Source organism: Novosphingobium sp. FW305-C-30-35 (assembly GCF_058783135.1).
On the sequence record NZ_JBYSYJ010000001.1, the window covers coordinates 1912481 to 1966753 of the forward strand.

The window sequence follows — 54273 nt, forward strand, 5'->3', positions numbered from 1 at the left end:
CCCCTTAACGATCACGTTTTTGCGATAATCATTCGCAAGAGGGCGAGTATTGCGAGTCAATCGCACTTGCAAGGGGTTTCTTGCGAATTTTTCGCAATAACATTGACGTGCGTCAAAACGCGGGCGTTGCAGCCAGTGCTCTCGGGGTTATGAGGCTTGCATCGAACACGCAGGAGGCAGCGATGAAGGCAACGATCTGGCACAACCCCAACTGCGGCACCTCGCGCAACACCTTGGCGATGCTGCAGGACGCAGGCGCGGAAGTGACGGTGATCGAATACCTCAAGACCCCGCCCAGTGCCGAAAAGCTCGCCCAGCTCTACCGCGATGCCGGCCTCACCCCGCAACAGGGCCTGCGCTTGCGTGGCACCGACGCCGAGGAACGCGGCCTGCCCTCAGCCGATGACGCGACGGTGCTGGCCGCCATGGCCGCCGAACCCAAGCTGATCGAGCGTCCGCTGGTGGAGACGGAAAAGGGCGTCCGCCTGTGCCGCCCGAAGGAAAGGGTGCTGGAGATATTGTAGGGGGAGCGGCGGTTGAGCCTACCCGCTCCAACCAGCCCCAAACCCCTCGTCGCCCCGTGCTCGACACGGGGCCTGGCTCCCTTCTGACGCCCCTCGCAGACTCCCGCGAATCTTGCCGCACGAGTTGAGCCGTCATGCCGAACGCATAATCGCAGAATGAGCGCAGCCCCATGTCGAACACCGGGCGACGGCGATCTTCCGAAGGAACCTGTCGCAACCTTGAAGGTCTTCTTGCCCAGCTTCGACAAACCCTATTGTCGCCTTGGCTGACTTGCGGCTAGCTCCCGGCCATGATCACGTTTAACGACAGATCGGTTCGCAAGATCGTCGGCGTCGCTACTGTCTTCTTGGCCGCCGCAATCGTGCTCTACGGTGTCGGACTATTTGTTCTGGATGAATCGTACCGCCAATACAGCCGAACAACCCAACAGCGCCAGTTCGTCCTTGGCGATGAATGGCACGATGCGGATCTGAAGATCATTCGTGAGTTTGAAAAGCGCCATAGTCTCGACCCGGAAGCGAATGGCGGCTTGCGGCTGGTTCTGTGGGAATGGCCTCGCTGGCGGTACAAGATTTCGTTGGACCGTCGCTTAGATGGCACTGCCAAAGGCGCAATCTATGCGATTGCATATGATGGGACGGGGCCAGCATACGAGAGAAGCTTCTCGCTTAGCAAAGGCCAGGCAAAACTGTTCTTGGATGTGTTTGACCGGAAGGTGGGTGGGTACAGGGGCGAAGCATTCCAGTGCGTCGACGGTACAGGATTCATGTTCGAGCGGTGGCGGGAGCGGGCAGTCGTCGGTGGATCCGGAAACGCGGCGTGCATGAGCCACTACGCCGATTTGATGAGTTTGGTTGCGGAGACTCTGTCCGGATCGCTGAGCGATGCACCCTTCGATTGGGGTACTTGGTTTGCGGTAAAGCGGGTTCTGGAGCTTCGTGACTAGAGCGGCGAGCGGTCACAGGCGTTGCCACTTGACCTAGATTGGGCAGTGCTAGCTCAGAAGAATAGGAACGGCTTGCCCGCCATGATCAGCGCAGCGGCGCAGCCGAGGACGATCGCCTTGCGCGCCAGTTCAGCCGCCGAGAAGTCGGCGAGGGGCGCGTGGATGAGGGCGATGGTGCGGGCCATGCTCGAGCCATGCGCCCTCATCTCTTAACTTTGGGTAAAGGGCTTAACCCTCCAGCCACTCCAGCAGCGAGGCGAGGCAATCGCGCGCCAGCAGCTTCGACCGTTCCGGGCTCCAGCCCTGTTCCTTGCAGGGCAGGTCGTCGTTGTCCTTGAACGGCATTTCCAGCGTCATTGCCACGCAGCCGAAGCGGTGGGCGACCTGGTTGGTCGACATCGTCAGGTTGGCGCGGCCCGGTGCGGCGATGGGATAGCCGCGCCGCGTCTGGAAATCGGGGGTGCGGCGTTCCAGGATGCGGCGGTAGCGTTCGTAGGAGGCGCCAAGCTCGTCGGTCCACGAAGGGATGCCTTCGAATCCGGCAAGGAACACGTGCGGGATCGCCTCGTCGCCGTGCACGTCCATGGCAAAGTCCACGCCGGCCTCGTCCATGGCATTGCGGATTGCCAGCACTTCGGGCGAACGCTCCGGCGTCGGCTCGTGCCATTCGCGGTTGAGGTTCACGCCCACGGCATTGGTGCGCAAGTGCCCCCGGCACGATCCGTCCGGGTTGGCATTGGGCACCACGTGGAAGCGGCAGAGCTGGCGCAGCTTGCGGCCATGTGGGTCGGCAGGGTCGGTCAGCAGTTCGAGCGCGCCTTCCATCCACCATTCGGCCATCGATTCGCCGGGATGCTGGCGGGCATAGAGCCAGACCTGTTTCGGGCCTTCGCCGATCTCGAGGCAGTCGATCGGCTGGCCTTCGATGCTGGTGCCAAGGCAGCGATGGGTCACACCCGGCAGCGCCGCCGTTTGCGCCACCAGATCGTGATGCCGCTCCATCGAATAGGGCGCGAAATAAGCGAACCAGCATGTGCCAGCCTCGGGCGTGTGGCGGATGGTCAGCGTCCCGCCGTCCTCGCCCGGATCATGGCTGGTCTCGGTCCGGCCCCAGAACTCGCGGTCTTCGGAGAAGGCTGCCCGATACCCCGGCCAGCCACCCGGATAGGCGGAATTGCCAAGTCCGGTGATCTTCAGCTCCAGCTCACGCCCCGCAGCCCCGTCGACGCGAAAGTGGAACCATTGGAAGAACTCTGAGTCGCGGTCCTTGCGGATCGCCAGCTTCGCACGCGCGCCCGAAACCTGGAGCACTTCGATGTTGCCGGAATCGAACGCGGCATTGATGCGGATATCTGTCATTTGACAGTGATAGTATCCCCTGACGTGCCGGGGAAGCCCGAGAACAGGGCATGCGCCAGGCGAGGTGCGGCAAGCGCCGGATCGGCTTCCTTCGCCTTGGCCTTCTCGCGGTTTTCGGCACGGCCTTCCCACAGCGCCTCGCCGGTTCGGCGGTCGCGGATGCGCACCGACAGGCGCGTGACGACGTAGTCCTTCGGCCCTCCGCCCAGATTGATGCCGACACCCAGCCCCACGCCGCCGCCATAGCTGCCGGTCGATCCGCCCACGCCGACGCTCACCGGTCCGCGCTGCCTCTCGCGCCTCTGCACCTCGCGGTCGACGCGCACTTCGGCCACGGCATCGGCGGCGCCCGGCGTGGCGCTGCCAAAACCGCTGGCAAACAGTTCCTTCTGTACCGCGGCAAGCCAGACCTGATCTTCCAGGCTGGATCGGTCACTGCCCGGCGCCGCCTCGACAATCACCGCCGCGCCTTTCAGCCGGGGCAGCGTCTGCGCGGTGTGAAACCGCGTGACCTCGATCGGTGCGGGCTTGGCCTTGACGGGCGTTGCCATCAGGGCAGCAAGGGCAATTGCGGCTACAAGGCGTTTCATCATTCTGCGTCCCATGATCATGGCGCAGGTGGTGCTACGCCGCGGATTTCACCGCAATGCCAATTGGCACACCTGCTCCAGTCAGCTCGCCGGAACCACCTGCGCATCGGCAAATTTCGCGAACAGCGCCGAGGCCAGCCTTGCCGCAACTGCGCCATTGTTCAGGCCATCGTCGTCCTCGCGCGTCTGCGCTTCGGCGTGGCCTTCCCACAGCACGCGATTGCTCGCCTTGTCGCGGATGCGCACGTCGAGCCGGGTTGCGACGATGGCCTTCTTCGCCTTGGTCAGGTCGATGTTGAGCGCCATCGCGGTGTAGTTGCCGCGATTGGAAACGCCCACCTCCATCGCGCCCGAAACCGGCTTGCGCTTGGCTTCCTCGGGCACGACCTGCTCGTGGCGAATGCCGATCTGCGCGATCTGTCCGCCTTCCGCGCCGTTCACGGCCGTTTCGTAGCCAAGCTTGGCCAACTGATCGACGACGGCGGCTTCATAGACCGGCAGCTTCCATTCCGCCTCGGCGCCTTCGGCAGCGGCGACGGTGATCGGCCCCTTGCCCAGAAGAGATGCCGCATCGGCGGCCTGGAATGCCTCGACCTCGACCTTGCGCGAAGGCTCGGCACTCTGCCGCCCGTTTTGGCGCCCGATGCGCTGGTCCATCGGCTGGTCCCACCGTCCCCCCGGCGGCATGGCTTGGGCAAACGCGCTGGAGCTTGCCCCAAGGAATGCGACGGCAGACAAGATCGGTTTGGCTTTCATTCGTAATTTTCCCGTAAGGGGTGAGGCGCGACCCGGCCGGACGTGTAAATTGCCCGCGCTGTCGCAACCATGAACGCGCGGGAGCAACGAAACCTGCGCCAGAGCGGAGCGAATTGCCAATGTCGAAGGTTCCCGTTCTCGTCACCGGCGGCGCAGGCTACATCGGCGCCCACGCCGTGCTGGCGCTGAGGGACGCGGGCCATCCGGTCGCGGTGATCGACAATCTGGTCACCGGCTTCCGCTTCGCCGTGCCCGATGGCGTGCCGTTCTACGAAGGCGATATCGAGGACGCCGACCTTCTCAAGCGCATCTTTGCCGAACAGGGTACGCGCGCGGTCATGCATTTTGCCGGTTCCGTGGTGGTGCCCGAATCGGTTTCGAACCCCCTCAAGTACTATCACAACAACACCGCCAAGAGCCGCGCACTGATCGCCGCGGTGGTCGAGGCGGGCGTGCCGCACTTCATCTTCTCCTCCACCGCAGCAACTTATGGCACGCCCGAGGTTTCGCCCGTTACCGAGGACACGCCGCAGCGCCCGATCAATCCCTATGGCATGTCAAAGCTGATGACCGAGGCGATGCTGTCCGATGTCGCCGCCGCCCATGCGCTCAACTACTGCGTGCTGCGCTATTTCAACGTCGCCGGCGCCGATCCGCAGGGCCGCACCGGCCAGTCGACCGCGGGCGCAACGCACCTGATCAAGGTCGCGGTCGAGGCGGCACTGGGCAAGCGCGCCTCGGTCGGCGTGTTCGGCAGCGATTTCGACACGCCCGACGGCACCGGCGTGCGCGATTACATCCACGTCTCCGATCTTGCCGCCGCCCATGTTCTGGCACTGCAGGCGCTAATTGCCGATCCCGGCGAATCGCTGACGATGAACTGCGGCTACGGGCGCGGTTTCTCGGTGCTCGAAGTGCTCGACGCGGTCGATCGCGTCACCAACCGCAAGATCATGCGCGAGATGCAGGGCCGCCGTCCAGGCGATCCCGCCGCGCTGATCTCCGACAACAGCCGCATCAAAGCCACGCTGCCGTGGGTCCCGCGCTATGATGATCTGGACACTATCGTCACCCACGCCCTGGCCTGGGAGCGCAAGCTGGACGAGATTCGCCCCGGCTAGGTCCCGCCCCTAGCCACCGATTGACCGGAACACGCCGTCCGGCTGGCAGAAAAAGCGCCCCTGCCGGCCTGCGGTTCTTTCGATCGTGTTCCATTCGTCCATCCGGTCTGTTCCGAAGGTGAGCGAAAGGAACACCGCGCGCTCGTCGAGCCGGCCGATGGCGGTTGAGTGGACGAAGCCCGAGCCGAACGCCACGCCCTTGCCCATGCGATACCGGTATTCGCGTTCCTCGCCCCTCACTGAAACATAGGCGAGGCCCATCGCGCAGGCGTTGGGGGTCAGCGGTGCCATCACGGTAAAGGCCGTGTTGCCTTCCGTCAGCCAATCGCGGTGCATGTCATGCGCCTCGCATCGGCTGCGGGTGACGAAGAAGCCGGAATAGAGCCGGATCACGGCATCGTGCGCCACGAACGGCGCGACGGCCTCGTCGAGCCTGAGCCGACGCAATAGGCCATCGAACCACCAGTAGGACGCCTCGTCGGCATTGCTCAGCCAGCAGATATCGCTCTTCCATGCCGCAGGACGCTGGTTGTAAAGCCTCTGTCCGCCGGGCAGCGTATACGTCGCCTTGTCCTCTTCCATTGTCCGCGCGGCCTCGGCCAGCGGGGCAAGCTCGTCGAGAATCGCTTGTGGCACATCGAATTCGAGCACGTTCCTGGCCATCAGCGAGGGGTTGAGAAAGACTGACTGCCCGGGCTTGTGCAGCAGTCCTGTCATGATCGAAGAGGTCATCCGCCCGGTTCCCGTCCATCCCGCGAGGCCCCGCCCGCATCAGCACGATTTGCATGCCCATGACGGCCGGGCAAGCGCCATCCTCGGCACCTGCAGGGTTGACTTGGGCTTTTGCCCCCACTAACGGCCACGCTTCAGTTTTCAGCCCGGTCAGCTTCGGGCAAAGGGATTCGACATGAAGATTCGCAACAGCCTGAAGTCGCTCAAGGACCGCCACCGGGATAACCGCGTGATCCGCCGCCGTGGCCGCGTCTACGTGATCAACAAGACCCAGAAGCGCTTCAAGGCGCGCCAGGGCTAATTCACCAGTTTCGGTGCAGTCTCGCGACGGCGGGGCTGCACCGGAAACCGACAGGCTTCTGCAAAAGCCACGCAGCCCCCGCCGAAATGCGGGGGCGCAGTCGTTTATGGGCCGCGCATCGCAGGATCGCGAATCGAGAGGCTGGCATGTCCGTAGAAGCGGTAGTCTGGGACATCGGCCGTGTGCTGGTGCAGTTCGACCTTTCCGGCATCTACGCCGAAGCGATCCCCGATCGGGCCGAACGCGCCCGATTCGTCTCCGAAGTCGTCACTGAGGACTGGCACGCCCAGCATGACGAGGGCGTGCCCTTCGCGCAGATGGTCGCCGCCCGCACGGCGCAGTTTCCGCAATACGCCGACCTGATTGCGCTCTACGCCAGCAACTGGCTTGCCAGCCTGCCGGGTCCGGTGCCCGGCACGCACGAACTGATCGAGCGTCTGGCCTCGCGCCAGGTCCCGCAATACGCGATCACCAATTTCGGCATCGATTCGTGGGCACTGTTCCGCCCGACCTTCCCGATTCTCGACCACATGGGCGACATCGTGATCTCGGCGGTCGAACGGCTGGTAAAGCCCGACCCGGCAATCTTCCACCTCTCTGCCCGCCGCTTCGGTCGCGCGCCCGAAACCATGCTGTTCATAGACGACAACGCCGCTAACATCGCGACGGCCAGGGCGCTGGGGTGGCACGTCCACCACTTCGTCGGCGATCCCGATGTGCTGGAGCAGCGGATGCGCGCGCTGGGCCTGCTCTAACCCCGCTTCTCACCCGCAGAAACAACGTCACCCCGGACTTGCTACGGGGTCCCGCTTCCTTCTTGGCCACGGCGCCAACCGAAGCCGGAAGCGGGACCCCGGGTCAAAGCCCGGGGTGACGGCAAGGGGGAGGAGAGAGGTGTAACGCACCCTCTCGCCCCCACGTGATCAAAGCCCGTCGATGGCCTTGCTCACCAGCACGTTCACGGCAACGCGGCGGTTCTGCGCCTTGCCTTCCTCGGTCGAATTGTCCGCCGCCGGATCGGATTCGGCCATGCCGGTCGGCGTCAGCATGCGGTAGGGCGCCCAGCGGCACTGCTGCTGCAGGAAATTGATCACGCTGGCGGCGCGCTTCTCGCTCAAGGTCTGGTTGTATTCCTCGTCACCGACCGAATCGGTATAGCCCACCACCAGCATCAGCGCGTTCTCGGTGCCGTTTGCCATCGAGGCGGTCTGGCACAGCTCGGCCTTGGCCTGCGGGGTCAGCGCGTACTTGCCGGTGTCGAAGTAGACGTTTGTCGTTGCCTTGATGTTGTATTTGTCGATGTCGCCCATGCGGCCCTTGAGCGCGGCAGTGGCAGCGGTCTGTTCGGCAAAGCCTTGCGCGGTGCCGTTGCGGATCATCTTCGCGGTCTTGAAGTCACCGTTGCGGAAGGTGATCTGGCTGGCCAGCAGCGCCTCGCCCGCCTGCATGGTCTTTACCGTCACGGGCAGGCCATTGAGCAGGTTTTCCGTCGTCAGCTTCTTCGATCCGAACAGGCCGGTGCTGGCCTTCACCGTCGTGGCGTCGTTGAAGAACACGATCGTGCTGGTGCCATCGTCGGCAGTGACCTTCATCTTGTCGCCCTTGCGCGCGGTGATGATACCCTTGACCTCGGGGCCCTTGGTCATCGCCGAGGTATCAGGCACGACCTCACCTTCGACGATGATGTTGGGGTCCTGCATCCCGTTCTGCTGTGGCTGAGCGACAGCCATGGCGGAAACCGATGCGGCAGCCGCAGCGAGCAGCATCAGCCTTGCGCGCCGGGGGGTAGTGGTAGTCATCGAGAACGCTCCTTGCGACCTTCAAAAAGGTGTCGGTGTTGCGACGGAACTTTCCCGCAGATGAACGATCCCGCCGGGGAACCCGATTCCGGGCACTGGCAGCGCCAAGCGTGCGACGAACCGAGTGGGCCGTGCACTGATGAAGGACGGAATGAGCCCCTTTTTCTTGACCCTCCCGCAGGCGGGAGGGGTTGGGGGTAGGCAAGAAGCGCTGCCGCCCGCCACCTCAAGGGAAGGGAAACACCACCGGCAAATCGCCCTCGCGCCAAGGCGCGAACTTGCCCATCACGCTCGCGAACAACGCAGACTCAAGGTGCGCGCAAAGCCAGCGCTGCAGGTGCGGCAAAGGCTGGCTCTCGAACCAGACAGGGTCCGTCGCCGCAAACTGCCGCACGAACGGCATCACGGCCATATCGGCAAGGCCCCGCTCTTTCCCGCACAGTTGTCCGTGCTCAGCCAGCCGCGAATCCAGATCGGCAAGAAACGCCAAGCCGCTTTCCCGATGCTCCAGCGCATTGCTGTCATGCCGCTCCGGATACTTGTAGCGATCGAGGTCATGCTTGAATGGCCCGTCGTTGCGCGCGATCAGCCCCGCATCGTCGCGCTCCAGCCAGCCTTCGGGATCATGCTGCAAGAGCGCCCAGTGTATCACGTCGAGGCTCTGCTCGATCACCGCGCCGTCGGGAAGGACCACCACCGGCACCGTCCCCTTGGGCGAGGCTTCGAGCATCGCGGGCGGCTTGGCGGAAAGCTTGATCTCGCGCAGCTCCACGCTCACGCCGCTGACCGCAATCGCCAGTCGCGCCCGCATCGCATAAGGGCAGCGACGGAAGCTGTAGAGGACCGGCAATGCCATTGGCTCAGCCGCGCAAGGCGATCAGCGAGACCTGCCGGCCGTAGCCCGGCTCCTGGCGGTGCGTGGCGCGGCGGAAGGAATAGAACCGCTCTTCCTGCGCGTACGTGTCCTCGCCCATCATCCCGACCTTGGTGAGGCCCGCATCGCGCAGGCGCAAGGCGACATAGCCTTCAAGGTCGAACCAGGCATGGCCCTCGCGCCCGGCCCGGAAGAAGCGCTCGTTCTCGCCCGCCTGTTCAAGAAACCGCGCTTCGAACCCTGCGTCCACCTCGTAGCTCTTCTGCGCAATGCAAGGGCCCACCACTGCGGCGATGTTCTGCCGGTTCCCGCCAAGCGCTTCCATCGCCGCAATCGTCGCATCGGTCACGCCCGTAAACGCACCCTTCCAGCCCGCATGTGCCGCGCCGACCACGCCTGCACGCTGGTCAACGAACAGCACCGGCGCGCAGTCTGCGGTCAGCACGCCAAGGACCAGGCCGGGGCGGTCCGTTACCAGGGCATCGGCCCTTGGACGATCTGCGTCGGCCCAAGGTTCGGTCACGGTCACCACGTCAGGCGAATGAATCTGGAAGCAGGTCTGCAAGGTCCCGCCCGGCAGCACCGCCTCCACCGCACGTCGGCGGTTTTCGGCAGTCAGCACCGGGTCATCCTCGCTGTAGCTGACATTGAGCCCCGCAAGGTCACCCGTGCTCACCCCGCCCTTGCGGCCAAGGAAGCCGTGGGCGGCGCCAGCGAGAAGCGGATGGGTAAGCGCCTCGACGCTCACGCCTCCAGACTCTTGCTCACCTGCTCGCGCACATCGCGCGACAGCGTCGGCTCGGCGGCGATCCGCTCCAGCTCGGCCCGCATCAGCGCGGCGCGGCCTTCCTCGACCTTCTTCCACCGGCCGAGGTAGGGCACGAAGCGCGCCGCCACGTTGCCGTTTATCGGGTCCAGCTTCAGGATCAGGTCGGCTATCAGGCGATAGCCTTCGCCGCCTTCCCGATGGAACGCCTGCGCATTGGCCGCAAACGCCATCCACAGCGCGCGGACGCGGTTGGGGTTGGTCATTGTGAAGTCTGAATGCTCGGCCAATGCCTTCACATGCTCGGTCGCCTTGGGATTGAGCGAGCCTGCCTGCAGCGAGAACCACTTGTCGATCACCAGCATGTTGCCGGCAAAGCGCGAGTGGAAATCGGCCAGCGCCGCTTCGCGCTCGGGGCATTCGAGGCTGCACAGCACCATGAGCGCGCCCTGGCGGTCGGTCATGTTGGTGGCGGCATCGTACTGCGCCTTGGCGCGGCGTGCGGCTTCGGCGGGATCGGCGGCCCCGAGATAGACGAGCGCCTGCGTCTTGCACTTGCGCGCGCCCCGCGCCTCGGCGGCAAGGCTGTAGGGCACGGCAGAGACGCGTTCGTGCAGGGCCAGCCACTTGTCCTTCAGCGTCTCGCCCAGCCAGCGCTTGAGCCCCTCGCGCTCGGCAAAGATGCGCGTCGGGTCGGCGCGGGTCAGCTGCTCGGCAAGGTAGGCCTCGCCCGGCAGGATCAGCAATTCGCCGCGCATCAGGTCGTCCAATGCGGTGTCATCGAGAATCGCGCCCATCGCCGCGCCGATTGCACCTTGCGATTCCTCGCGCTTCTCCAGCGTCCCCGCCACGGCGCCAACCAGATGCCGCACGATCAGCTGCTGCATCGCCTCATAGCGGGCGAAGGGATCGTCGTCGCGGCGGGCGAGGAAGACGAGGTCCTCCGTCGTCACCGGCGCCACGATCTCGACCGGCGCGGAGAAGGCGCGGTTGATGGAAAGGACGGGGAGCGAGGTGAAGCCCTCGAAGGTGAAGGACTGCTCCGGCTCGGTCAGGACGATCAGTTCCTCGCCGTGGTGCTTCCCCGTCTCGCGGTCGAACAGCGCGATGCGAAGCGGGATCACGAACGGCTTCTTGTCCGGCTGTCCGGGTGTGGGTGCAGTTGTCTGTTTGAGCGTGAGAGTTACCCCTCTGCCTCCGAGAGTTGCCGCTTCGCCCTCGAGAGTTGGATTTGCCGCATCGAGCGTCATGGCAACGCTCACGCGCGGGGTTCCGGCCTGTTCGTACCAGTTGCGGAACTGCTTCAGGTCCAGCCCGGCGCCATCTTCGATAGCCTTTACAAAGTCTTCGCAGGTCGCCGCCTCGCCATCGTGGCGATCGAAGTAGAGCGTGGTGCCCTTCAGGAACCGCTCCAGGCCTGCCAGCACGGTCATCATGCGGATCACCTCGGCCCCCTTGTTGTAGACGGTCGCGGTGTAGAAGTTGCTGATTTCCTGATAGGAATCGGGGCGGATCGGATGCGCCAGCGGCCCCGAATCCTCAGGGAACTGCACGGCGCGCAGAATCCGCACATCCTCGATCCGCTTGACCGGCGCGGAGCCGCGATCGGCGCTAAACTGTTGATCTCTAAGGACAGTGAAGCCTTCCTTGAGGCTCAGCTGGAACCAGTCGCGGCAGGTCACGCGGTTGCCCGACCAGTTGTGGAAGTACTCGTGCGCCACCACGCCCTCGATCGCGTCGTAGTCGCCATCGGTCGCCGTCTCGGGATCGGCCAGAATATAGCGCGTATTGAAGACGTTAAGGCCCTTGTTCTCCATCGCTCCGGCGTTGAAATCGCTCACCGCGACGATGTTGAAATCGTCAAGGTCATACTCGCGCCCATAGACGTCCTCGTCCCACTTCATCGAGGCGATGAGCGAGCGCATGGCGTGGGTGGTGCGCTCCTCGTCGCCGGGGCGGACGTAGATCGCAAGATTGACCTTGCGGCCCGATTTTGTCGTGAAATTATCGCGGTTTGCGACCAATTCACCGGCCACCAGCGCGAACAGGTACGAAGGCTTGGGCCAGGGATCGTGCCACTCTGCCCAGTGGGTGCCGTCGCCATTGTCGCCCGCAGCAGTGGGGTTGCCATTGGACAGGAGCACCGGGAACAGCGCCTTGTCTCCGCTCATCCGCACCGAATAGACCGAGAGCACGTCGGGCCGGTCGGGGAAGAAGGTGATGCGGCGGAAGCCCTCGGCCTCGCACTGGGTGCAGAGCAGGCCGTTCGAGGCGTAAAGCCCTGAAAGCTGGGTGTTTGCCGAAGGATCGATCAGCGTCTCGATACCGATGTCATGGGTATCGCCGGGAAGTTCGATGACAAGATCGGCGCCGTCCATGTGCCAGTCATTGTGGGCTTGGCCATCTACCGTGACAGACTTGGGCTCGATCGCATCGCCGTTGAGGCGCAAAAGCGAAGTGTCTGTGCCTGCGGGATTTTTCGCCACCTTCAGGGTCGCCTGCACCTTCGTCGCGTTCAGCGAAAGCGCGAAATCCAGCGCGATTTCGGGAACGAGCCATTCGGGCGGGCGATAGTCCGCGCGGTGGATCACGGTTGGGGCGACGACGGGCTGGCCGGAGAGATCGTTCATGCGGCTGAACTTAGGAACGCGTGCGCGGCGGGGCAATCGCGGTTATCAGGCTTTTGATGGGAAACTTGCTGATCTTCGGAATGGGTTACACCGCGCAGGTGATTGCGGCGCGGCTGCGGGCGCAGGGCTGGACGGTGCGGGGCACGGGCAGCGCGGGTGATATCGCCTTTGATGACAAGGCCTTGGTCGAGGCCACGCTGGCACGGGCAACGCACGTGCTGTCCTCCGTTCCGCCCCTGCGAGAAGGCGGCGATCCGGTATTGCAGGCCTATGGCGGGGCGATTGCTGCCGCGCCGCTCGAGGCCATCGGCTACCTGTCTTCGACCGGCGTCTATGGCGATGCGGGCGGGGCTTGGGTGGACGAAAGCTCAGGTGTCGGCACTGGCAGGCGTTCGGCGCGGACGCAGGCGGACCTCGACTGGCAGGCGCTATCGCCCAAGGTGCGGGTGTACCGCCTGCCCGGCATCTACGGGCCGGGGCGCAGTGCGTTGGAGCGGGTGGCCGAGGGCAAGGCGCATCGCATTGATATTCCCGGGCAAGTGTTCAGCCGCATCCATGTCGAGGACATTGCCAGCGGCGTCATCGCGGGGTTTGCCGGGAATGCCGGCGTCTACAACCTCGCCGATGATCTGCCCTGCAGCCAGAACGCGGTGATCGAGGAGGCAGCGCGGCTGCTGGGCGTTGCGCCGCCGCCGATGCAATCGCTTGAGGAGGCGAACCTTTCGCCGATGGCTCTCGCGTTCTATGCCGAGAACCGGCGCGTGGCGAACGGCAAGGCCAAGCGGCTGCTCGGGTGGAAGCCTGCCTATCCGACCTATCGCGATGGGCTGCGGGCCCTTAGCGCCAGCACGAGGCCCAGCATCGCCAGTGCAGAGCCAGCAAGCGCCAGAACCGACCAGCGATAGCCTTCGAACGCGGTGGAAAGCAGCATCGCGACGACCGGCACCAGCACGCCGTTGTAGGCCCCGCGCCCTGCGCCGAGGCGCTGAAGCAGGCGGAAGTAGAGCGGGAAGGTTACCACTGAGCCGATCAGACCAAGGTACAGCACGCCAAAGATATAGCCGGGACGCATGTCGAACTGCGGCGGACCCTCGACGGCCCACGCGAAAGCTCCGTCCATGGCTGCGCCGAACAGCATTGCCCAGGCCAGCATGGGGATCATCGGCGTGCCGCGGGCCATGGGGCTGGCCTGCAACACGTTGGCGGACGAAGCGCTGAACAGCGCGGCGGTGGTGAGGGCAATGCCGGTCAGGACCTGTCCCTCGGGCGGGGCCATGCGGTATTCGTGCAGCAGCAGGAGGGCGATGCCCGCCCCCGCCACCGCCGATCCGACGAGGAAGCCGCGCGTCACCGGCTGCTTGAGCACGATCCAAGCAAGCAGCGAATTGGGCACAATCAGCAACGCGAAAAACACCGCGACGATGCCCGAGGTGAGGTGATGTTCAGCGCGGTACACGAATTGGAAGTTCATGACGAACTGAAGCAGGCCCAGCAGCGCTGCGACTTTCAGCGTGCTGTCCGAAACGCGCAAGGATTCGCGCCGGACCAGCGCAAGCGCCGCCATGCCGATGGCGGCTGCGGTAAAGCGCCAGGTCACCGACCAGCTTGGCGGCACGCTGCCGATCTGGTCCTTGATCACCAGCCAGGTCGAACCCCAGATCAACGCGACGAGGAAGAACGGCCCGGCAACGTCCCATTGCCAGAACTTCGCCTGTCCGGGCAATTCGTGTCCCGCTTGTCCCGTCTCGGTCACAGCGCGGAGATGGCGCGGGCAAGCGCGGAGGCGTGGGCCGGGTCGGTGTTCCAGGCGGTGACAAGGCGCGCGGCGCCCGGGGCACCTTCGGGTGCCGTCCAGTCGTAGAAGTCGAAGCCCTGCGCGCGCAGTGTCGCTTGCTCGGCCGGCGAAAGTACCACGAAGATCTCGTTCGCTTCGACGGCATGGAACACGCGCGATCCGCAGGCCTGCGCGATTTCCTGCGCGGCGGCATTGGCGGCGCGCGCATTGTCGAGCCACAGGTCATTTTCGATCATGGCGAGGACCTGCGCGGCAAGGTAGCGACCCTTCGATTGCAGGTGCCCGGCGCGCTTGCGGCGGTAACGGACAACATCGGCCAGTTCCATGTCGAAGAATACCAGCGCCTCGGCGTTCATGCCGCCATTCTTGACGCAGCCGAAGGTCAGCACGTGGACGCCGGCCTGCGCAGTGACTTCGGCCGGGTGGCAGCCCAGATGCGCAACGGCATTGGCAAAGCGCGCCCCGTCCATGTGCAGGCCAAGGCCGCGCCCTTGCGCCAGCGAGCCGATGCGGGCGACTTCCTCTGGCGTATAGACGCGGCCATATTCGGTGGCCTGCGTGATCGATATGGCGTGCGGCTGGACCTGGTGTACGTCGTTGCGGATGGGGTCGATCACGCGCTCGATCGCCTGCGAGGTCAGCTTCGCGCCTTCGCCCTCGGCCAGCATCAGCTTGGCACCGTGGGTATAGAAGCCGGGCGCGCCGCCTTCGTCCATCTCGATATGCGCCTCGCGGTGGCAGACCACGCCGCCGTGGGGTGGCACCATCGCGGCGAGCGCCAGGCAGTTGGCCGCTGTGCCGGTGGCGACCCACAGCGCGGTGCATTCGGTGCCGAAAAGCTCGGAGAAAGCCTCGTCCATGCGCTGCGAGAGGGCATCGCCGTCATAGCCCGAATCGGGCGCATCGGCGGCACGCATGGCATCCCAGACCGCGGGGTGGACAGCGGCGGTGTTGTCGGAGAGAAATTTCATCGGAAACCGCAATGTCGGGAGCGGCGTTTCGGGTCAAGCAGTCACAAAAGGACAGGAAGCACAATGGCCGACGTCAGCATCACTCATCTCGATCAGGGCGCGCGCGGGGAATACCACGCCAAGGTCGAAGGCAGCGACGCAATCGGGCGGCTGACGTATCAGCGGAACGGTGACGTGGTGGTGGCCGACCATACTCTGGTGCCCACCGAAATCGGCGGTCGCGGGGTGGCGGGCGAACTGGTCAAGGCGCTGGTGAAAGACGCGCGGCAGTTCGGCTTCAGGATCGTGCCACAGTGCAGCTATGTGGAAGCGGCGTTTCGCCGCCATCCGGAGTGGGCCGACCTCAGGGCCTGATCAGGCTATCCTCGGCAGGGACAGCATGGCGGCTAGGCCGCTGTCCTGCCACTCGATGCTGAACGTGCCTCCGCGGGCGGCGCAGATCCGCTCGATCAGGGTCAGCCCCTGTCCGCCCGAGCGTGATCTGGCGACCACAGGGCGATCGGACTGTTCCTGCCAGACGATAACGTGGCGCGTCTCCAGTCCCTCGCCTTCAGTGCGCGCGTCAAGCGCGATGCTGCCACCGTGCCCGATGGCACCGTGCTTGGTGGAATTGACGGTCAACTCCCCCACGACCAGCGAGATCACGTCGGCCTCCCGCCGATCAACCTCCTGGCTGGCGGCGCAATCAAGCTCGACCCGCGTGCCCTGTGCCGTGCGAAAGGGGAGAATCAGCGTGGAGAGCAGTTCATGCAGGTCGGATTGGTCGGTCTCGCCGTCAAACAGGGTCTGTGCGGTGGCAAGGGCCGAGATCCGCGCGACCATGTCGCTGGCAAACTCCGTGTGGGTCTCGTTTCCGCGAGCAACCGTGCGCAACATGGCGCAGACCATGGCGAAGCTGTTCTTCAGCCTGTGGCGCATTTCCGACAGCAGGATCTTCAGCGCCTCGCGATCGGCATGCAGCTGGCTGACGTCGCGCGAGATGGAGATGTAGCCGGCGTGTTCGCCATCAGGGGCGCGAACCGCGGAAAGGCTGACTTCCCACCAGCGAGGCGTGCCCTTGGCGGTGGGGCAGAACGCCTCGAGGCGCACGACGCCGCCTGCGCTGGCGTCGGCCAGGGCAGAACGGATCACCGGGCGGGCATCCTCCGGCCAGAGTGCCGCCCACTCCTGACCGCTAAGTAAGTCGAAGTCCTCGATTTCCATCGCGCAAAGGCCGTTGGGATTCATCCACAACAAGTTGCCCTGCGGATCGACCAGCTTTACGCAATCGGTGCTCTGTTCAAGGACGTGGGACAGGCTTTCAGGAGAGAGTTCTGCTCTAGACAGCATCCGGGAGCCCCCACGCGCGTTCAATACAGCATAAAGCCGCAGCGCTACGGCAGGTTCCATATATCAAAAGTAAGTTTTTGCGGCAGACCATGCTGTGTCTGCGGGGAAATGGTGCTGCTGGGGAGGATTGAACTCCCGACCTCAGCCTTACCAAGGATGCGCTCTACCACTGAGCTACAGCAGCACACCATTTCCGCTTGGCCACTTCCCACCGGCGAACCGGCGGGGTGGGCAGGGGCGCGCTAATGACGGGGGCATGACCCTTTGTCAAGCGACGTTCCGGCGCAATGCCTTCAAGTCTTGCAGTTAGTCGGCGATACCGGCAATCGGGTGCCATGAACGATGCAAAAACCCCGATGACGCGCGAAGAGCGGCTGGCGGCGCGGCTGCGCGAGAACCTCAAGCGCCGCAAGGCACAGGCACGTGCCATGGGATCTGCCAGCGGATCCGAGTCCGAATCGCCCGATTCGCCGGAAACCGGGCTTTCCAATTCGGCCGCCTGACGCTAGGGGCGCGGTTCCTTCTTAAAGTCAGTTACAGGATGCCCTGATGCCCCGCCTGATCCTGATTCGCCACGGCCAGTCGCAGTGGAACCTCGAGAACCGCTTCACCGGCTGGTGGGACGTCGACGTGACCGAGAAGGGTGCGGCCGAAGCCTTCGCCGCAGGCAAGCTGCTCAAGGACAAGGGCGTGCTGCCGACGCTGGCCTTCACGTCGCTGCAGACCCGCGCGATCAAGACGCTGCATCTGGCGCTTGAGGCTGCCGGCCGTCTGTGGGTGCAGGAAGACAAGGACTGGCGCCTGAACGAGCGGCACTATGGCGGCCTGACCGGGCTCGACAAGGCCGAGACCGCGGCCAAGCATGGCGACGATCAGGTCAAGGTCTGGCGCCGCAGCTTTGACGTGCCGCCGCCGGTGCTGGAAGCAGGCAGCGAATTCGATCTGTCGTCCGACCCGCGCTATGCCGGGATCGCGGTGCCTTCGACCGAAAGCCTCAAGGATACCATCGCGCGCGTGCTGCCGTGCTGGGAAGAGAAGATCGCGCCTGCGCTGCGTGCCGGTGAGACGGTTATCGTCTCGGCCCACGGCAATTCCTTGCGCGCGCTGGTCAAGCACCTGTCCGGCATTTCGGACGAGGACATCACCGGCCTCGAGATTCCGACCGGCCAGCCGATCGTCTATGAACTCGACGACAACCTTGCCGAGATCGAACGCTATTACCTCTCGGAGCGCTGAGCGCTTCGGCAAGCCTGAAGGGGGCAGGGGAGATGACTGACAAGCCTTTGGTCGCCATCGTCATGGGCAGCCAGTCCGACTGGGAGACGATGAAGAACGCCTCTGCCGTGCTGGAAAAGCTCGGCGTGGCACATGAATGCCGCATCGTCTCGGCGCACCGCACGCCCGATCGGCTGGTGAGCTTTGCCAAGGGCGCGCATGCCGAAGGCTTCAAGGTGGTGATCGCCGGCGCTGGTGGTGCGGCGCACCTTCCGGGCATGGTCGCTTCGATGACCCATCTGCCGGTGCTGGGCGTGCCGGTCGAATCCAAGGCGCTGAAAGGCATGGATTCGCTGCTGTCGATCGTGCAGATGCCGGGCGGCATTCCGGTCGGGACGCTGGCCATCGGCGTGCCGGGCGCGACCAATGCGGGCATTTTTGCAGCGTCGATCCTGGCGACGTCTGACGCGGCGCTGGCCGAGCGGCTGATTGCCTTCCGCACCGCGCAGACCGATTCGGTGGCGGAGCAGCCGGTCTGATGATCCCTCCCGGCGAGACGATCGGCATCCTCGGTGGCGGCCAGCTGGGCCGGATGATTGCGCTGGCGGCTGCGAACCTGGGGTATCGCTGCCACGTCTATGCGCCGGAAGCGGATTCGATTGCCGCCGATGTCTGCGCCGCATTCACGCAAGGCGAGTACGACGACGAGCCGGCGCTGGCGGCATTCGCTGCACAATGCGCGGTCGTGACCTACGAGTTCGAGAACGTGGCGGCAACGCCTCTGGCGGCAGTGACGGCCCATGCGCCGCTCCATCCTCCGGCCAGGGCGCTGGAAGTGGCGCAGGACCGCGTGAACGAGAAGTCGTTCGTCGAAGCACTCGGCGGGCGGCCTGCTCCCTGGGCCAAGGTCGATTCGATGGAGGACCTGCGCGCCGCGGTGGCCAGTATCGGCGCGCCGGGGATCCTCAAGACACGGCGCGATGGCTATGACGGCAAGGGCCAGTGGCGGATCGTGCAGGCTTCTGATGCCGAGGCCGTTGAACTGCCCGGCAAGCCGTTGATCTACGAAGGCTTCGTGACCTTCGACGCTGAGTTCTCGGTGATCCTCGTGCGCACGGAAGCGGGCGAAGTGCGCTTCTGGGACAGCGCCGAGAACGTGCACAAGGGCGGCATTCTGGACCGTTCGACCGTTCCGGCCTCGCCGGTGATTGTCGCGCAGTTGGAAGAGGCGCGGGCGCTGGCGGCGAAGGTGGCCGATGCGCTGGGCTATGTCGGCGTGCTGACGCTGGAGTTCTTTGCGACGGCTGACGGCCCGGTGTTCAACGAGATGGCGCCGCGCGTGCACAATTCCGGACACTGGACCATCGAGGGCGCGCTCACCAGCCAGTTCGAGAACCACGTGCGCGCGATCTGCGGGCTGCCGCTGGGCTCGACCGCGCTGGCGGCCAAGGGCGTGGTCATGGACAACCTGATTGGTGACGATGCGCACGATTGGCCCGCGATCCTGTCCGACCCTGCCAACCACCTGCACCTTTACGGCAAGGCGGCGGTGCGGCCCGGGCGCAAGATGGGCCACGTGACGCGGCTGGTGCTGTGAGCGCAATCAGGGCTGGGCTGTTCCTGATCTATGCCCGCGCCGACAACGGCGTGATCGGCAAGGACAATGGCCTGCCGTGGCGCCTGCCCGCCGATCTCAAGCGGTTCAAGGCGCTGACCCTTGGCAAGCCGATGATCATGGGGCGCAAGACCTTCGAGAGCCTGCCAGGGTTGCTGCCGGGACGTCGCCACATCGTGCTGACGCGCGATGCCGGTTGGAACGCCGAAGGTGCCGAAGTGGCGACGAGCGTGGAGCAGGCTCTGACGCTGGCGGGTGAGGGCGAGGTTGCCGTCGTCGGCGGGGCGGAGATCTACCGCCTGTTCATGCCCCTTGCCGAACGGGTGGAATTGACGGAAGTACGTGGGCTGTTCGAGGGTGATACCGTGATGGAGCCGCTCGGACAGGAGTGGACAGAGGTATCGCGCGAAGTGCATCCGGCGCAGGCTGAGAGACCCGCTTTCGATTTCGTCACGTACGCCAGGGCGGACGCATGATTCGTCTCGACAGTCTGCAGCCGGTTCCGGAAGCGATGCGTGGCGGGATTGTCGCGCTGGGCAATTTCGACGGGTTTCATCTTGGCCACCAGGCGGTGGTGGGTGAGGCGATCCGTTGGGCCAAGGCGGAAGGGCGTCCGGCGATCGTAGCGACGTTCGATCCGCATCCGGTGCGGCACTTCAAGCCCGATGCCGAGCCGTTCCGCCTTACTACGTTGGATCAGCGGCAGGAGCTGTTCGCGGCCGCTGGTGCCGATGCCATGCTGGTGATCCACTTCGGCGCGGACGTTGCCGGGATGACCGCGCTCGAATGGATCGAGGCGGGGCTGGTCGGGCATCTTGGCGCGGTCGGCGTGGTGACGGGCGAGGACTTCACCTTCGGCAAGGGCCGCAGCGGCAATGCGCAAGTGCTGCGCCAAGAGGGGCCGCGCTTTGGCCTGACGGCGCGCGCGGTGGGGCCGGTCACGCTGGAGGGCGAGGTCGTCTCATCGAGCCGCATTCGCGAGGCTTTGAAATCAGGCGACTGCGAGACGGCGACGAAGCTGCTGACGCGGCCATTCGCGATCCGTGGCATGGTTCAGCATGGCGACAAGCTGGGCCGCACGATCAATTTTCCCACCGCCAACCTCGACATCGGCATGTACCTGCGCCCGCGCTATGGCATCTATGCGGTTACGGGGCGTCTGCCTGACGGGTGCGTGCTCAAAGGCGCGGCGAACCTTGGAATCCGCCCGACGTTCGATCCGCCCAAGGAGCTGCTCGAGCCGCACTTCTTCGATTTCTCGCGCGATCTCTACGGGCAGGAGATCGAGGTGGCGTTCCACCACTTCCTGCGACCCGAGGCGAAGTTCGAGGGGCTCGATGCGCTGGTGGCGCAGATGGGGCGGGATTGCGACGAGGCGCGGCGGTTGCTGGCGTAGCGGCCCGCTGCTCGTCACCCTGTCATCCTGAACTTGTTTCAGGATCCATGTTGCCGATCAAACTGCTGTTCGTGTGGAGAGATGAACCCTGAAACGAGTTCAGGGTGACGATGTGCTTGCTTTGAAGGCTTGTTGCCGCTTGCCAGCGCCCCACTTCCCCAATGTGCGCAATTGCTCTAGTGCGCAGCCGTCATGACTGAACCACGCGACTTCCGACCGACCGTCTTCCTGCCGAAGACCGATTTCCCGATGAAGGCTGGCCTCCCCCAGAAGGAGCCGGTCATTCTTTCGCGCTGGCAGGACGAGGGGATTTACCGGAAGCTGCGCGAGGCGCGCAAAGGCCGCGAGAAGTTCATTCTCCATGACGGCCCGCCCTATGCCAATGGCGACATGCACATTGGCCATGCGCTGAACCATATCCTCAAGGACATGGTCTGCCGCACCCAGTCGCTGCTGGGCAAGGACGCGCCCTATGTGCCCGGCTGGGACTGCCACGGCCTGCCCATCGAGTGGAAGGTCGAGGAAGAGTACCGCAAGAAGAAGAAGAACAAGGACGAGGTTCCGCCGAAGGAATTCCGCGCCGAATGCCGCGCCTATGCCCAGAAGTGGGTCGACGTGCAGCGCGAGCAGCTGAAGCGCCTTGGCATCAATGGCGATTGGGACAACCCCTACCTGACGATGGACAGCCAGGCTGAGGGCACCATCGTGCGCGAACTGCTGAAGTTTGCCGAAAGCGGCCAGCTCTATCGCGGGGCCAAGCCGGTGATGTGGAGCCCGGTCGAAAAGACCGCGCTGGCCGAGGCCGAGGTGGAGTACGAGGATATCGTCTCGACCCAGATCGATGTGGCGTTCGAGATCGTTGAGTCGCCGATTGCGGAACTGGTCGGCGCGCATGCGGTGATCTGGACGACGACGCCTTGGACGATCCCGGTGAACCAGGCTTTGGCTTATGGGCCTGAGGTTGAGTATGTGCTGGTCACTCTCGACATAAACGCCCACGGCTCCGCGGAAGCAGTAGCAACTTTTTTTGAAGCCAATCCTTCGTTCGAATTGGCGGGTGATCCCAAATTCTTGATCGCTAAGCCTTTGCTTGAAGAGTTCGGAAAGCGTTTGGATGCGTCGCTAAAGCAATTGTCCGGGGCGGCTGATTATCGGTTGGATGATTTCGAAGACGCAACAGAATTCAAAGGCTCCGACCTCGCCGGAACCATCTGCCGCCATCCGATGCACGCGCTCGGCGGGTTCTTCGCCAAGCCGCGTCCGATGCTGCCCGGGGATTTCGTCACGACCGACAGTGGCACGGGCCTTGTCCATATGGCGCCGGACCATGGCGAGGACGACTTTGCGCTGTGCAAGGCGCACGGGATCGAGCCGGTGTTTGCCGTGCAGGGCGATGGCAAGTATCGCGAGGACTGGGGCTGGCTCGGCGGGCAGGGCTCGGTCATCAATCCCAAGTTCAACGCGCCGGACGGGCCGATCTGCGAGGACCTGCGCGCGGCTGGCGGGCTGCTGGCGGCGTCGGCCGACTACAAGCATTCCTACCCGCATTCGTGGCGTTCGAAGGCCAAGGTGATCTATCGCTGCACGCCGCAGTGGTTCGTGCCGATGGACCGCGAGGCCGAAGGCGGCACGCTGCGCGAAAAGGCCACAAAGGCCATCGCCGACACCCGCTTCGTGCCCGAAAAGGGCCGCAATCGCATCGGCGCGATGGTCGAAGGCCGCCCGGACTGGGTGCTGTCGCGCCAGCGCGCGTGGGGCGTGCCAATCACGCTGTTCGTCGATCGCAAGACCGGCCAATACCTCAACGATCCCGACGTCAACGCGCGCATCGTCGCCGCGGTCATGGCCGAGGGCGTGGATGCGTGGGACGAGGAGCGGGCGCAGGAGTACCTGGGCGACAAGTACAAGCTCGAGGACTACGAGCGCGTCACCGACATTCTCGACGTGTGGTTCGATTCCGGCTCCACCCATGCCTTCGTGCTGGAATCCGGGCGCTGGCCCGATCTGCTGCGTCCCGAAGGCTGGACCGGCCCGCGTGCCGACCTCTACCTTGAAGGGTCGGACCAGCATCGTGGCTGGTTCCAGTCGTCCTTGCTCGAATCCTGCGCAACGCGCGGCCATGCGCCCTACAAGGGCGTGCTGACGCACGGGTTCACCATGGACCAGAAGGGCATGAAGATGTCCAAGTCCCTGGGCAACACGATCAGCCCGATCGACCTGATGCGCGATTACGGGGCGGATATCCTGCGGCTCTGGGCGCTCTCGGTCGATTTCACCGAGGACCACCGCATCGGCAAGGAGATCCTCCAGGGCGTTGCCGACCAGTACCGCAAGCTGCGCAACACCTACCGCTACCTGCTGGGTGCGCTGGACGGCTTCAGCGAGGCCGAGCGGCTGCCGGTGGTGGAGATGCCCGAGCTGGAGCAGTACATGCTCGGCCTGCTCGGCAAGCTCGATGCCACGCTGAAGCAGGCTGTCGAGGACTTCGACTACAACACCTATGTCCGCGCGCTGACCGATTTCTGCAACGAGGACCTTTCGGCGTTCTTCTTCGATATCCGCAAGGATTGCCTCTACTGCGACGCACCTTCGGACCCGAAGCGCCGCGCCTATCGCACCGTGCTCGACACGTTGTTCCACGCGCTGGTCCGCTATGGCGCGCCGGTGCTGGTGTTCACGGCTGAGGAAGTGTGGCAGTCGCGCTATCCGGGTAGCGACAGCGTGCATTTGCTGGAATGGCCTGAGGTGCCTGCCGTTTCGGTGGACGAAGCGCGCTGGAGCGAACTTCGCGCGCTGCGCCAGACGGTGAACGAAGCCATCGAGCCGCTGCGCCGCGAAAAGGTGCTGGGCTCCGGCCTCGAAGCGGTTGTGACCGTGCCGGAAGGCGCGCCGGAGGCTGATCTGGCAGAGCTGTTCATCACCGCGACAGTCAATCGCGGGCAGGGCAGTGACGTGATTGTCACCCGTTCCACCGACCACAAGTGCGGCCGTTGCTGGCGCCTGCTTCCGGAAGTCACGGAAGACGGAGCGCTGTGCGATCGTTGCGACGAGGTCGTGACGGCCATTGACGCAGGTGCAGCGGCCTGATGCTGACCCGTCCGCGCATCGAGGGCCTGGGCCTGGCGCTGCTGGTTGCTGTGGTCGACCGGATCGTCAAGGCGGTCATGGTGGGCCCGCTGATGCTGCGCGATCTGGGGGTGATAGACCTGCTGCCGTTCTTCGACCTGCGCTATGCCGAGAACTATGGCGTTTCGTTCGGCATGTTCACGGCAACGTCGATGGAGATGCGGTACGGTCTGATCATCGTGACGGCACTGATTGCGCTGGGCGTGACGGTGTGGATGCTGCGCGAGACCTTGCGCGGTGACATTCTTGCGCTTGGGCTCGTGCTGGGCGGGGCGCTGGGCAATATCTATGACCGGCTGACCCTGGGCTATGTGATCGACTATGCCGACCTGCACATCGGCGAATGGCGGCCTTTCGCCATCTTCAATCTGGCCGACGTGGCGATCACGTTCGGTGTCCTGATACTGCTTGCCCGCTCGTTCAAATCGCGCGAAAAGCCAAACGATAGCGGCGACCATACCGCCACGGAGAATGCATGATGCGTAAAGCTGCCGCCCTTGCCCTTGTCGTCTCGGCGGCGACTCTTCTGTCGGCCTGCGGTGGCGGCGGTTCGCTGTTCAACCGTGACCGTCCTGACGAAATGGCCGTGACGCGCGCCGCGCCGCTGGTCGTGCCGCCCGATTTCGCGCTGACCCCGCCGAGCCCCGGCGCGCCGCGTCCGCAGGATTCGGAAACCGGCAAGCAGACGCTGGAAACCCTGTTCGGCGGTCCTTCGGCACGTTCCAGCGTGGAGACCGACGCGCTCAACCGTGCGGGTACCGCAGCAGCCTCGATCCGTTCGACCGTGGGTGATCCGGCAACGCAGACCGTGGCCAAGGGCCAGGTCGTGCGCGACATCCTTGCCGCGCCGGAAGGTGACGGTCAGGCAGCGTCCGCTTCGATCCCGGGCTGAGCTTCGGCCCGAGCCCGATGCGAAAGCCCCGCTGTGGCGGGGCTTTTTGCGTCAGAACAGGGTTTCCTGGAGGCGCCAGTCTATCGCGCCGCGCCCATGGGCCTGAAGGAAGGCATTGGCCTGGCTGAAGGGTTTCGAGCCGAAGAAGCCCTTGTAGGCCGAAAGCGGGCTGGGGTGCTGGGCCTTGAGCACGAGATGCGGGCCGCTCCGCAGCGCGGCGATGCGCGCTGCCTTCTTCTGCGCATGGCTGCCCCACAGCATGAAGACGGTGGGCTTGGGCCGCAAGGCGACGGCTTCGACTGCGGCATCGGTGAGCAGTTCCCAGCCCTTGCCCTGATGCGAGCCAGCGTTTGCTGCCTCGACTGTCAGCGCATTGTTGAGCAGGAGCACGCCTTGCTGCGCCCAGCGCGTGAGATTGCCGTGGCCTGCGCGCGGGATGCCAAGGTCGGCTTCGAGTTCCTTGTAGATGTTCACGAGGCTTGGCGGAATCTTGACGCCACGCCGGACGGAGAAAGCCAGACCGTGCGCCTGTCCCGGACCGTGGTACGGGTCCTGCCCGAGGATGACCACGCGCACCTGATCGAGCGGCGTCAGCTCCAGCGCGGCGAGGCGCGCATCGCGCGGTGGATAGATCTCCTTGCCGATGCGTTCTTCGGCGTCGAGGAAAGCGTCGAGGTCGCGCAAGGGAGGGGATTGCAGGACCGGTTCGAGGCTCGGCAGCCAGCTTTCGGGCAGGGAAATGCTAGTCATGTTCCGGCAAGGTTAGACGGTTAGGAGGCGCGCCCGCAAGCAGGGTTCCGGGATGGGCCAGTGCTTGCTAACAGCGCAGGGCTGTACGGAGTGCTTTGATGAAGATCGCAATGGTTGGCTCGGGCTATGTCGGGCTGGTTTCGGGAGCCTGCTTTGCCGATTTCGGCCACGACGTGGTCTGCATCGACAAGGACGAGAGCAAGATCGAGCGACTGCGCTCCGGCGTCATGCCGATCTACGAACCGGGCTTGGCCGAACTGGTCGCCGCCAACGTCAAGGCCGGGCGCCTGTCGTTCTCGACTGATCTTGCCAGTTCCATCGAAGATGCTGCTGCGATCTTCATTGCAGTCGGCACGCCCTCGCGCCGGGGCGACGGGCACGCCGACCTGACCTATGTCTATGCCGTGGCCCAGGAGCTGGCGGAAAACATCAGGACGCCGACCGTTGTCGTAACCAAGTCGACCGTGCCGGTGGGCACCGGCGACGAGGTGGAGCGGATCATTCGCGAGAGCGGAACCGATGTGAAATTCGCCGTGGTATCCAATCCGGAATTCCTGCGTGAAGGCGCCGCCATCGGCGATTTCAAGCGGCCCGACCGTATCGTCATCGGTGCCGAGGAGGAATGGGCGCGTGGCGTGATGCGTGAGGTCTATCGCCCGCTGTTTCTCAACCGCGCGCCGATCCTGTTTACTTCGCGCCGCAGCAGCGAGCTGATCAAGTACGCCGCCAATGCCTTTCTTGCCACCAAGATCACCTTCATCAACGAGATGGCAGACCTGTGCGAAAAGGTCGGCGGCGATGTGCAGGACGTGGCGCGGGGTATCGGCCTCGACAATCGCATCGGGCCGAAATTCCTGCATGCGGGGCCGGGCTATGGCGGGTCGTGCTTCCCCAAGGACACTCTGGCGCTGCTCAAGACCGCGGAGGATTACAACAGCCCGGTGCGGTTGGTCGAAGCAGTGGTCAAGGTGAACGACAGCCGCAAGCGCGCAATGGGTCGCAAGGTGATCGAGGCGCTGGGCGGCGACGCCCGCGGCAAGCGCGTGGCGCTGCTGGGCCTGACGTTCAAGCCGAACACCGACGACATGCGCGATGCACCCTCGATCGCGATCGTGCAGACGTTGCTGGATGCGGGGGCCGAAGTTGTGGCCTACGATCCGGAAGGCATGGACGCCGCAGCAGAGATCCTGCCTGAGGTGACCATGGCGGCATCTACATATGCAGCCGTTGCAGGGGCCGACGCGGTTGCCCTTGTCACCGAATGGGATGCGTTCCGCGCGCTGGATTTTGCGCGGGTGAAGAGCCTTATGAACGCGCCGGTGCTGGTGGATCTGCGCAATGTCTATGACCCGACCGAGGCGCGTGCTGCAGGCTTTGCCTACAGCAGCATCGGCCGGGTCTGAGGGGTCAGACCAAGCCTGCTTCGGCGCTGATTGCAGCGTCCTCCTCTTCCACCGGGGGACGCTGAGTGCCCCAGTGGATCGAACTCCACACGCGCTCGTGGAAGTAATAGAGTCCGATCTTGGTAATCACCTCGGTGCCGGCAATGGCCCCGGCAGCCTTCATGCTGCCGGTGAACAGCCAGCCGAGCAAAAACGTATCGATACTGCCCAAGGTACGCCAGCTGATCGCCTTGACGATCGAACGGGCGTGCGCCTCGTGTCCATGAAACAGAATCATTGGCGGTTTCCCTCCCGGCCAGAGACGATTGCTTAAATGGTCGGGGCCCACCCGAGAAGCGCATTCACGATGCGTTCGGCGGCATCTTCGGGCGACTCGGCGGTCGTATCCACGCGGAAGTCGGGAGCCTCAGGCGCTTCGTAGGGGCTGTCGATCCCGGTGAAGTTCTTGAGCTGGCCGGAACGCGCCTTCTTGTAGAGGCCCTTCACGTCACGGGCTTCTGCCACTTCGAGTGGCGTGTCGACGAAGATTTCGACGAACTCGCCGTCGGCCATCAGACTGCGGACCATTTCGCGCTCGGCCCGGAACGGGCTGATGAAAGCGGTGAGCACGATCAGGCCGGCGTCGGTCATCAGGCGGGCGACTTCGCCGACGCGACGGATGTTCTCGATGCGGTCGGCCTCGGTGAAGCCCAGGTCCTTGTTCAGCCCGTGGCGCACGTTGTCGCCATCGAGCAGGAAGGTGTGCTTGCCGAGCGCGTGCAGGCGCTTTTCGACCATGTTGGCGATGGTGGATTTGCCGGAACCGGAAAGGCCGGTGAACCACAGCACCTTGGGGCTCTGGTTCTTGAGCGTGGCGTGGGCCTCGCGGCTCACGTCCAATGCCTGCCAGTGCACGTTCTGGGCCCGGCGCAGGCTGAAGTTGAGCATGCCGGCAGCGACGGTGGCATTGCTCATCTTGTCGATCAGCACGAAGCCGCCGAGCGTGCGGCCATCGTTGTAGGCCTCGAAAACGATCGGCTTGTCGGTGGCGATCTCGGCCACGCCAATTGCGTTGAGCTCGAGCGTCTTGGCCGCAAGATGCTCCATCGTGTTGACGTTCACGACGTATTTCGGCTGCTGCACCGTGACCGAGACGGTCTGCGTGGCGAGCTTGAGCCAGTAGCCGCGACCCGGCAGCATGGCTTCGTCGTTGAGCCAGACGAGCGTCGCTTCGAACTGGTCGGCGGCCTGAGGCGGATTGTCGGCAAGGCTGATCACGTCGCCGCGCGAGCAGTCGACCTCGTCGGCCAGGCACAGTGTGACCGACTGGCCTGCAACGCCCTGTTCGAGGTCCCCATCCAGCGTGACGACGCGCGTGACCTTGCTGGTCTTGCCGGACGGAAGGACGCGGATTTCATCGCCCGGCCTGACCGAACCAGTGGCGATCAAGCCGGAGAAGCCGCGGAAATCGAGGTTGGGGCGGTTGACCCACTGCACCGGCATGCGGAAGGGCTTGTCGGCATCGACCGAGGAAAGAACTTCCACGGTTTCAAGGTGATCGACCAGCGTGGGGCCCTGATACCAAGGCGTATTGGCCGAGCGCGTCGTGATGTTGTCGCCCTTGAAGCCGGAGATCGGCATCGCGGTGAAGCTCTCGATCCCGATGGACTTGGCGAATTCCGCATATTCTTTGACGATGGCGTCGAACACCTGCTGGTCGTAGTCAACCAGATCCATCTTGTTCACGGCCAGAACGATATTGCGGATGCCGATCAGGTGGCACAGGTAGGAATGGCGGCGCGTCTGCACCAGCACGCCCTTGCGCGCATCGATCAGGATCACGGCAAGGTCGGCGGTGGATGCGCCGGTGATCATGTTGCGGGTGTACTGTTCGTGGCCGGGGCAATCGGCGACGATGAACTTGCGCTTCTCGGTGTTAAAGAAGCGATAGGCAACGTCGATGGTGATTCCCTGCTCGCGCTCGGCAGCGAGACCGTCGACGAGCAGCGCGAAGTCGATTTCCTGACCTTGCGTGCCGACCTTCTTCGAATCGTTCTCGAGTGCGGCCAGCTGGTCCTCGAAGATCATCTTCGAATCATAGAGCAGGCGCCCGATCAGGGTGGACTTGCCATCGTCCACCGACCCGCAGGTGATGAAGCGCAGCATGGTCTTGTGCTGATGCTGGTCCAGATAGGCGTTGATGTCCTCGGCGATGAGGGCGTCGGTCTGATAGATAACGTCCTGCGTGCTCATCAGAAATACCCCTGCTGCTTCTTCACTTCCATGCCGGCGCCACCGGCATCCTTGTCGATCACGCGACCCTGACGTTCGCTGGTGGTGGTGAGCAGGGTTTCCTGGATCACTTCAGGCAGCGTCTTGGCGGTGCTCTCCACCGCGCCGGTCAGCGGGAAGCAGCCAAGGGTGCGGAAGCGGACCGACTTCATGGTGATTTCGGGGCGATAGCCCAGCACCTTTTCCAGACGCGGAATGTCGTCGGCCATGAACAGCTGGCCCTCCCACTCATAAGTCGGACGCTCGTCGGCAAAGTAGAGCGGGACGATCGGCACGTCGTTGAGGTGGATGTACTGCCAGATATCAAGCTCGGTCCAGTTCGAGATCGGGAACACGCGAATGCTCTCGCCCTTGTTCTTGCGGGCGTTGTAGAGGTTCCACAATTCGGGGCGCTGGTTTTTCGGGTCCCAGCCGTGGCTGGCAGTACGGAAGGAGAAGATGCGCTCCTTGGCGCGGCTCTTTTCCTCGTCACGCCGTGCGCCGCCGAAGGCCGCGTCAAAGCCGTACTTGTCGAGCGCCTGCTTCAACCCTTCCGTCTTCCACATGTCGGTGTGGAGCGCGCCGTGATCGAACGGATTGATGCCCTTCTCGGCAGCTTCGGGATTCTGGTAGATGAGCAGTTCCATGCCGCTCTCGACCGCCATCTTGTTGCGCAGGGCATACATGTCCTGGAACTTCCAGGTGGTATCGACATGCAGCAGCGGGAACGGCGGCGGCGAGGGATAGAACGCCTTGCGGGCAAGGTGCAGCATGACCGCGCTGTCCTTGCCGACGGAGTAGAGCATGACGGGATTGGTCGCCTCGGCGACGACCTCGCGCATGATGTGGATCGCCTCGGATTCAAGGCGTTCTAGATGGGTCAGGGTCTTGGCGTCCAGTGCCACGGCTCTCGCTCCGTAATTGCGTGAGCGTTCCTTGCGCGATTCACCGCGTGTGGTGCGCTCCCATCTGGGAGCATGACCGCAATACAATACTTTCATGCCGCAAACGCCAACTTGGCGGTCGTGACGGGCCACGTCTTTTCCTCCTTGCACTTGTCTGGGCGGGACTGAAAGCTTGCGGGTCCTTGCCCAACGCCCTAAGCGACAGGAATGGCCGTTTATTTCCATGAAGAAGACCTCCCCGAAGGCGTGCTTGCGCCGGGTGCCGTCGCCGTCGATACCGAGACGATGGGGTTGATCACACCGCGTGATCGCCTTTGCGTCGTGCAGATTTCGGACGGGCAGGGCGACGAACACCTCGTCCGCTTCTCACCGGGCAGCAGCTATGCGGCGCCCAATCTGAAGGCTGTCCTGGCCGATCCTTCGCGGGTCAAGCTGTACCACTTCGCCCGCTTCGACCTTGCCGCGATCGAGCATTACCTCGGCGTGGTCGCGGCGCCCGTGTTCTGCACCAAGATCGCCTCGACGCTGGTCCGGACTTATACCGATCGCCACGGCCTCAAGGACCTGGTGCGCGAACTGCTCGGAAAGGAAATCTCCAAGCAGCAGCAGTCGAGCGACTGGGGTGGGCCGGTGCTGTCCGATGCGCAGCAGGAATACGCCGCATCCGACGTGCGCTACCTCCATGCCATGCACGCGATCCTCGTCGAGCGTCTGGAGCGCGAGGGCCGCACCGCGATGGCGCAGGCCTGCTTCGATTTCCTGCCGATGCGGGCCCGGCTCGACCTTGCCGGTTGGGCAGAGCGTGACATCTTCAGCCACGCGGACATGTCAAAGCTCCCTAGTCGAGCAATTGCTACGATCGGGAATGCCGAAGCCTGCGAGGCCAAAGTCCGAAAGGAGGGGGAAGAGACCCGGACCCGCATGGCATCGGCATTACCCGATGCGGTCCGACATCACGAAGCGAACTGCCAGTATGGCCAGAACGCCGCGCCAGAGGGGCCCGGTCCGCTCCGCTAATGTGGAGTGATTCGGTCCGGATTGCAAGGGGGGTGTTTAAACCGGCCCACCCCCAACCCCTCCCGCCTGCGGGAGGGGCCGGGGGTGGGCAAGCAACGCTACGCCCCTCAGGAATCCAAAACCATTTGCACCTGAAACCGAATCTGATATTAATGTGATATCAGATTTAAGGGGAATCTCCGATGTCCGAGTCGAAGACGCATTCCGCCAGCACCGAAACCGGGGCCTGGTCGATCAGCGGCTATCTCATGTTGATCCTCATGGTCGTGCTGGTGATCCTCACCGCTGCACGGGTCCTCGGGTTTGCCAGCGGCAATCCGTCGGAAGATGCCGTGCCGGGCTTCATTGCCACGATTGCCGCGCTGCCGGTCGCCATCGTGTTCATGGCCTCGGGCTTCTACATGATCCAGCCCAATCAGGCCGCCGCGATCAACCTGTTCGGTTCCTATCGTGGCACGGACCGCAACCACGGGCTGCGCTGGGTCTGGCCGTGGATGACCAAGACCAAGATCTCGGTACGCGCCAACAACGTCGTCTCGGAAAAGCTCAAGGTCAACGACCTGCGCGGCAATCCGATCGAGATTGCCGCAAACGTCGTCTGGCGCGTTTCCGATACCGCGCAGGCCCTGTTCGATGTCGATGACTACAAGGCTTTCGTCTTCGTGCAGATCGAAAGCGCGGTGCGCTCGATCGGCTCGCGCTACCCGTATGACGATATCGAGCACCACGAAGTCACGCTGCGCGGCCATCACGATCAGATCAACGCCGAACTGCGCACCGAACTCAACGCGCGGCTGGTGCTTGCAGGCATCACGGTTGACGAATGCGGTCTTACCCACCTTGCCTATGCACCTGAAATTGCAGGAGCCATGCTTCGTCGCCAGCAGGCCGAAGCGGTAATCTCGGCGCGCAAGAAGCTGGTCGAAGGCGCCGTGTCGATGGTGGAAATGGCGCTGACCCAGCTTTCGGAAAAGAACGTGGTCGAGCTGGACGACGAACGCCGCGCAGCGATGGTCTCGAACCTGATGGTCGTGCTCTGTGGCGAGCGCGATACCCAGCCGGTCGTCAACACCGGCACGCTCTACCAGTAAGGCGTTCGGGATGGCGCCGAGTCCAAAGAAGGCCTTTCCGTTGCGCATCGATCCGGCGCTCTTCGCCGCGATCGAGCGCACGGCCTCGGCCGACTTGCGCTCGGCCAATGCCCAGATCGAAGTGCTGCTGCGCGAGGCCCTGACCCGGCGCGGCGTGAAGCTCGCCGCGGCCGAGCCGGTCAAGCGCGGGCGGCCGCCGAAAATCGACACGGAGAACAGCGATGGTTGATGCCCGCTACACCACCCGGCCGCCTAAGTCCCAACCGCCCGCCACCGACGACGGCGCATGGTTCGCGCCCAAGCGCTTTGGCTATGGCGCGGGCTTGCCGCTGCGTTGGCAGGGCTGGGCCCTGATCGGTGGCTATATCGCTCTGCTGCCGCTGGTGAAGCTGCTGGATGACAGTGGCGACGGCCGATTGCGCACGCTGGGCTTCGCACTTTTCATCGTCGCCACGGCAATCGTGTTCTCGGTCTCCGCCAGGCGCACGCGCGGCGGTTGGAAGTGGCGCTGGGGCAGGAAGGATTGATCCTGTAACTTCGGGCAGGTCCCCGGTTCCTGCGGGAACGCAAGGGCCTGTCAATCATTCCGCGCTACCCCGGCATTCGAAATCGCCGGGGAACAGATATGCGCATGATGAACCCGTTCGCCTCCAGAGAGCGCCGCCACCGTGGCCAGCGCCTTGCCGTCTTCCTCCTCGGGATCGCGGTGATTGCAACGATTCCGGCCACCGCGCTGCTCGCACAGGGCCAGCGCTCGCCATACACGGTGGTCGAGACCGGCCGCAGCTATGCCGCGCTCCAGCAGGCGGTGAACGCCATCGGCGAAGGCACCGGCACGATCCGTATCGAACCCGGCGTCTATCGCGATTGCGCGGTGCAGCAGGCGGGCGACATCGGCTTCGTCGCGCAAGTGCCGGGGCAGACGGTGTTCGACGGCGCGGCATGCGAGGGCAAGGCGGTCATCGTCGCGCGCGGACGCTCGACCACGGTCGAAGGCCTGATCTTCCAGAACATCCGCGTGCCCGATGCCAATGGCTCGGGCATCCGGCTGGAACGCGGCAACCTCACCGTGCGCCAGTCATGGTTCCGTGACAGCGAGCAGGGCATCCTCTCCGCCGACGACCCCGCCGGCGCAGTTCTCATTGAAAAATCAACCTTTTCGCGTCTTGGCCGGTGCGATCGCGGCCTCTCCTGCGCCCACTCTGTCTATTTCGGCGATTATGGCAGCGTCACCATCCGCCGCAGCCGCTTCGAAGCGGGGCGCGGCGGGCACTATGTGAAAAGCCGCGCCGGCCGCGTCGAAGTCACGCAGTCGAGCTTTGACGATACCGCCGGAAAAACAACCAATTACATGATCGACCTGCCCGCAGGCGCGACCGGGCGCATTGCCGACAATGTCTTCGTCCAGGGACTCGACAAGGAAAACTACAGCGCCTTCATCGCCATCGCCGCCGAGGGCAAGGCACACCCTGCGACCGGCCTCGCCATTGTTGGAAATGATGCGCGGTTCGCGCCGGGGGTGAGCCGTTCGTCGGCCTTCGTCGCGGACTGGTCGGGCGACAAGCTGGCTCTTGGCGCGAACACCCTGGGTGCGGGCCTCAGCCGCTTCGAGTCCCGCTAGAGTCACGCCGAGTTGGGGTGGAGTTGCCCCTCTGCCCTTAAGAGTCTATCTGGAGTTGGAATGCTGAGCGCACCCCTCCTGAAGCTGGGCGGACGGCTCTGGGCGCTCCTTCTTGCCCTCACTGTCCTGACCCACGCGCTTGTCCCTTTCGAGGCACCCGTGACCGTGCGTCACGGCTCGGCCTTCAGTGCGGCAACGGTGGACATGGCGGTGGCACCGCGCAAAGTCGTGCAGATTCAACGCGCTGTCGTGCCGATGGCGCCCCCGCCGCCGGTCGTCCTTGCGCCAAGGCTGGCCCCGGTGCCGCTCGTCCAGCACGAAGGCTTCTGGCCCCCGCAAAGCGCGCCGCCTGCACCACAGCCGCTCGCGCTGCTGCCAGCACCCAGGGCACCACCACTTTCCTGACCTGAGCCCCGCGCCCCTCGGGCGCAGTTCAAACGCATGTCAGGAATCCCACAATGTCAAACACTTCCACGATTGCGAAAGCAGTCGACTCTCGCCGCGCCCACGTCGAGGCGCTCCTCGCCGCCTACCCCGACGTCACGCCGGAGGAGCGGCAACTCATGGTCAACTGGTTCCGCTCCGAAGCCAGCGCGCTGGACGTCGCTCTCGTCGCCAGCAACCCCGCTGCCGAGCGTGGCTACCGGCTCTTTCGCTCTGAAAACGTGGACAAGTTCACCGTCAAGGACATGGGCTATGCCCTCCTGTTCGCGGCGATTATCGCGGCTGCGGTGCTGCTGATCGCGTGGCGCGCGTTCTAACGCAGCAGGTGACCGGTCCGATCTCGCTTCGTATCGAGATAGCGCTGGTTGTGGGGGTTGGCGGGGAGCTGGTGCGCCAGACGCTCCGTCACCTCCACTCCAAGTGCCTGCAATGTCGCCACTTTCTGTGGGTTGTTGGTCAGCAGGCGGATCGAACGCACGCCGAGCAAGTCGAGCATCCGCGCCGCCACCGGAAAGTCGCGCGCCTCGCTCGGCAGCCCAAGGCGTTCGTTGGCGTCGACCGTGTCGAAGCCCTGGTCCTGCAGCTCATAGGCGCGGAGCTTGTTGATCAGGCCGATGCCGCGGCCTTCCTGCCGCAGGTAGAGCAGGACGCCCCAGCCGCCCGCATTGGCTTCCTCGGCCATGCGGGCAAGGGCGGCATCAAGCTGCGGGCCGCAATCGCACTTGAGGCTGCCGAGAATGTCGCCGGTCAGGCATTCGCTGTGCAGCCGCACCACCGGCTCGCGCTCGCTGGTCTGCGTGCCGATCACCAGCGCCACATGCTCGCGCAAGTCATCCCGCGCGCGGAATGCCACGATTTCAGCATGTTCGCAGGCGTGGACGGGTAGGCGGGCGCGGGCCTGGATGATGAGGTTGAGCGGGTCCTTGAACGCCGCAAGATCGGCCGTCGAAACCTCCGCCGCGATCTCGACGCCGGTCGAGATCAGGAAAGCGGGCAGGATCCCTGCGAGACGGGCCAGTTCCATGGCGGCAACGGCCGCATCATGCGCCTCGATCGGATCGGCCTTGAAGGGCCCGCGCAACGGGCTGCCAAGGTCCTGCGCCGGATCGGCCAGATTGCGTGCAGAGCCAAGGCTGAATGGTTCGGCGCCATGGATCATCACCGGGGCTTCGGGCACGGCGGCGTCGCGCTGGTTGGCGAGCTTCAGCGTCGCCGCGCGGGCGGCGGAAATCAGCAGTCGCGCGGCATAGATGCCCGGTTGGGCGAAAGCGGTTTCGGCAGGCAGCAGGTCGAGCGCGCCGTCCGCGCCGGTCACGCGGATCGCCCAGCCGTGGCGCAGCGCGTCGAGCGCTTTTGCTACGTTACGGGATTCGCTCACAAATTCAGCTCGGTGATCAGCGGGATGTGATCCGAAGGCTGCTCCCACTTGCGCGTCTCTTCGACGAAGCGGTGCGAGCGCGTTTGCGCGGCAGCCTCGGGCGAGGCCCACATATGGTCGAGCCGGCGGCCCTGGTCCTTGGCACGCCAGTACGAGCGGTAGGACCACCACGAATAGTTGCGTTCCGGCGCGGGGATGTGCTTGCGGCCAAGATCGACCCAGCCATGCGCATCGGCAAAGCGCTGCAGCGTCTCTACCTCGATTGGCGTGTGACTGACGACCTTGAGCAGCGCCTTGTGGTCGTAGACGTCGCATTCCAGCGGCGCGATGTTGAAATCGCCGGTGATCAGCGTCGGCCGCTCGATCTTCTCGGCCCAGCGGGTCATGCGCTCGAGGAAGTCGAGCTTCTGGCCGAATTTGGGGTTCACCTCGCGGTCTGCCACGTCGCCGCCTGCGGGGATATAGACGTTCTCGATGATCAGGCCGTTGCCCGGCCCCAGCAGCTCGACGCCGATATGCCGCGCCTCGCCATTGTCCTGCCAGTCATGCTTGCTGAAATCGCGGAAGGGGATGCGGCTGACCGTGGCGACGCCGTGATAGCCCTTCTGCCCATGGACCGCGCGGTGGGTATAGCCGAGCTTCTCGAACACCTCGTGCGGGAACAGGCTTTCCGGCGTCTTGATCTCCTGGAGGCACAGTACGTCGGGCGATTCCTGCAGGAGAAAGCGTTCGACCTGATCGGCGCGCAAGCGCACCGAGTTGATGTTCCATGTGGCAACCGAGATCATGGCGCTGCTTTAGGGTTGCGGGGGGGCGATTGCTAGATGGGATGTGGGGGCTAGCGCGGATCATGCGCGGCTACGAGAATGCACTCATAATCTTGCAGTTCAGCCGTCTTTCTCAATCGCTGGCGCCTAAGCCACAGCCCCATAGCCACCATCGGCAATGATCCCAGCCCCATCAAGATAGTCAGAGCTGGGACCTTGTGCCAAGCGACTAACTCCCTTGATGCTGCCCAAACAGAAAATGCGGCGACGAAGAGAATGCTCGACGCAGCAACAGCAAAAAGTGCCAGCTCCGTTATTCGAGAAGGAACTATTGGTCTGCGAAAAATCATACGTGCACTTTGACGCGATCTATGCGTCATTGCAACGTCATGCAGCTTCCTGCAAACGCCGCACAACCGGCTGCTCATGCTGCCGCGCCCGCCACAGATCATAGTTCGCCTGCATTGCCAGCCATGCCCGCGCCGTGCTGGCGCCTGCCTGCTCCAGCCGCAGGGCTAGATCGGGGCTGATCCCGGCCTTGCCGTTCAGCACGCGCGAGAGGGCGACACGCGACATCGCGAGGCGGCTGGCGGCTTCGGTGACGGACAGGTTCAGCGCTTCGATCACTTCATCGCGAAGCAGTTCTCCGGGATGGGGAGGGTTGTGCATCATCGTCATGACCTCAATGGTAATCCTGATAATCGACGAGTTCGGCGTGTGCCCTGATTATGCCCAAGATGAGGCCCAATGCCGACAATTCATTGATGGGTGCACGGCCTGGGCTTCAGATGAAGCGCAATGCCCTCCTGTTCTGCCGGAATTATGTCCCCGATGTCGCAGCCGTTGACTTCGGCGGGCGCGGCAACGATTGAGCCAACCGCACCTGCTTGCGTCTTGGCAGAAACAGCTATGCCCGCGGTTCGACCCAGATATCTGTGCTGACCGACGCCAATGCTGGTGATCTGCGCCATTACAGGATCGCCCTTTCTACTATCTATCCCCAACGGGTTGCTCGGGAACAGCAAGACCAAGGGCGCTAACAGCGCAAGCGGAAGCAGATATTGTATGTGCCACCGATACCGCAGGTTGATGTATATCGACCGCAACAGGTTCATACGACAAATATGCAGCGACAGGCTGTGTCAGCAAGCGAATTACATCGCGGAATGCTTCATTGAGCCAAGAAACAAAACCCTCGGACCGGGGGCATTGGTCCGAGGGTTCCATTTGCGTTCGTCACGCTTGACGCTGCGGTCTCCAGGAGACCGGGCAACAGGGGGGAAACCCGCCTCGACCGCCTCGTCGAAAATCGTTCTAGGCCCGTTTCGCTTGCGCCCCGATGAACGGGGGCTGCAGGTTTGTCGCAGCTTGTCGCAGGGGGTGAACGGTTGATGGGTAAGGCGACGATCTGGGGCGACGGGTGGTGCCGGCTTCTGTCAGGATGCAAACGCGTCCCCGCGCAGGCGGGGACCTTGTTGGGGTTACGAAACGTCCGCGCAAGCCGATGAAGGCCCCCCGCCTTCTCGCGGGAGCAGGTTTTACAAGTGAGTCGGCTCAGCGCGTCACGGGGCGGCGCGGGTCGGTCCAGCGGAAGGTGCTGTCGTTCACCGCCACGCCGTACTGGTGGCCCGAAAGGCGCACCGTGGTGCGCTTGTTCTGCGAATCGAGCGCAACCCACGAATCGAGCTGCAGGCCACCCGGTGCATTGCCGTTACGGACAAAGATCATGGTGATCGTGCCGTATTCGGGGTGCTTTGGATCGCGCACTTGCAGGCTGATCACGCCCGGATCGCCGGTGGGCAGCTGCTTGGCAAAGCGCGCGACGTCCTTGTTGGGATCGAGCAGTGCGCCCAAGGGGCTGTTCTTGATCGGCCAGCGCTGCACCTGGCGCACTTCGTAGTCGATCATGGTGAGCGCCCTGCCGTCACCCACGATCAGCAGCGGCACGCCCTTCTGGTACTGGAAGCGGATCTTGCCGGGCTGCTTCATCGTCAGCACGCCTGAAACGCTCTGGCCCGAACGGTCGGTCTGCGTGAAATTTGCGCGCAGCGTCGAAATGCCGCGCAGCGCAGAGACCGCGCGGTCGATGTCGGAGGCCTGTGCCAGCGCCACAGTCGGCGCGAGAAGCGTTGCGGGCGTGGCCGCAGCGAAGGCAAGCGAAAGGGCCGCCATAGGACGGCCCAGCTTGCGAATCGAGGTCTTGATCATGTTCATCGCCGTTCCTTGCAGTGTCGGCGTTGAACTCGCCGTGAACCGTCCCGGTTCCGAAAATGGCGGGACGGGCTTCACGGGTAAAGCGCAGATGCGCTGATTACTTGATCTTCGCTTCCTTGAACTCGACGTGCTTGCGCACGACCGGGTCGTACTTGCGGAAGGTCATCTTCTCGGTCGTGTTGCGGGGATTCTTCTTGGTCACGTAGAAGAAGCCGGTGTCAGCGGTCGAGACCAGACGGATCTTGACGGTGGTGGGCTTTGCCATGGCTCTATCCTGAACTTTCGCGCGCGAATCTGAAAACGAATGTGGCGGCGCGTTTCCACGCCGCCGTCACAGGGTGGGGCCGTTGGGGGAGAATCAGGGCAAAGTCAAGCGAGGAGAGACTGACGGCGAGATTTGCCGGAAGGGAGCTACCGTGCTAATGGTTGCAGACGAAACCAGATTGAGAGACGATGAGCACTGCCAGCCTTGCCACGGACTTTTCGCGACTGCCCTATTTGCCGGAAGGGGTCTACACCGCGCCGCTCAAACGTCCAGCGCGGGTTGGGGAAGATTGGCTGGAGCCCGCCCAGCGGCGCTATGCTCCCGAGGAGCACGCAATCTGGGACGAACTCTATGCCCGTCAGATGGAGGTGCTGCCGGGGCGGGCTTGCAGTGCGTTCCTGCGCGGGCTGGAGCGGCTGGACCTCAGCCGGGGTGGCGTGCCGGACTTCGGCCGCCTGTCCGAGGAACTCGGCGCGCTGACCGGCTGGAGCGTGGTGCCGGTGCCGATGCTGATCCCGGATCACGTGTTCTTCTGGCACCTGGCTAACCGGCGCTTCCCGGCAGGCAACTTCATCCGCACGCGCGAGGCTTTCGATTATATCCAGGAGCCCGATGTCTTCCACGACGTGTTCGGCCACGTCCCGATGCTGACCGACCCGACATATGCCGATTACATGCAGGAGTACGGCCGCGCCGGATGGAAAGCGATGCGCCACAACCGGCTCAAGTCGCTCGGTGCGCTCTATTGGTATACGGTGGAATTCGGGCTGGTGATGGAGGACGGCGCGCCGAAGGTCTACGGCGCCGGAATTCTTTCGGGACCGGCAGAAGCGGTATTCGCGCTTGAAGGGCAATCGCCCAACCGGATCATGCTCAATGTCGACCGCGTCATGCGCACCGATTACGTGATCGATGATCTGCAGCCGACCTACTTCGTGATCGAGAGCTTCGCGGACCTCTATCACCAGACCGTGGAGCGCGACTTCGACCGGCTCTATCGCGGCCTCGGCGCCGGGTTCACTTATGCCAACACCGCGGTGATCGACGTCGATGACGTCCTCCATAGAGGCACGCTCGAGTATCACTTGCGCGGCGGGCGCGGTTCGGGCGCGACGCCTGTCTAGGTCGCACGCCGTCTAGCAGACAGCAAAAAGCCCGGCGCCTTCCAGGGTGCGCCGGGCTTCCTTGGCCGTTAGGCGGAAAAGAGCGGGATCAACCCGGGGTCTTGTCCATCGTGTCGGCCTTGTCTTCCATGGCGTCGGCCTTGGCTTCGCCGGCATTGCGGACGGCATCAGCCTTGGCTTCCATGGCGTCTTCCGAAGCGCCGCCCATGGCGTCGGCCTTGTCTTCCATGGTGTCAGCAGCGGCTTCCGACGATTCACGCACGGCGCCAGCCTGATCTTCGGCGGCGTTTTCCTGCGCGCTGTCGCAAGCCGAAAGGCCGAGGCCCATCGCCACGACAGACGCCATCATCGCGCCCTTGAAAATTGCCTTCATGTCAGTCCCCTTCAGGTATGGAGAAGGCGGCCAAAGTGACCGCCTTCAGGTTGAAAGTTGGAATTTCGCGGATTAGCGAACCGAGCCGCGACGAACGAGGTTCACGATCGCCAGCAGGATCAGGGCGCCGAGGAACGAGACGATCAGCGTGCCGGCCGAAATGCCGTCGGTGATCGAACCGCCGCCGATGAGCGGAGCGAGCAGAAAGCCGCCCAGCAGCGCGCCGACAATGCCGACGACGATGTTCAGGAAGATGCCCTGCTGCGCGTCGGTGCGCATCACGATGCTGGCAAGCCAGCCAAGAATGCCGCCGACGACGAGAAGAATGATAAGGCCCATGGTAAGTACCCCTTTGAAGTTCAGTTGTCGGTTAAAATCCCGACGATGAACTTGGTTCCGCAAATGCGGTGGGGCGTTACCGGGCTATCGGGACCTAGCGCGCTCCGAGCCAGACGAGTGCAATGGCGCCAGCCACGATGCGGTACCACGCAAAGGGGCTGAAGCCGGACTTGCTGACATATGCCACGAACATCCTGATAACCGCGAGCGCGACCACGAAGGATACGGCGAAACCGATGGCAATCTCGGTCCAGCCCACACCCATGGTGCCGGTCATCAGGGCATCGCGGTTGTCGAGCAGTTCGAGCGTGGTGGCGCCGAGCATTGTCGGGATGGCGAGGAAGAAGCTGAATTCGGCCGCAGTACGGCGTTCGATGCCCATGGCGAGCGCGCCCATGATCGTCGCGCCGGACCGGCTGACTCCGGGAACCATGGCCAGGCACTGCGCGGCGCCCACGCCGAGGGCCTGACGCAGCGGCAGTTCGCCAATGCCGGTCAGTTCGCCAGTCTTCGCGCTGCGCTCGATCAGCAGGATCGCCACCCCGCCCGCGATGAGAGCCCAGCAGACGACGGAGGGGCTGCCCAGCAGCACGTCAATGTAGTCTTTCAGGGCAAGGCCGAGAATTGCAGAGGGAACGAACGCCGCCAGCAGATTGCGCAGGAACCGCAGCGACATGGGGTTCAGCTTGAGCAGGCCCATGCCCACGGCCCAGAACGTGCGCCAGTACTGCACCACCACCGCAAGGACCGCGCCCAGCTGGATGACGACGTTGAACATTGCCCACTGGTGCGCGTCATAGCCGAACAGCTCGGTGGCGAGGATGAGGTGCCCGGTCGAGGAGACCGGCAGGAACTCGGTGAGGCCCTCGACGATGCCGAGCAGGATGGCGGTGACGATCGTGTCCATGATGTCCCAAGCGTTTGCCGCAGTGCAGCATCAAGTCAAGGTGTTAGGCGGCAAGCCCTTCGAACTGCAGGCGGGCAAGCCGCGCATATAGCCCGTCTGCCGCCGTCAGGCTGGCATGGGTGCCCTGTTCCACGATCTTGCCGGCATCCATGACGACGATGCGGTCTGCCGCCCGGATCGTGGCGAGACGGTGGGCGATGACCAGCGTGGTGCGGTCCTGCATCAGCCTGTCGAGCGCTTCCTGGACCAGCCGCTCGCTTTCGGCATCGAGCGCGGAGGTCGCTTCATCGAGCAGCAGGATCGGCGAATTGCGCAGCACGGCGCGGGCGATGGCGATGCGCTGGCGCTGGCCTCCGGATAGGCGGGCGCCGTCCTCGCCCAGGAACGTGTCCAGGCCCTGCGGCAGATCGCGCAGGAACTGTTCGGCATTGGCCGCGCGGGCCGCTTCCCAGATGGCGTCGTCGCTGGCCTGCCAGTTGCCATAGCGCAAGTTGTCGCGCGCCGAAGCCGCGAACAGCGTGGCGTCCTGCGGGACGAGCGCGGTGCGCGCGCGGATTTCGGCCGGGTCCGCGCTGGTCAGCGGCACGCCGTCGATGCGGATCGTGCCGCCGTGTGGATCGTAGAAGCGCTGCGCGAGGAGGAACAGGGTCGACTTGCCAGCGCCTGACGGGCCGACAATGGCGACGGTTTCACCCGGTTCAACTGTCAAAGAGAAGTCGTCGAGGGCGAGGACTTCGGGCCGCGACGGATAGCGGAAGGTCACGTTCTGGAACGCGATCTGTCCGCGCGGCGGCACGGGCAGGGCCGTGGGGCGGGCGGGGGCCGAGATTTCCGGCTCCTCGCGCAGCAGTTCATTGAGCCGTCCGGCAGCGCCGGCCCCGCGCAGCAGATCGCCATAGACTTCCGACAAGGCCCCTGCCGCACCGGCAACAAGGCCTGCCGTGATGACGATGGCGAAGATGGTGCCGCCGCTGATTGTCCCTTCAGCGACGCCGACGGCGCCTTCCCACACCAGCATGGTGATCCCGCCGAAGACCAGCAGGATGACGATCGCGGTCATCACCGCGCGCAGGCTTATGCGGCGAAGCGCGGTCTGGAAGGTCGCCTCGACACGCTCGCCGAAGCGCTCGAGCTCGCGCTTCTCCTGTCCGAAGGCCTGCACGATCTTCATTGCGCCGAGCACTTCGGCCACGATCACGCCGATGCCCGCCACGCGATCCTGGCTCGACCGGGAGACATTGCGGACGCGCCGCCCGAAGAACACGATCGGGCCGACGACCAGCGGGATGCCGACCATGAGGATCGCCGTCAGTTTCGGCGCCAGGTAGAACAGGTAACCGAGGCCGCCGATGGCGGTGATCGTGTTGCGCAACGCGACCGAAACCGTCGTGCCTACCACCTGTTCGATGATGGCGGTGTCCGAAGTCATCCGCGAGGAGATTTCCTTCGGGCTGTTGGTCTCGAAGAAAGACGGCGGCAGGCGCAAGAGATTCTGCTGCACGCGCAGGCGGATGTCGGCGACCACGCGCTCACCCAGCCAGGAAACAAAGTAGAAGCGGCAAGCCGTGCCAATCGCCAGAACCAGCACGATCAGCAGCAGATACTGGAACCAGCGTCCCAGGTCATCGACATTGGCGCCAGCGGCAAAGCCTTTGTCGATGATCAGGCGGAAGCCCGATGGAATGGCGAGTGTGGCTGCCGAGGTCGTCAGCAGCGCCAGTGCTGCAAATGCCAGTTGGCGGGGATACTTCAGCGCCTCGCGCCAGATCATGCGCAGCGGCCCGAGGGTCTTGGCCTTGGGGGCGGGCTCGGCAGCGGTCGGCGGGCTCTTGGTTTCCTCGTCCATGGCCGCGTGCCTAGCCGATGGCGGGGATTACCGAAAGGGGGCGGTTAGGGAACCCGCAACATGACCGGATATTTGTTGCGTTGCACAAACAATCGAATCGCGGCAATCTGTATACAAACGACTCCCGCTCTTTGAGCAGGCCATAATCAGAAGGTGTTCGCAGTGCTCTACAAGGCTTATGAAATTCAGCGCTCGCTGATGAACGCGGGCAGCGCCTGGGCCTCGATGATGGCCGATGCGCTGACCGATCCACGCAACCCGTGGGCGGGCGTCGGCCCCTCGCAGACCCTCGCCAACGCGCTCGATGTGTTCGCGCATGCAGCAGCGCCGCGCGGCAAGCCCGCGTTCGGCATCAAGGTCGTCCACGTTGACGGCACGGCTCATGCGGTCAAGGAAACAACGGTCGTTACGCGCCCGTTCGGTGACCTCAAGATGTTCACCCACGATGGCCTGCCCAAGAATGCGCCGCGCCTGCTGATCGTCGCACCGATGAGCGGGCACTACGCCACGCTGCTGCGCGGCACGGTCGAACGCATGCTCGAACGCTGCGTGGTCTACATCACCGACTGGGCCGATGCGAAGTATGTGCCGCTGGCCGAAGGCACCTTCGACCTCGACGATTACATCGATTACCTGACCGGCTTCCTCGAGCATATCGGTGAAGGTGCGCACATGATGGCGGTGTGCCAGCCGTCCGTGCCGGCCTTCGCCGCCACCGCGATCATGGGCGCCAGCAAGCACCCCTGCCGCCCGGTAACCCTGACGATGATGGGCGGGCCGATCGACACGCGCGAAAGCCCGACTGCAGTCAACGACCACGCAATCACCAAGCCCTATGTCTGGTTCAAGCACAACGTGATCACCACCGTGCCAACCAACTATCCGGGTGAGGGACGCCGCGTCTATCCGGGCTTCGTGCAGCTCGCCAGCTTCATGTCGATGAACCTCGGCAGTCACATGATGAGCCACTACAAGCTGTTCCAGCACATGAACGCCGGGGCCGACGAGAGCGCCGAAGCCACCAAGGCCTTCTACGACGAATATCGCGCGGTCTGCGATCTTCCCGCCGAGTTCTACCTGCAGACGGTGGATGTCGTGTTCCAGCGCCACGCACTGCCCAAGGGCGAGTTCATTCACCGTGGCCAGGCCGTGGACCTTGGCGCGATCACCGACACCGCAATCCTGTGCATCGAGGGCGAGCGCGACGACATTTCGGGCATCGGCCAGACCAAGGCTGCTCTCAAGGTCACGCCGAACCTGCCCGAGGACATGAAGCAATATCTGCTCGCCCCCGAAGTCGGCCATTACGGCATCTTCAACGGCTCGCGCTGGCGCTCGTCGATCGCCCCGGTGGTCGAACAGTGGATCGCCCAGTTCGAGAAGAAGGCGAAAGGCCGCAAGCTCAGCGTCGTCGCCTGAATAACGGCAAGAAGCGTCAAATCCCGAAGCCGACCGTGCCAATCCGGCACAGGTCGGCTTTCCACTTCTCTGCAATATTGCGCAACTTTCCGGCAAGATCGCGGATGCCTTGAAATGGCAGAGGTGGCCTTGTGGACAAGGGAGCGCATTCTATCGGCGGACCGGGACGCGGAGCATCGCCCCGCGTCAGCATCGTGCTGCCGGTGCACAATGGCGCTGCCTTCCTCGATGAAGCGATACAATCGGTCCTCGACCAGACCTTTGCGGATTTCGAGCTGATCTGCGTCGACGACGGTTCCACCGACAGCACGCCCGCTATCCTCACGCGCCATGCCGCAGCCGACGAGCGCATCCGCATCATCACCAATCGGCCCAACAAGGGCCTGCCGGGCGCTCTCAACACGGGTTTCGCTGCTGCACGCGGGCCATTGCATACCTGGACATCGGACGACAACATCGCGCGTCCCGACATGCTGGAACGCCTGGTCCAGACGTTAGATGCCAACCCCGATGCGGCCATTGCCCACGCCAACTACAGCGTGATCGACGGGCAGGGCCGCATCATCGGCTTCCAGAAGGTCGGGCCAGCTTCCGAGATACTGTTCGGCAACCGCATCGGCGCGGCGTTTCTCTATCGGGCCGAAGTGACCGAAGTGCTTGGGGGGTATGACACTGCGCTGTTCGGCGTCGAGGACTACGACTTCTGGCTGCGGGCAGCGCGCAGGTTCCGTTTTGTCACCCTGGATGAGGACCTCTACCTCTATCGACGTCATGAGGGGAGCCTGACTGACACGCGCGCGCTCAGGATCCACCGCCTCGTCGGCCAGATCATACGGCGCGAACTTGCCGCAGTGGACGATGCCGCACTGCGGGCGCGGGTGCTTCTTGAGCACGGCCTGGCAAGCCGCCTGGATGCCCGGCTGGGGATGCTGTGGCAGGCTTGCAAGGCGCGCCCCGGGCTTGGTCTGGCCAAGGCCCCGGCAATTGCGCGGCACCTGCTATTTCATCTGGTGCGCGCAATCTCCGCCAGCCTGGCCAGCCTCAGACAAAGAACTGCGTGATCCACTCGCACTGCAGCGCGGGCTTGGCCTCGCCCTCGATCTCGATGGTGATCTCCATGGTCTGCTGCCACTGACCGGGACGCTTCTCGTCCATCTCGAGCAGCTTGAAGACGCCGCGCACACGCTTGCCGACGCGCACCGGCGCAAGGAAGCGCGTGCGGTTGCCGCCGTAGTTGACGCCCATCTTGATATGTTCGGGCCGCGGGCAATCGCTTTCCATCGTCAGCAGCGGAATCAGCGACAGCGTCAGGAAGCCGTGCGCAATGGGGCCACCGAACGGGGTCAGCTTCGCCTTTTCCGGGTCAACGTGGATGAACTGGAAATCGCCGGTCGCCTCGGCAAACTTGTTCACGCGCTCCTGCGTGATCTCGATCCAGTTCGACGTGCCGACCACCTGGCCGATCCGAGCCTTGATTTCCTCGGGCGGAAGGAATGTCGTCATGGCGATGCGCTCTCCTGCTGATGTCTCTCGGCTGGCACAATGGCGACAAGCCGGACGCGGAGCAAGCGGGTTTAAGTGTGTGGTTAAGCCGTGGCGGGGCGCGGCGCAGGCTGCTGCGTTGCCTTGCGGAAAGGCTGCGGCTGTGCCGTCCGCACCCGTTTGATATAGGCCCACAGACCGCATTGCAGGCCGACCAGCATGTAGCAGAACGGCTGGAACGCGATGCCGACGAAGGTGGAGCCGACCAGGTAGATGACCTGCGCCTGCTGCAACGCTTCGGCAAGCGGCGCGACCCAGCGGAACTCTTCGGAGGTCTCCTTGCGATAGCGTCGTCGCAGCAATTCCATCTGCCATACGCCCAGAAGGTGCAGCGACAGCCATAGCGCCAGGCCGGGGTAGCCCTGCTCGCCCAGCATCTCGAAATAGCTCGAATGGTAGGCGCGCCCTTGCTCGACGATCGGCTGGTATTCGAGCGCGGCATTGTTGTCGCCGGCGTAGTCGGCCTTGACGGTATCGTACGTCAGCTTGTTCTGGCGATAGGCCTCGAACCCGCCGCCGAAAGGATGGCGCTTGGCGAACTCGATCGTCCACTTCCATACCGCCACGCGCGTCGAGGCGGATTGGTCGGACTGGTGGTTCCTGATCGTGCTCATCCGGTCCGTGAACTCCTTTGGCAGGAGCGGGACCGCGATCAGGGCACCGGCCGCCATGACCGAGACGATCAGCATGCGTCGCTTGGCCGTGCGCAGGATCATGGCCGCCAGAACGACGACGCAGACCAGGCCGGTGCGCGCGCCCGTGCCGATCGGCATCAGCGCGCAGGCAAAGCACAGCGCCCAGGCAAAGATCTTCACCCGCCAGTCGGGCGGAAAGATCGTGCCATAGCGCGACAGCCAAAGCGCCAGCGGGATTACCGCGATGGCGACGGCCGAGATGATCGAACCTTCGTAGAGCCCGGTATTGTCGTTCACCAGCAGGCGCAATTCGCCGTAGCCCCCGCCGCCTGCCGCAGTCTTGATCCCGCCGCCGATCACGATCACTCCGATCGACAGAGCCAGGATCAGCGTGATCGCCTCGATTCTCAGGCGGGTGCGCAGGGTGAGGGGCAGGAACAGCGCCCACAGCAGCGCCTTCCACACCCACGCCCACTTCTCCGCCGCTTCTACCGGGAAGTCGGCGGCCTGCGTCGTCAGCCCGCAGTAGACCAGCAGGGTCAGCAGCAGGAACTGGCGCAGCGAGATGCGGATGCCGTTCTTGTCCTCGGCCACGAACCACGAGACGAACGCGCAGAGGAACGCGATCAGAGATACCGGGATGTGGCTGAGGATGCCCCAACTGACCTTCTGCGGCGCGACGATGTCGATGTAGCTGTAGGCCAGCACGAAGATGAACGGCTTGCGAAAGCCCGCGCCGATGAAGCCGAGCACGCAGGACAGCAGGAACAGGTCAAGCATCGCCACCGCCCGGCGCCTGCTCGCGGCCTTTGCGGAACGGCGTCTTGCGGCTCGGCAGGGAAGGGTCGTCGTTGAGATCGTCACGATGCAGCAGGCGCCAGATGGCGATCGCCATCAGCACGTGCGGCAGGATTATCGTGAACTTGTCGATCATTGCAGGAATTGCGCTAGCCGATCGAGGTTGACGCGGCGTTAAGCCTTCCATGGCAGAGCGTTGACCATGACACGCGTGCTCCACGTTCTCGATCATTCGCTGCCGATGCACAGCGGCTACACCTTCCGCACCCGCGCCATCCTCAAGGCTCAGGCAGCGATGGGGCTGGAGGTCCGCGCCGTGACCGGGCAGCGCCACACGGCGCCCATGCCGAGCGATCCCGAAGTCGTCGATGGCCTGACCTTTTACCGCGCTGGCGGCACGGCGGGCGGCCTCCCGCTGGTGCGCGAATGGTCCGAAGTTGCAATGCTGGCCGAGCGCATCGTCGCCATCGCGCGCGAATGGCGGCCAGATGTGCTTCACGCCCATTCGCCGGCGCTGTGCGGCCTTGCGGCACTCCGGGCCGGGCGCAAGCTCGGCATCCCGGTCGTCTATGAGATCCGTGCGTTCTGGGAGGACGCCGCCGTCGGCAATGGAACGGGGCGCGAAGGCTCGGCCAAGTACTGGCTGACGCGGGTGCTGGAAAACGATGTCGTCAGTGGCGCGGAACGCGTCGTGACGATCTGCGAAGGCCTGAGGGCCGATCTGATCGCCCGCGGCTTTGCGCCGGAAAAGCTGTCGATCATGCCCAACGGCGTCGACCTCGACCTGTTCGGCGAACCGCTGCCGCGCGATGCCGGGCTGGCAAACGAACTGGAGCTGGGAGAGGGGCCAGTGATCGGCTTCCTCGGCAGCTTCTACCCTTACGAAGGCCTCGACGACCTGATTGCGGCAATGCCGGCCATCGCCGCTCGCGTGCCTGACGCGCGCCTGCTGATGGTTGGCGGGGGCCCTGCCGAAGCGGACTTGCGCGCGCAGGCGCAGGCCTCGGCGGTAGCAGACGCCATCCGCTTTGTGGGCCGCGTGCCGCATCACGAGGTGGATCGCTATTACTCCTTGGTCGACGTGGTCTGCTATCCGCGGAAGGCGATGCGGCTGACCGATCTCGTCACCCCCTTGAAGCCGCTTGAAGCCATGGCGCAAGGCAAGCTGGTCAGCGCCTCGGACGTCGGCGGGCATCGCGAACTGATCGAGCACGGCAGGACCGGCACCCTGTTCCCGCCTGACGATCCGGCCGGCCTTGCCAAGGCCCTTGCCGATCTGCTCGGCTCCCGCGACGGATGGCACACCCGGCGCGACGTTGCCAAGGCGTTCGTCCGTGAACGCCACGACTGGGCTGGCAACGTCAGACGTTATCTACCTGTTTACCAAGCCCTGTTACCGAATCACGAACTGCCATCAGTCGCGGCCTGAGCTGCGACGCCGGTGGCGGCAGGATGACCGAAACAGACAGGACGACGCCCACGTGACCGCGACAAAGCGCAAGCCAAAGCCCATCACCGCGCATCCGATGTTTCCGGTCGTGACATCCCTGTGGTTCGCAGCGTTCTTCGGCCTCGGCAGCTTTGCCGTGGCACCCTCCCTGCTCGAAGGTCCGGTCGTCGCGCTGGGGATTCCCGCAATCGTCCCTGCGGCCGCTCCACCACTCGGCTTTACCGCGCGCGTGCTGCTGGCGCTTGGCCTGCTGCTGCTGGGCGCAATCATCGGCTTTGTAGCAGGGCGCAAGCTCGCACCCAGAGAGGCAGCGCCGGTGCGCCGCCGTGACATGTCCGCTGCCCGCAGGCAGCGCAGTGACGAGGCTGCTGATCGTTCCGACGAACCCCGCCGTGTCTTGAACCCTGCCGAGGACCTTGGTGAGCCGCTTGACGCGCCCGCCGAAGATCTGGTGGCGCCGTTGCGTCGGCGCGCATTGTCGCTGGCCGACGAAGGTCAGCCGCAGGTTCCGGCCGAGGATGCGCCGCTCCCCGGCTATCTGCCGTGGGAGAATGCTTCCCCAGCCTATCCCCCGGTCGCCCGCGATGAAGATCCGCTCGCCCTGGAAGGTCTGCTCGAAGCCGCTGCAGGCGCGGCCGAGGGCTCGCTCGGGGCCGGGCCGTTTTCCGCCCCTGCCGATTCGGATGAAGAGCAGTTCGCAGCCTTTGCGCCTCCGGCCGCCTTCACGCAGGAAGTTGAAGCGCCGTCTGTTGCGGCTCGCGATGTCGAACACGATTCCGCTCGGCCGACAGAGCAGATCCCCGCTGCCTCTGTTCTGGCACCCAAGCCCCTGCTTCAGGCCCCTGCCGCGCAGGTGACCCCGATCGAGCGCGCGCCGCTTGATGGTCTGGGCATGGTCCAGCTTGTGGAACGTCTTGCCGTCGCGATTGCCCGCCATGCACCCCCCGTGCGGGATGCCGCGCCGCTTGAGGCCTCCGCCTATGCGGCTCCAGTGGTGCCGGAAAACCCTGTTCCCGTCGAAACCGTGGCAGCCCCTCAGCCCGAACGGGTTGATGAAGTCCGCGACGATCTGCGAGTCGTCCGGCTGCGTCCGCTTGCCGTTGAACTGACGCCGCCGCTTGACGAAGACGACGAGCAGGAGGGAGTCGCGCAGCTCGCCCGCTTCCTGCGCGCACCGGCTGCGTCTGCACCGGAAACATCCGCACCCGCCACCGATGATCCGGCCGAGCCCGAGGTCGCGGAAGAGCGCTATCCTTCGCTGCTCGACATGGGGCCCGCCTCGCTCCGCCAGCACTCGTCCCGCATCGAAGATGGCCTTGCGCTGGAGGACGAGCCCGCCCCCGCAGACGTTGAACCGACCGTGGTCTTTCCCGGGCAGGTTTCGGCGCTGCAGGGTGGCTTGCGCCGGTTCGAACGGCCCTCGATCCTGCCGGTCCAGGGATCGCCCCTGGCAGCACCTGGACAGGCGGCGCCCTCGACTCCGGCAGAAGTCCTGCCCGATGCGTCACCAGATGCGCCCGGCGGGCTGGCTGATCCCGAAGAGGCCGATCGGGCACTTCGCGCCGCTCTGGCAACGCTTCAGCGGATGACCGCGCAGGGATAGTTTTCCACGCCCCTTGCGGCACTTTCGGGCAGGAAGATGCGGCGGAGCCGCACTTTCTGCCATGTCGCAACCGTATTTACGGCATTAACCGCGCACTTGATGCCCTTGCGCGGTTGCAAAATAACTTTCCTGCAGTCATGGGGGCACTTCGCGCAATTTTCGTCGCTTTTCCGCGAGGGTGATTCGCGCGCCGCTGCCTTTTTGGCCATTGCCTTATTGGATGTAGGACGATCATCGAGATGGGATTTCCGCCGCTTCAGGGCCTGTACGATCCGCGTAATGAGCATGACGCCTGTGGCGTGGGCTTTATTGCCCACATCAAAGGCCAGAAAAGCCATGCGATTGTGGACCAGGCGCTGGAAATTCTGCACAATCTTGACCATCGCGGTGCCGTCGGCGCCGATCCGCTGCTGGGCGATGGCGCTGGCATCCTGATCCAGATCCCCGACCAGTTGTTCCGCAAGTGGGCCGCTTCCGAAGGCAAGGACCTGCCGCAGCCGGGCGATTATGCCGTGGCCATGTGCTTCCTGCCGCAGGAAGAGGCCGCGCGCCTTTTCGTGACCGAATTCTTCGAGAAGTTCATCGCCAAGGAAGGCCAGGAACTGATCGGCTGGCGCGACGTGCCGACCACGCAGGACGGCCTCGGCAAGGCCGTCGTCGAATCGATGCCGGTGATCCGCCAGTGCTTCATCAAGCGCGGTGCCAACACGCCGGATCAGGACGCTTTCGAGCGCAAGCTGCTCGCCATCCGCAAGCAGACGCAGAACCCGCTCAGCGCCATGGCCGAGAAGCACAATCTTCCCGGCGTGACGCAGCTCTACATGCCGAGCTTCTCGACCCGCACGATTGTCTACAAGGGCTTGCTGCTGGCAACGCAGGTCGGCTCGTTCTATGACGATCTGCGCGATCCGGACTGCGTTTCGGCCTTGGGCCTCGTGCACCAGCGCTTCAGCACCAACACCTTCCCGAGCTGGAAGCTCGCGCACCCGTTCCGCTTCATCGCCCATAACGGTGAGATCAACACCGTTCGCGGCAACGTGAACTGGATGAACGCGCGCCGCCGCACCATGGAATCCGAGCTGCTCGGCCCGGATCTCGACAAGATGTGGCCGCTGATCCCGCACGGCCAGTCTGACACCGCCAGCCTCGACAACGCGCTCGAACTGCTGCTCGCCGGTGGCTACAGCCTTGCCCACGCCGTCATGATGCTCGTGCCCGAGGCTTGGGCCGGCAACCCGCTGATGGATTCCAAGCGTCGCGCGTTCTACGAATACCACGCCGCGCTCATGGAACCGTGGGATGGTCCCGCAGCCGTCGCGTTCACCGACGGACGCCAGATCGGCGCCACGCTCGATCGCAACGGCCTGCGCCCCGCACGCTTCTCGATCACCCGTGATGACCTGATCTGCATGGCTTCGGAAAGCGGTGTGCTGCCCTTCCGCGAGGAGGACATCGTCCGCAAGTGGCGCCTCCAGCCCGGCCGCATGCTCCTGATCGACATGGAGCAGGGCAAGATCATCGAGGACGAGGAAATCAAGGCCGAGCTGGCCAATGCCGAGCCTTACGAAGAATGGCTCGACCAGGCGCAGTACAAGCTCAAGGAGCTCGACGTGATCGAGCCCGAGCTGGCGGCGCTGCCGGTGGAAACCACCTCGCTGCTCGATCGCCAGCAGGCTTTCGGCTACACGCAGGAAGACGTCACCAAGTTCCTCGAACCGATGGGCATTGCCGGCGATGATCCGATCGGATCGATGGGCACCGACACGCCGATCGCAGTGCTTTCGAACCGCTCGCGCCTGCTGTTTGACTATTTCAAGCAGAACTTCGCGCAGGTGACCAACCCGCCGATCGACCCGATCCGCGAGGAACTGGTCATGTCGCTGGTCAGCATGATCGGGCCGCGCCCGAACCTGCTTGGCCGCGATGCCGGCACCCACAAGCGCCTCGAAGTCGACCAGCCGATCCTGACCAACGAGGACGTCGCCAAGATCCGCTCGGTCGAAGCCGCGCTCGACGGTGCCTTCCGCACCGGTACCATCGACACGACATGGGATGCCGCCAGCGGCGCCGATGGCCTCGAAATGGCGATCAAGGAAATGTGCTGGGCGGCCACCGAAGCCGTTCTCGCCGACAAGAACATCCTGATCCTGTCTGACCGCGCCCAGTGTGAATCGCGCATTCCGATGCCGGCCGCGCTGGCAACGGCTGCAGTGCACCAACACCTCGTCCGTCAGGGGCTGCGCATGCAGACCGGTCTCGTCGTCGAAACGGGCGAAGCGCGCGAAGTTCATCACTTCTGCGTGCTTGCGGGCTACGGCGCCGAAGCGATCAACCCCTATCTGGCGTTCGAAACGCTGGAGCAGATCCGCGTTGCCAAGGAGCTTCCGCTCGAGGCCAAGGACGTCAAGAAGAACTATATCAAGGCCATCGGCAAGGGCATCCTCAAGGTCATGTCCAAGATGGGCATCTCGACCTACCAGTCCTATTGCGGTGCCCAGATCTTCGACGCCGTCGGCCTGTCGACCGATTTCGTGAATGCCTATTTCACCGGCACCGCCACGACGATCGAAGGCGTTGGCCTCAAGGAAATCGCGGAAGAGACCGTGCGCCGTCACGCCACGGCCTATGGCGACAATCCGATCTACAAGAAGATGCTCGATGTGGGTGGCATGTACCAGCTGCGCCTGCGCGGCGAAGAGCATGCCTGGACGGCATCGAACATCGCCAACCTGCAGCACGCGGTTCGTGGCAACACGCCTGAAAAGTATCGTGAGTTCGCAGAGTCGATCAACGACCAGTCTGAACGGATGCTCACCATCCGCGGGTTGATGGAGTTGAAGAAGGCCGATCAGCCGGTCCCGCTTGAAGAAGTTGAACCAGCTGCCGAAATCGTCAAGCGCTTCGCCACCGGCGCGATGAGCTACGGCTCGATCTCGTGGGAGGCGCACACCACGCTCGCCGTGGCGATGAACCGCATCGGCGGCAAGTCGAACACCGGCGAAGGTGGTGAGGACCCGGCGCGCTTCAAGCCGCTCGCCAATGGCGATTCGATGCGCTCGGCGATCAAGCAGGTCGCATCGGGCCGCTTCGGTGTCACCGCGGAATACCTCGTCAATGCCGACGACGTGCAGATCAAGATGGCGCAGGGCGCAAAGCCCGGTGAAGGCGGCCAGCTGCCGGGTGACAAGGTCGACAAGACCATCGGCAAGACCCGTCACTCGACCCCGGGCGTCGGCCTGATCTCGCCGCCGCCGCACCACGACATCTACTCGATCGAAGATCTCGCGCAGCTCATTCACGATCTCAAGAACGTGAACACCGGCGCGCGCATCTCGGTCAAGCTGGTGTCCGAAGTGGGCGTCGGCACCGTGGCGGCGGGCGTGTCCAAGGCACG

General features: G+C 64.2%; 59 protein-coding genes, 1 tRNA gene and 1 pseudogene (1 of these 61 running past the window's edge). 30 read left to right on the plus strand and 31 right to left on the minus strand.

Features of this window, described 5'->3' with window-relative positions; translation table 11 throughout:
* Positions 1-182 precede the first annotated feature (182 nt).
* Both arsC and AC3WLM_RS09480 read left to right on the plus strand, forming a co-directional pair.
* The gene (gene arsC / locus AC3WLM_RS09475; RefSeq protein WP_492477219.1) at positions 183-524 is read left to right on the plus strand and encodes an arsenate reductase (glutaredoxin); all 342 of its coding nucleotides are present in this window, start codon (positions 183-185) and stop codon (positions 522-524) included.
* 290 nt (positions 525-814) lie between these two features.
* Positions 815-1471 carry a hypothetical protein gene (locus tag AC3WLM_RS09480; RefSeq protein ID WP_492477220.1) on the plus strand — a complete coding sequence of 219 codons (657 nt, stop codon included), beginning with the start codon at positions 815-817 and terminating at the stop codon, positions 1469-1471.
* A gap of 53 nt (positions 1472-1524) precedes the next feature.
* Here AC3WLM_RS09480 and AC3WLM_RS09485 read toward each other — a convergent pair whose 3' ends face one another.
* The 4 genes from AC3WLM_RS09485 to AC3WLM_RS09500 all read right to left on the minus strand — a co-directional run bounded on the left by AC3WLM_RS09485 (position 1525) and on the right by AC3WLM_RS09500 (position 4176).
* Positions 1525-1656, minus strand: a complete 132-nt coding sequence (locus AC3WLM_RS09485) for a hypothetical protein (RefSeq protein ID WP_255527758.1) — start codon at positions 1654-1656, stop codon at positions 1525-1527.
* A gap of 43 nt (positions 1657-1699) precedes the next feature.
* Complete coding sequence (locus AC3WLM_RS09490) at positions 1700-2830, minus strand: M14 family metallopeptidase (RefSeq protein ID WP_492477221.1); 1131 nt, start codon at positions 2828-2830, stop codon at positions 1700-1702.
* Positions 2827-3420, minus strand: coding sequence for a DUF4136 domain-containing protein (locus AC3WLM_RS09495; protein WP_492477222.1), 594 nt, complete (start codon positions 3418-3420; stop codon positions 2827-2829). The genes AC3WLM_RS09490 and AC3WLM_RS09495 overlap by 4 nt, the downstream gene beginning before the upstream one ends.
* Positions 3421-3501: 81 nt before the next feature.
* Positions 3502-4176: a DUF4136 domain-containing protein gene (locus AC3WLM_RS09500; RefSeq protein ID WP_492477223.1), complete on the minus strand. Its 675-nt coding sequence runs from the start codon at positions 4174-4176 to the stop codon at positions 3502-3504.
* A gap of 119 nt (positions 4177-4295) precedes the next feature.
* Here AC3WLM_RS09500 and galE point away from each other — a divergent pair, with 119 nt between their 5' ends.
* Entirely contained in the window at positions 4296-5297 is a 1002-nt protein-coding gene (galE, locus tag AC3WLM_RS09505; protein WP_492477224.1) for a UDP-glucose 4-epimerase GalE, read from the plus strand.
* Between the two features lie 9 nt (positions 5298-5306).
* Here galE and AC3WLM_RS09510 read toward each other — a convergent pair whose 3' ends face one another.
* Entirely contained in the window at positions 5307-6029 is a 723-nt protein-coding gene (locus AC3WLM_RS09510) for a hypothetical protein (RefSeq protein WP_492477225.1), read from the minus strand.
* 175 nt (positions 6030-6204) lie between these two features.
* Here AC3WLM_RS09510 and ykgO point away from each other — a divergent pair, with 175 nt between their 5' ends.
* Both ykgO and AC3WLM_RS09520 read left to right on the plus strand, forming a co-directional pair.
* Positions 6205-6330 carry a type B 50S ribosomal protein L36 gene (gene ykgO / locus AC3WLM_RS09515; RefSeq protein WP_011446910.1) on the plus strand — a complete coding sequence of 42 codons (126 nt, stop codon included), beginning with the start codon at positions 6205-6207 and terminating at the stop codon, positions 6328-6330.
* Between the two features lie 146 nt (positions 6331-6476).
* Positions 6477-7085: an HAD-IA family hydrolase gene (locus AC3WLM_RS09520; RefSeq protein WP_492477226.1), complete on the plus strand. Its 609-nt coding sequence runs from the start codon at positions 6477-6479 to the stop codon at positions 7083-7085.
* A gap of 168 nt (positions 7086-7253) precedes the next feature.
* Here the strand turns inward: AC3WLM_RS09520 and AC3WLM_RS09525 are convergent, their stop codons facing one another.
* The 4 genes from AC3WLM_RS09525 to pepN form a co-directional block, all read right to left on the minus strand.
* On the minus strand, positions 7254-8129 hold the full coding sequence (locus tag AC3WLM_RS09525; RefSeq protein WP_062346536.1) for an OmpA family protein: 876 nt from the start codon (positions 8127-8129) through the stop codon (positions 7254-7256).
* 226 nt (positions 8130-8355) lie between these two features.
* Positions 8356-8985 carry a glutathione S-transferase gene (locus AC3WLM_RS09530; protein WP_492477227.1) on the minus strand — a complete coding sequence of 210 codons (630 nt, stop codon included), beginning with the start codon at positions 8983-8985 and terminating at the stop codon, positions 8356-8358.
* A gap of 4 nt (positions 8986-8989) precedes the next feature.
* The gene (gene pgeF / locus AC3WLM_RS09535; protein WP_492477228.1) at positions 8990-9751 is read right to left on the minus strand and encodes a peptidoglycan editing factor PgeF; all 762 of its coding nucleotides are present in this window, start codon (positions 9749-9751) and stop codon (positions 8990-8992) included.
* Positions 9748-12399, minus strand: coding sequence for an aminopeptidase N (gene pepN / locus AC3WLM_RS09540; protein WP_492477229.1), 2652 nt, complete (start codon positions 12397-12399; stop codon positions 9748-9750). The genes pgeF and pepN overlap by 4 nt, the downstream gene beginning before the upstream one ends.
* Before the next feature lie 56 nt (positions 12400-12455).
* On the opposite strand from pepN, the gene AC3WLM_RS09545 reads away from it, so the two are divergent.
* Positions 12456-13304 carry a Rossmann-fold NAD(P)-binding domain-containing protein gene (locus AC3WLM_RS09545; RefSeq protein ID WP_492477230.1) on the plus strand — a complete coding sequence of 283 codons (849 nt, stop codon included), beginning with the start codon at positions 12456-12458 and terminating at the stop codon, positions 13302-13304.
* Here the strand turns inward: AC3WLM_RS09545 and AC3WLM_RS09550 are convergent.
* Together AC3WLM_RS09550 and AC3WLM_RS09555 are read right to left on the minus strand one after the other, a co-directional pair.
* Positions 13214-14122, minus strand: a complete 909-nt coding sequence (locus AC3WLM_RS09550; protein WP_039337315.1) for a DMT family transporter — start codon at positions 14120-14122, stop codon at positions 13214-13216. The genes AC3WLM_RS09545 and AC3WLM_RS09550 overlap by 91 nt on opposite strands.
* Before the next feature lie 26 nt (positions 14123-14148).
* Positions 14149-15165: a threonine aldolase family protein gene (locus AC3WLM_RS09555; RefSeq protein WP_492477231.1), complete on the minus strand. Its 1017-nt coding sequence runs from the start codon at positions 15163-15165 to the stop codon at positions 14149-14151.
* A gap of 63 nt (positions 15166-15228) precedes the next feature.
* Between AC3WLM_RS09555 and AC3WLM_RS09560 the strand changes: the two genes are divergently transcribed.
* The gene (locus AC3WLM_RS09560; protein WP_039337238.1) at positions 15229-15519 is read left to right on the plus strand and encodes a GNAT family N-acetyltransferase; all 291 of its coding nucleotides are present in this window, start codon (positions 15229-15231) and stop codon (positions 15517-15519) included.
* Here the strand turns inward: AC3WLM_RS09560 and AC3WLM_RS09565 are convergent, their stop codons facing one another.
* Complete coding sequence (locus AC3WLM_RS09565; RefSeq protein ID WP_492477232.1) at positions 15520-16494, minus strand: PAS domain-containing protein; 975 nt, start codon at positions 16492-16494, stop codon at positions 15520-15522. It abuts the gene before it with no gap.
* A gap of 109 nt (positions 16495-16603) precedes the next feature.
* Positions 16604-16678 (minus strand) — tRNA-Thr (locus AC3WLM_RS09570).
* Between the two features lie 151 nt (positions 16679-16829).
* On the opposite strand from AC3WLM_RS09570, the gene AC3WLM_RS09575 reads away from it, so the two are divergent.
* The 9 genes from AC3WLM_RS09575 (at position 16830) to AC3WLM_RS09615 (ending at position 24738) form a co-directional block, all read left to right on the plus strand.
* Complete coding sequence (locus tag AC3WLM_RS09575) at positions 16830-16997, plus strand: hypothetical protein (protein WP_169745743.1); 168 nt, start codon at positions 16830-16832, stop codon at positions 16995-16997.
* Between the two features lie 46 nt (positions 16998-17043).
* Entirely contained in the window at positions 17044-17730 is a 687-nt protein-coding gene (gene gpmA / locus AC3WLM_RS09580) for a 2,3-diphosphoglycerate-dependent phosphoglycerate mutase (protein ID WP_039337234.1), read from the plus strand.
* Between the two features lie 32 nt (positions 17731-17762).
* The gene (purE, locus tag AC3WLM_RS09585) at positions 17763-18248 is read left to right on the plus strand and encodes a 5-(carboxyamino)imidazole ribonucleotide mutase (RefSeq protein WP_492477233.1); all 486 of its coding nucleotides are present in this window, start codon (positions 17763-17765) and stop codon (positions 18246-18248) included.
* Positions 18248-19306, plus strand: coding sequence for a 5-(carboxyamino)imidazole ribonucleotide synthase (locus AC3WLM_RS09590; RefSeq protein ID WP_492477234.1), 1059 nt, complete (start codon positions 18248-18250; stop codon positions 19304-19306). Before purE ends, AC3WLM_RS09590 begins: the two co-directional genes overlap by 1 nt.
* On the plus strand, positions 19303-19800 hold the full coding sequence (locus AC3WLM_RS09595; protein WP_039337229.1) for a dihydrofolate reductase: 498 nt from the start codon (positions 19303-19305) through the stop codon (positions 19798-19800). The genes AC3WLM_RS09590 and AC3WLM_RS09595 overlap by 4 nt, the downstream gene beginning before the upstream one ends.
* Positions 19797-20720, plus strand: coding sequence for a bifunctional riboflavin kinase/FAD synthetase (locus tag AC3WLM_RS09600; protein ID WP_492477235.1), 924 nt, complete (start codon positions 19797-19799; stop codon positions 20718-20720). The genes AC3WLM_RS09595 and AC3WLM_RS09600 overlap by 4 nt, the downstream gene beginning before the upstream one ends.
* Positions 20721-20912: 192 nt before the next feature.
* Positions 20913-23807: an isoleucine--tRNA ligase gene (gene ileS, locus AC3WLM_RS09605; RefSeq protein ID WP_492477236.1), complete on the plus strand. Its 2895-nt coding sequence runs from the start codon at positions 20913-20915 to the stop codon at positions 23805-23807.
* Positions 23807-24325 carry a signal peptidase II gene (lspA, locus tag AC3WLM_RS09610; protein ID WP_427465613.1) on the plus strand — a complete coding sequence of 173 codons (519 nt, stop codon included), beginning with the start codon at positions 23807-23809 and terminating at the stop codon, positions 24323-24325. Before ileS ends, lspA begins: the two co-directional genes overlap by 1 nt.
* Entirely contained in the window at positions 24325-24738 is a 414-nt protein-coding gene (locus AC3WLM_RS09615) for a DUF3035 domain-containing protein (RefSeq protein WP_427465615.1), read from the plus strand. The genes lspA and AC3WLM_RS09615 overlap by 1 nt, the downstream gene beginning before the upstream one ends.
* A 51-nt stretch (positions 24739-24789) precedes the next feature.
* Here AC3WLM_RS09615 and ung read toward each other — a convergent pair whose 3' ends face one another.
* On the minus strand, positions 24790-25488 hold the full coding sequence (gene ung, locus AC3WLM_RS09620) for a uracil-DNA glycosylase (RefSeq protein WP_492477237.1): 699 nt from the start codon (positions 25486-25488) through the stop codon (positions 24790-24792).
* A 98-nt stretch (positions 25489-25586) separates the two neighbouring features.
* Here ung and AC3WLM_RS09625 point away from each other — a divergent pair, with 98 nt between their 5' ends.
* Positions 25587-26891: a UDP-glucose dehydrogenase family protein gene (locus tag AC3WLM_RS09625; RefSeq protein ID WP_492477238.1), complete on the plus strand. Its 1305-nt coding sequence runs from the start codon at positions 25587-25589 to the stop codon at positions 26889-26891.
* A gap of 4 nt (positions 26892-26895) precedes the next feature.
* On the opposite strand, the gene AC3WLM_RS09630 is transcribed toward AC3WLM_RS09625, so the two are convergent.
* Genes AC3WLM_RS09630 through cysD form a run of 3 tightly spaced genes read right to left on the minus strand, consistent with a single transcriptional unit; the run spans position 26896 to position 30046 of the window.
* Positions 26896-27168 carry a DUF2061 domain-containing protein gene (locus AC3WLM_RS09630; RefSeq protein ID WP_039337221.1) on the minus strand — a complete coding sequence of 91 codons (273 nt, stop codon included), beginning with the start codon at positions 27166-27168 and terminating at the stop codon, positions 26896-26898.
* Between the two features lie 32 nt (positions 27169-27200).
* Positions 27201-29123: a sulfate adenylyltransferase subunit CysN gene (gene cysN / locus AC3WLM_RS09635; RefSeq protein WP_492477239.1), complete on the minus strand. Its 1923-nt coding sequence runs from the start codon at positions 29121-29123 to the stop codon at positions 27201-27203.
* Positions 29123-30046, minus strand: coding sequence for a sulfate adenylyltransferase subunit CysD (gene cysD / locus AC3WLM_RS09640; RefSeq protein ID WP_230487744.1), 924 nt, complete (start codon positions 30044-30046; stop codon positions 29123-29125). The genes cysN and cysD overlap by 1 nt, the downstream gene beginning before the upstream one ends.
* A 207-nt stretch (positions 30047-30253) precedes the next feature.
* Between cysD and AC3WLM_RS09645 the strand changes: the two are divergent.
* From AC3WLM_RS09645 to AC3WLM_RS09675, 7 genes and pseudogenes are all read left to right on the plus strand, one after another.
* Positions 30254-30865, plus strand: a pseudogene (locus tag AC3WLM_RS09645) (ribonuclease D); the annotation flags it as partial.
* Between the two features lie 380 nt (positions 30866-31245).
* Positions 31246-32154, plus strand: a complete 909-nt coding sequence (locus tag AC3WLM_RS09650) for an SPFH domain-containing protein (RefSeq protein WP_039337218.1) — start codon at positions 31246-31248, stop codon at positions 32152-32154.
* Positions 32155-32164: 10 nt separating this feature from the next.
* Positions 32165-32383, plus strand: coding sequence for a type II toxin-antitoxin system antitoxin (locus AC3WLM_RS09655; RefSeq protein ID WP_039337216.1), 219 nt, complete (start codon positions 32165-32167; stop codon positions 32381-32383).
* Positions 32376-32681 carry a hypothetical protein gene (locus tag AC3WLM_RS09660; RefSeq protein ID WP_039337214.1) on the plus strand — a complete coding sequence of 102 codons (306 nt, stop codon included), beginning with the start codon at positions 32376-32378 and terminating at the stop codon, positions 32679-32681. Before AC3WLM_RS09655 ends, AC3WLM_RS09660 begins: the two co-directional genes overlap by 8 nt.
* 98 nt (positions 32682-32779) lie before the next feature.
* Entirely contained in the window at positions 32780-33775 is a 996-nt protein-coding gene (locus tag AC3WLM_RS09665) for a right-handed parallel beta-helix repeat-containing protein (RefSeq protein WP_082734471.1), read from the plus strand.
* Between the two features lie 60 nt (positions 33776-33835).
* Positions 33836-34180 (plus strand): hypothetical protein, encoded by a 345-nt coding sequence (locus tag AC3WLM_RS09670; protein WP_492477240.1) that lies wholly within the window; start codon positions 33836-33838, stop codon positions 34178-34180.
* Between the two features lie 53 nt (positions 34181-34233).
* Positions 34234-34536: a hypothetical protein gene (locus tag AC3WLM_RS09675; protein WP_062343460.1), complete on the plus strand. Its 303-nt coding sequence runs from the start codon at positions 34234-34236 to the stop codon at positions 34534-34536.
* Here the strand turns inward: AC3WLM_RS09675 and ribA are convergent.
* From ribA to rpmG, 6 genes are all read right to left on the minus strand, one after another.
* The gene (ribA, locus tag AC3WLM_RS09680) at positions 34533-35597 is read right to left on the minus strand and encodes a GTP cyclohydrolase II (RefSeq protein WP_492477241.1); all 1065 of its coding nucleotides are present in this window, start codon (positions 35595-35597) and stop codon (positions 34533-34535) included. The genes AC3WLM_RS09675 and ribA overlap by 4 nt on opposite strands.
* Complete coding sequence (locus tag AC3WLM_RS09685) at positions 35594-36385, minus strand: exodeoxyribonuclease III (protein ID WP_039337207.1); 792 nt, start codon at positions 36383-36385, stop codon at positions 35594-35596. Before AC3WLM_RS09685 ends, ribA begins: the two co-directional genes overlap by 4 nt.
* Positions 36386-36751: 366 nt before the next feature.
* A complete protein-coding gene (locus AC3WLM_RS09690) occupies positions 36752-37042 on the minus strand; it encodes a HigA family addiction module antitoxin (RefSeq protein WP_492477242.1) in 291 nt (96 codons plus the stop codon).
* Positions 37043-37122: 80 nt separating this feature from the next.
* Positions 37123-37335 (minus strand): hypothetical protein, encoded by a 213-nt coding sequence (locus AC3WLM_RS09695; protein ID WP_492477243.1) that lies wholly within the window; start codon positions 37333-37335, stop codon positions 37123-37125.
* 583 nt (positions 37336-37918) lie between these two features.
* Positions 37919-38578 (minus strand): LolA family protein, encoded by a 660-nt coding sequence (locus AC3WLM_RS09700; protein ID WP_230487746.1) that lies wholly within the window; start codon positions 38576-38578, stop codon positions 37919-37921.
* Between the two features lie 97 nt (positions 38579-38675).
* Positions 38676-38843, minus strand: coding sequence for a 50S ribosomal protein L33 (gene rpmG / locus AC3WLM_RS09705; protein WP_011446825.1), 168 nt, complete (start codon positions 38841-38843; stop codon positions 38676-38678).
* A 188-nt stretch (positions 38844-39031) separates the two neighbouring features.
* Here rpmG and phhA point away from each other — a divergent pair, with 188 nt between their 5' ends.
* Positions 39032-39967: a phenylalanine 4-monooxygenase gene (gene phhA, locus AC3WLM_RS09710; RefSeq protein WP_492477244.1), complete on the plus strand. Its 936-nt coding sequence runs from the start codon at positions 39032-39034 to the stop codon at positions 39965-39967.
* Positions 39968-40055: 88 nt separating this feature from the next.
* Here the strand turns inward: phhA and AC3WLM_RS09715 are convergent, their stop codons facing one another.
* From AC3WLM_RS09715 to AC3WLM_RS09730, 4 genes are all read right to left on the minus strand, one after another.
* Positions 40056-40340 (minus strand): hypothetical protein, encoded by a 285-nt coding sequence (locus tag AC3WLM_RS09715; protein WP_052242641.1) that lies wholly within the window; start codon positions 40338-40340, stop codon positions 40056-40058.
* Positions 40341-40412: 72 nt separating this feature from the next.
* Complete coding sequence (locus tag AC3WLM_RS09720; RefSeq protein ID WP_039337201.1) at positions 40413-40679, minus strand: GlsB/YeaQ/YmgE family stress response membrane protein; 267 nt, start codon at positions 40677-40679, stop codon at positions 40413-40415.
* Between the two features lie 94 nt (positions 40680-40773).
* Entirely contained in the window at positions 40774-41586 is an 813-nt protein-coding gene (locus AC3WLM_RS09725; RefSeq protein WP_492477245.1) for an undecaprenyl-diphosphate phosphatase, read from the minus strand.
* A gap of 43 nt (positions 41587-41629) precedes the next feature.
* Positions 41630-43432, minus strand: coding sequence for an ABC transporter transmembrane domain-containing protein (locus tag AC3WLM_RS09730; protein ID WP_492477246.1), 1803 nt, complete (start codon positions 43430-43432; stop codon positions 41630-41632).
* A 162-nt stretch (positions 43433-43594) separates the two neighbouring features.
* On the opposite strand from AC3WLM_RS09730, the gene AC3WLM_RS09735 reads away from it, so the two are divergent.
* Together AC3WLM_RS09735 and AC3WLM_RS09740 are read left to right on the plus strand one after the other, a co-directional pair.
* The gene (locus AC3WLM_RS09735) at positions 43595-44851 is read left to right on the plus strand and encodes a polyhydroxyalkanoate depolymerase (RefSeq protein WP_082734547.1); all 1257 of its coding nucleotides are present in this window, start codon (positions 43595-43597) and stop codon (positions 44849-44851) included.
* Positions 44852-44982: 131 nt separating this feature from the next.
* Positions 44983-45912 carry a glycosyltransferase family 2 protein gene (locus tag AC3WLM_RS09740; RefSeq protein WP_492477247.1) on the plus strand — a complete coding sequence of 310 codons (930 nt, stop codon included), beginning with the start codon at positions 44983-44985 and terminating at the stop codon, positions 45910-45912.
* On the opposite strand, the gene AC3WLM_RS09745 is transcribed toward AC3WLM_RS09740, so the two are convergent.
* From AC3WLM_RS09745 to AC3WLM_RS09755, 3 genes are all read right to left on the minus strand, one after another.
* Complete coding sequence (locus AC3WLM_RS09745) at positions 45893-46354, minus strand: MaoC family dehydratase (protein ID WP_039337195.1); 462 nt, start codon at positions 46352-46354, stop codon at positions 45893-45895. The genes AC3WLM_RS09740 and AC3WLM_RS09745 overlap by 20 nt on opposite strands.
* 83 nt (positions 46355-46437) lie before the next feature.
* Positions 46438-47808, minus strand: a complete 1371-nt coding sequence (locus AC3WLM_RS09750; protein WP_492478111.1) for a putative O-glycosylation ligase, exosortase A system-associated — start codon at positions 47806-47808, stop codon at positions 46438-46440.
* Positions 47801-47962: a hypothetical protein gene (locus tag AC3WLM_RS09755; RefSeq protein WP_156452022.1), complete on the minus strand. Its 162-nt coding sequence runs from the start codon at positions 47960-47962 to the stop codon at positions 47801-47803. Before AC3WLM_RS09755 ends, AC3WLM_RS09750 begins: the two co-directional genes overlap by 8 nt.
* A gap of 66 nt (positions 47963-48028) precedes the next feature.
* Between AC3WLM_RS09755 and AC3WLM_RS09760 the strand changes: the two genes are divergently transcribed.
* Positions 48029-49255 (plus strand): TIGR04063 family PEP-CTERM/XrtA system glycosyltransferase, encoded by a 1227-nt coding sequence (locus tag AC3WLM_RS09760; RefSeq protein WP_492477248.1) that lies wholly within the window; start codon positions 48029-48031, stop codon positions 49253-49255.
* Between the two features lie 52 nt (positions 49256-49307).
* Positions 49308-50879, plus strand: coding sequence for a hypothetical protein (locus AC3WLM_RS09765; RefSeq protein WP_492477249.1), 1572 nt, complete (start codon positions 49308-49310; stop codon positions 50877-50879).
* Here the strand turns inward: AC3WLM_RS09765 and AC3WLM_RS09770 are convergent.
* Positions 50855-51217 carry a hypothetical protein gene (locus AC3WLM_RS09770; RefSeq protein WP_492478149.1) on the minus strand — a complete coding sequence of 121 codons (363 nt, stop codon included), beginning with the start codon at positions 51215-51217 and terminating at the stop codon, positions 50855-50857. The genes AC3WLM_RS09765 and AC3WLM_RS09770 overlap by 25 nt on opposite strands.
* On the opposite strand from AC3WLM_RS09770, the gene gltB reads away from it, so the two are divergent.
* Positions 51119-54273, plus strand: the 5' portion of a protein-coding gene (gene gltB / locus AC3WLM_RS09775) for a glutamate synthase large subunit (RefSeq protein ID WP_492477250.1). The gene runs 1486 nt beyond the window's last position; 3155 of the gene's 4641 nt are visible here — the first part of the coding sequence; the start codon lies at positions 51119-51121; its stop codon lies beyond the right edge, outside the window. The two genes, AC3WLM_RS09770 and gltB, sit on opposite strands and share 99 nt — an antisense overlap.

What these genes read in the sequence shown, in the direction of transcription:
- AC3WLM_RS09720 (WP_039337201.1), bottom strand. Translation starts at nt 40,679, where the DNA reads ATGGGCCTTATCATTCTTCTCGTCGTCGGCGGCATTCTTGGCTGGCTT.
- rpmG (WP_011446825.1), bottom strand. Translation starts at nt 38,843, where the DNA reads ATGGCAAAGCCCACCACCGTCAAGATCCGTCTGGTCTCGACCGCTGAC.
- AC3WLM_RS09755 (WP_156452022.1), bottom strand. Translation starts at nt 47,962, where the DNA reads ATGATCGACAAGTTCACGATAATCCTGCCGCACGTGCTGATGGCGATC.
- AC3WLM_RS09490 (WP_492477221.1), bottom strand. Translation starts at nt 2,830, where the DNA reads ATGACAGATATCCGCATCAATGCCGCGTTCGATTCCGGCAACATCGAA.
- AC3WLM_RS09665 (WP_082734471.1), top strand. Translation starts at nt 32,780, where the DNA reads ATGCGCATGATGAACCCGTTCGCCTCCAGAGAGCGCCGCCACCGTGGC.
- AC3WLM_RS09730 (WP_492477246.1), bottom strand. Translation starts at nt 43,432, where the DNA reads ATGGACGAGGAAACCAAGAGCCCGCCGACCGCTGCCGAGCCCGCCCCC.
- AC3WLM_RS09750 (WP_492478111.1), bottom strand. Translation starts at nt 47,808, where the DNA reads ATGCTTGACCTGTTCCTGCTGTCCTGCGTGCTCGGCTTCATCGGCGCG.
- AC3WLM_RS09600 (WP_492477235.1), top strand. Translation starts at nt 19,797, where the DNA reads ATGATTCGTCTCGACAGTCTGCAGCCGGTTCCGGAAGCGATGCGTGGC.
- AC3WLM_RS09715 (WP_052242641.1), bottom strand. Translation starts at nt 40,340, where the DNA reads ATGAAGGCAATTTTCAAGGGCGCGATGATGGCGTCTGTCGTGGCGATG.
- AC3WLM_RS09495 (WP_492477222.1), bottom strand. Translation starts at nt 3,420, where the DNA reads ATGAAACGCCTTGTAGCCGCAATTGCCCTTGCTGCCCTGATGGCAACG.
- phhA (WP_492477244.1), top strand. Translation starts at nt 39,032, where the DNA reads ATGAGCACTGCCAGCCTTGCCACGGACTTTTCGCGACTGCCCTATTTG.
- cysN (WP_492477239.1), bottom strand. Translation starts at nt 29,123, where the DNA reads ATGAGCACGCAGGACGTTATCTATCAGACCGACGCCCTCATCGCCGAG.
- AC3WLM_RS09630 (WP_039337221.1), bottom strand. Translation starts at nt 27,168, where the DNA reads ATGATTCTGTTTCATGGACACGAGGCGCACGCCCGTTCGATCGTCAAG.
- AC3WLM_RS09700 (WP_230487746.1), bottom strand. Translation starts at nt 38,578, where the DNA reads ATGAACATGATCAAGACCTCGATTCGCAAGCTGGGCCGTCCTATGGCG.
- AC3WLM_RS09500 (WP_492477223.1), bottom strand. Translation starts at nt 4,176, where the DNA reads ATGAAAGCCAAACCGATCTTGTCTGCCGTCGCATTCCTTGGGGCAAGC.
- pepN (WP_492477229.1), bottom strand. Translation starts at nt 12,399, where the DNA reads ATGAACGATCTCTCCGGCCAGCCCGTCGTCGCCCCAACCGTGATCCAC.
- purE (WP_492477233.1), top strand. Translation starts at nt 17,763, where the DNA reads ATGACTGACAAGCCTTTGGTCGCCATCGTCATGGGCAGCCAGTCCGAC.
- gpmA (WP_039337234.1), top strand. Translation starts at nt 17,044, where the DNA reads ATGCCCCGCCTGATCCTGATTCGCCACGGCCAGTCGCAGTGGAACCTC.
- AC3WLM_RS09510 (WP_492477225.1), bottom strand. Translation starts at nt 6,029, where the DNA reads ATGACCTCTTCGATCATGACAGGACTGCTGCACAAGCCCGGGCAGTCA.
- AC3WLM_RS09670 (WP_492477240.1), top strand. Translation starts at nt 33,836, where the DNA reads ATGCTGAGCGCACCCCTCCTGAAGCTGGGCGGACGGCTCTGGGCGCTC.
- AC3WLM_RS09660 (WP_039337214.1), top strand. Translation starts at nt 32,376, where the DNA reads ATGGTTGATGCCCGCTACACCACCCGGCCGCCTAAGTCCCAACCGCCC.
- AC3WLM_RS09560 (WP_039337238.1), top strand. Translation starts at nt 15,229, where the DNA reads ATGGCCGACGTCAGCATCACTCATCTCGATCAGGGCGCGCGCGGGGAA.
- lspA (WP_427465613.1), top strand. Translation starts at nt 23,807, where the DNA reads ATGCTGACCCGTCCGCGCATCGAGGGCCTGGGCCTGGCGCTGCTGGTT.
- AC3WLM_RS09675 (WP_062343460.1), top strand. Translation starts at nt 34,234, where the DNA reads ATGTCAAACACTTCCACGATTGCGAAAGCAGTCGACTCTCGCCGCGCC.
- AC3WLM_RS09760 (WP_492477248.1), top strand. Translation starts at nt 48,029, where the DNA reads ATGACACGCGTGCTCCACGTTCTCGATCATTCGCTGCCGATGCACAGC.
- galE (WP_492477224.1), top strand. Translation starts at nt 4,296, where the DNA reads ATGTCGAAGGTTCCCGTTCTCGTCACCGGCGGCGCAGGCTACATCGGC.
- AC3WLM_RS09685 (WP_039337207.1), bottom strand. Translation starts at nt 36,385, where the DNA reads ATGATCTCGGTTGCCACATGGAACATCAACTCGGTGCGCTTGCGCGCC.
- AC3WLM_RS09770 (WP_492478149.1), bottom strand. Translation starts at nt 51,217, where the DNA reads ATGGCTTTTCTGGCCTTTGATGTGGGCAATAAAGCCCACGCCACAGGC.
- AC3WLM_RS09695 (WP_492477243.1), bottom strand. Translation starts at nt 37,335, where the DNA reads ATGGCGCAGATCACCAGCATTGGCGTCGGTCAGCACAGATATCTGGGT.
- AC3WLM_RS09530 (WP_492477227.1), bottom strand. Translation starts at nt 8,985, where the DNA reads ATGGCATTGCCGGTCCTCTACAGCTTCCGTCGCTGCCCTTATGCGATG.
- arsC (WP_492477219.1), top strand. Translation starts at nt 183, where the DNA reads ATGAAGGCAACGATCTGGCACAACCCCAACTGCGGCACCTCGCGCAAC.
- AC3WLM_RS09745 (WP_039337195.1), bottom strand. Translation starts at nt 46,354, where the DNA reads ATGACGACATTCCTTCCGCCCGAGGAAATCAAGGCTCGGATCGGCCAG.
- AC3WLM_RS09655 (WP_039337216.1), top strand. Translation starts at nt 32,165, where the DNA reads ATGGCGCCGAGTCCAAAGAAGGCCTTTCCGTTGCGCATCGATCCGGCG.
- AC3WLM_RS09615 (WP_427465615.1), top strand. Translation starts at nt 24,325, where the DNA reads ATGCGTAAAGCTGCCGCCCTTGCCCTTGTCGTCTCGGCGGCGACTCTT.
- ileS (WP_492477236.1), top strand. Translation starts at nt 20,913, where the DNA reads ATGACTGAACCACGCGACTTCCGACCGACCGTCTTCCTGCCGAAGACC.
- AC3WLM_RS09480 (WP_492477220.1), top strand. Translation starts at nt 815, where the DNA reads ATGATCACGTTTAACGACAGATCGGTTCGCAAGATCGTCGGCGTCGCT.
- ykgO (WP_011446910.1), top strand. Translation starts at nt 6,205, where the DNA reads ATGAAGATTCGCAACAGCCTGAAGTCGCTCAAGGACCGCCACCGGGAT.
- AC3WLM_RS09590 (WP_492477234.1), top strand. Translation starts at nt 18,248, where the DNA reads ATGATCCCTCCCGGCGAGACGATCGGCATCCTCGGTGGCGGCCAGCTG.
- ung (WP_492477237.1), bottom strand. Translation starts at nt 25,488, where the DNA reads ATGACTAGCATTTCCCTGCCCGAAAGCTGGCTGCCGAGCCTCGAACCG.
- AC3WLM_RS09575 (WP_169745743.1), top strand. Translation starts at nt 16,830, where the DNA reads ATGAACGATGCAAAAACCCCGATGACGCGCGAAGAGCGGCTGGCGGCG.
- AC3WLM_RS09565 (WP_492477232.1), bottom strand. Translation starts at nt 16,494, where the DNA reads ATGCTGTCTAGAGCAGAACTCTCTCCTGAAAGCCTGTCCCACGTCCTT.
- AC3WLM_RS09485 (WP_255527758.1), bottom strand. Translation starts at nt 1,656, where the DNA reads ATGGCCCGCACCATCGCCCTCATCCACGCGCCCCTCGCCGACTTCTCG.
- AC3WLM_RS09525 (WP_062346536.1), bottom strand. Translation starts at nt 8,129, where the DNA reads ATGACTACCACTACCCCCCGGCGCGCAAGGCTGATGCTGCTCGCTGCG.
- AC3WLM_RS09625 (WP_492477238.1), top strand. Translation starts at nt 25,587, where the DNA reads ATGAAGATCGCAATGGTTGGCTCGGGCTATGTCGGGCTGGTTTCGGGA.
- AC3WLM_RS09690 (WP_492477242.1), bottom strand. Translation starts at nt 37,042, where the DNA reads ATGACGATGATGCACAACCCTCCCCATCCCGGAGAACTGCTTCGCGAT.
- AC3WLM_RS09555 (WP_492477231.1), bottom strand. Translation starts at nt 15,165, where the DNA reads ATGAAATTTCTCTCCGACAACACCGCCGCTGTCCACCCCGCGGTCTGG.
- AC3WLM_RS09725 (WP_492477245.1), bottom strand. Translation starts at nt 41,586, where the DNA reads ATGGACACGATCGTCACCGCCATCCTGCTCGGCATCGTCGAGGGCCTC.
- AC3WLM_RS09650 (WP_039337218.1), top strand. Translation starts at nt 31,246, where the DNA reads ATGTCCGAGTCGAAGACGCATTCCGCCAGCACCGAAACCGGGGCCTGG.
- AC3WLM_RS09545 (WP_492477230.1), top strand. Translation starts at nt 12,456, where the DNA reads ATGGGAAACTTGCTGATCTTCGGAATGGGTTACACCGCGCAGGTGATT.
- AC3WLM_RS09520 (WP_492477226.1), top strand. Translation starts at nt 6,477, where the DNA reads ATGTCCGTAGAAGCGGTAGTCTGGGACATCGGCCGTGTGCTGGTGCAG.